Below are 56287 nucleotides of genomic sequence, written 5' to 3'. Positions count from 1 at the left end.
GCCCTCGGCAACGGCACTCCCATCACCGCCATCTCCTGCACCAACAGCGCGCTCGCCGCACATCCCCAGTACGACATCTCCCTCGCCACCCTGCGCAACGCCGGGGTCCGGCTCCTCCCGCACGACAACACCCCCACCGAAGCCCCGGCCCCCTTCCCCTGGGCCACGGCCCTGGCCGCCCTCGACCCCGCCCCCGCCCAGCACTGAGCGCGTGAGCCGCCGAGGGGGAAGGAGTGCACGGACCGCGGCTTGCGCGGCGGCGGCTCCTGTCCCATAGTCCGAGGTATGGACGCGCGCGAGGCCGCGCTCCGGCGGGCGCACGACCATGCCGTCCGGTGGCTCGCGAGCCTGACCGAACGGCGGGTTCCCGCACGCGCTTCGGTCGAGGAGATCGTGCGCGCGCTCGGTACCGAACTGCCCGACGCCCCCGGCAGCCCGGCCGATGTCGTCGACCTGCTGGCCACGGCGTGCGAGCCGGGACTGACCGCCTTCCCGAGCGGCCGCTTCTACGGGTTCGTGGTCGGTGGTACGGAGCCTGCAGCGCTGGCCGCGGACTGGCTGGTCAGCGCCTGGGACCAGAACTCCGTGATGCGGGCCGCCTCGCCCGCGTACGCGGCGGCGGAAGAGGTCGCCGGCGCGTGGCTGCTCGATCTGCTCGGTCTGCCCGACGACAGCGCCGTCGGCTTCACCACCGGTGCCACGATGGCGAACTTCACCTGCCTCGCCGCCGCGCGCGACGAACTGCTGCGCCGCACCGGCTGGAACGCCGGCCGGGACGGGCTCGTCGGCGGTCCGCCCGTACGGGCCGTCGCCGGCGAGGACCGCCACATGGCGGTGGACCTGGCGCTGCGTTACCTGGGGCTCGGCGCCCCGGCCCTGGTGGAGGCGGACGGTCAGGGACGCATGGTGCCGGAGGATCTGCGGCGCGTCCTGGCGGCGGGCGGAGCGGGCCCGGCCATCGTGGTCCTCCAGGCCGGGGACATCCATTCCGGCGCCTTCGACCCCTTCCCCGAGGTGGTCCGCGCCGCCCGCGAGGCGGGCGCGTGGGTGCACGTCGACGGGGCCTTCGGGCTGTGGGCGGCCGCCTCGCCGCGCCATGCGCACCTCACGGCGGGCTGCGCCGACGCCGACTCGTGGGCCACGGACGCCCACAAGACCCTGAACGTGCCCTATGACTGCGGTCTCGCCGTCGTACGCGACCCGTCGGCGCTGCGGGCCGCGATGGGCCAGCGGGGTGACTACCTCATCCAGCACGAACACGGGGACCCCGTGGACAAGGTTCCCGAACTCTCCCGGCGCGGCAGGGCCTTCACGGTGTGGGCGGCGCTCAGGTCCCTCGGCCGCTCCGGGGTGGCCGACCTCGTCGACCGGCTGTGCCGGCACGCCCGCGCGTTCGCCGACGGCATCGCCGGGATCGAGGGCGCCCGGGTCCTCAACGAGGTGGTGTTCACCCAGGTGTGTGCGGAGTTCGGCGACGACGAACGCACCGAGCGGGTACTCACCCGGCTCCTCGACGACGGTACGACGTGGATCAGCGGCTCCACCTGGCACGGCCGGCGCGTCATGCGCATCTCGGTGAGCAACTGGTCCACGGACGAGGACGACGTGGCGCGCGCACTGGCCGCGATCCGCCGGGCCGCCACCGGCCCCTGAACTCCGGCTGCCCGCCCCCTCCGTCGCGCCCCTCGTCCCGCTGTCGTCGCCGGTGGCGTCAGTGGACGACGCTGAAGCTGCGCCAGGGGTTGGTCCTGGGGGCCGTTACGTCCGACAGAGTCGTCGCCACGTAGATCCCGTTGTTCGGATCGTTCGTCTGCTTGCAGTCGAAGTTCTGGTACAGGATGACGTCGACGAGGGTGTTGTTCTCGACGTGGGTGGCCCCGTCCGGGATGGCGATCCGGTGGCAGCCCGTGACGAGGCTGTTGGAGTAGGTGATCTCGACCGGCGAGTCGTGGCCGCGGAAGCTGAGCTGGCCGACGGTGGTCCGACCCAGACCCGAGCAAGCGGTGGCGCCGAGCAGCAGCGCTGCGGCCCCCGCGGTGATGCCGATACGTCGCCTGTGGGACATGGTGCGGTCCTCGTCTGTGCGGTGGTGTCGGTCCTTGCCCACAGCGTGGCCCGGGGTGTCGCGCGTGGCCTGCTGTGCTCCGCCGACCGGATGAACGGCGGGTGCGGGCCGGTCGCCCGCACCCCCCGACGCCGCATCGCGGGAGCCGGGTCCCGGTACGGCGGCCGGGGGGCGCCGCCGGTCGCTCGGAGCGAGGATGAAGGTGATGAAGGGGATGGAGCGCAGCCGCGGACCGTACCGGGCGAGCGGCTGGCGGACACTGCGCCGGGAGACCGGGCGTGCCGGGCGCCGCGGCGCCCGGCACGCCCGGAAGGAGCGGGTGCGCTATGCATGAGGAGATGCCGCTCGAGGACCTGATCAGCGGGGCGGCCCAGGACGCCGGCGGGTGGCTGGGCGCCCTGCCGGTGGCGCTCGTGGCCACCAGCGGCGAGGGTACGATCGTGCGGTGGAACCACGGGGCGCAGGAGCTGCTGGGCTACGACCCGCCCCAGGTTCTCGGACGGCACATCGCCGATCTCCTCCATCCCGGCGCCGACCGCAGCCTGGGCCGGTCCCTGTGGGAGACCGCCGCCACCGGCCGCGGGGTGATGGGCACGGTGACCGCCTGGCACCGCAACGGCCACCCGCTGGAGCTGGAGATCTGGGCGTGCCCCGTACCCGACCGGCGGCACGGCGCCTCGGCCGTGCTGGTGTTCGCGGCGGACGCGCACGCGGCGCGCCGGATCCGCGGGTCCTCGGCGGTGTGGGACGGCCTGTTCGCCCGCTCGCCCGTGGGGATCGCCGTACTCGACACGCAGCTGCGGTTCCTCCAGGTCAATCCGGCACTGGAGGGGATGAACGGGCTGACGGAGTCCGCCCACGTGGGCCGGCGGCTCGCCGAGGTGCTGCCGGAGGTGAACGCGGGCGAGATGGAGGAGGCCATGCGCCAGGTCCTGACGACCGGCGAGCCGGTCCTCGACCGCAGGCGCACCGGCCGGACCCCCGCGGACCCGGACCACGACCACGTGTGGGCGTGCTCGTACGTACGGGTCGAGGACCCGGCCGGCCGGCCGATCGGCGTGATCGCCTCCCTGCTCGACATCACCTCGCAGCAGCGCGACCACACCGAGGCCGAGGCCGGGCGCCGCCGGCTCGCCCTGCTCACCGAGGCCAGCTCCCGGATCGGCGCCAGCCTCGACCTGGAACGCACCGCGCAGGAGCTGGCCGACCTGGCCGTCCCGCACCTCGCCAGTGCCGTCACCGTCGACGTGCTGGACTCGCTGGCGAGCGGCAACGAGCCGGGCATGGGTCTGACCGGGGGTGTGGGGCTGCGCCGTCTGGGCAAGGCCCCGCTGACGGGCTCCGCGGTCACGCAGATCCTCGCCCCGCTGGGCCGGACCCTCACCTTCCCCTCGACCGCGCCGTACACCCAGGCGCTCGCGGCCCGCCAGCCCTTCCTGATCGCCCACCTCGACTCCATGACGGTGGCCTCGGCCTCCCGGCACACCCCGAAGCCGGCACAGCTCGTCGAGACGGGCGTGCACTCGTTCATGATGGTCCCGCTGGTCGCGCGTGGTCTCGTCCTCGGCGTGGCCTCCTTCTACCGCACGAGGCCCTTCGAGCCCTTCGGTTCCGACGACGTCACCCTCGCCGGAGAACTCGCCGCCCGGGCCGCCATCAGCATCGACAACGCGCGTCTCTACCACCACGAGCACGAGACCGCCGTCGTGCTGCAGCGCAGCATGCTGCCGCAGCACGTCACCCCGCCGCCGGGCATCGAGATCGCCCACCGCTACCTGCCGGCCAGCGACGTCAACGAGGTCGGCGGGGACTGGTACGACGTCGTCCCCCTCGCCGGCGGGAGGGCCGGCCTGCTCATGGGGGACGTGATGGGGCACGGCATCGCGGCCGCCGCGGTGATGGGGCGCCTCTCCGCGACCGTCCGTGCCCTGGCGCGCCTCGACATGCCGCCCACGGCGCTGCTCCACCAGCTGGAGGCGACCCTCGCCGACCTCGCGGAGCCAATGCTCGCCACGTTCCTGTACGTGGTCTGCGACCCGGCGACCGGCCGCTGCACGATCACCCGGGCCGGTCACCCGCCGCCGGCCGTGGCCGAGCCCGACGGCACCGTCTACCTGGTCAAGACCCCGCCCGGGGCCCCGCTGGGCGTCGGCGGGGTCACCTTCACCACCACCGACCTCACGCTCCCGGCGGGCAGTCTGCTGGTCCTCTACACGGACGGCCTGATCGAGGCCCGCAACCGCGACATCGACGAGCGGCTTGCCGAGCTGACCGGCCTGCTCACGGAGCCCCTCCAGCCGCTCGACCACCTGTGCGACTCACTGATCGCCCACCTCGTCCCGGCGTCCGCCGACGATGACATCGCCCTCCTGACCGCCCGTATCGGCATGAACCACCCGAGGGGTACGTACCACCCGAACGGCCGGTGAGTCCCGCGGGCCGGGACCTCAGGCGCGGCGGTCGGCGGCGTCGAAGCGGGCCAGGCCGAGGGCTCCGGCGTGGAGGGAGTCCTCCAGGGCCCGCCGGGTGGCGCCGTCCAGGCCGCCGAGCTCGAGGGCGACCTCTTCGGCGGCGTCGCGCGCGATCTCGGCGGCCACGTCCGCGGGCGCGGTACGGGGTCCCAGCTTGCTGACGGCCGACGCGGCGCGGGCCGGCGTGAGCAGGCCGGTACCGTGGGCGAGCAGCCAGCCGGGGACTCCGGCGGCGCCTTCGGCGGGTGCTTGGTAGGGGCGCGCGCCGTCGAACCGTCCGTCCTCGGCGAAGGCGGGCTGCTTGACCTTGGCCATCGGCCGGGCCGGCCCGCGCGACTCCCCCGCGGGCTTGACGACCAGGCCCTCCGCCAGGTTGTCCGGCAGGGCCGGCAGACCGAGCAGGCCCGGCAGCCGGGTCGGGAAGAGCACCGGCAGTTCCTGGAGCCGGGCGAGCGGGCCCTCGGCCAGCAGCGGCACGCAGAGCAGCCCTGCGGACGCCGCCGCGGCGCGCAGGGTGCGGTCGCCGACCCAGTGCGGGCCGTCCTCGCCGGTGACGGTGGCGTCGAAGGGCAGCCAGATCAGACCGGGGGCGTACCAGACGCCGGTCTGCACGGCCGCCGCGTCCGGCACCGCGGGTACGTCGGGGTGGGGGTAGCGGCCGCCGGCCAGTTCGCCGTACAGGGTCACGACCGCCGAGGGCGCGGCGCCCGCCGCCTCCCTCAGGCTCCGCGCGCAGCGGGTCGCCGCGACCGCCAGGGCGGGCCAGATCCGGCCGACGCCGAAGAAGTCGTCGAGTCCGTCGTCGCCGAGCAGCTCGCGCCGTTTGGCGGGGTGCGCGCCGGCCGTGTCGCACACGACGGCGAAGTTGGCGCCGTGGACCTTCTCGTGGGCCACCCAGGTCCGGCCGCGGGCCTCTCCCAGCCGCGTGTTCGCGGGGATCTTCGGGTAGGGGGACCATTCGGGTTCACGGTGCACCGGGCGATGGTAGCGATCACGGCCGGCGCCGGTCAGGTCCTTTTCCCCGGCGGGCGCCGTCAGAGGGGGTCCACGTCGAGGAAGGCGGAGAGGACGGCCTCCCCGCCGCCCGGGGTGCCCGGCAGGGCCAGTTCCGCCCAGATGACCTTGCCCTCGGGGGTGTAGCGGGTGCCCCAGTGCTCGCTGAGCTGCGCGACCAGGAACAGGCCGCGCCCTCCCTCGTCCGTCGTGGCGGCGTAGCGCAGGTGGGGGGCCGTACTGCTGCCGTCCCAGACCTCGCAGGTGAGGTTGTGGTCGCGGAGCAGCCGTACCCGCACCGGCCCGCTCCCGTGCCGCAGGGCGTTCGTGATCAGCTCGCTGAGGATCAGTTCCGCAGCGAAGTCGAGTTCCGTCAGGTCCCATTCGTCGAGCTTCTTGGCGGCGACGCTGCGCATGGCTCCGACCGCGCTCGGCTCGAAGGCCACGTCCCACTGGGCGACCCGGTCGGGGCCGAGGGTCCTGGTGCGGGCGATGAGCAGGGCCACGTCGTCGGTGGGCCGGGCGGGGAGCAGCATGTCGAGGACGGCCCGGCAGCTGTCGTGGGGGTCCCGGTCGGGGTGGCTGAGCGCCGCCCGGAGCAGTTCCAGCCCCTCGCTGATGTCCCGGGTCCGTTCCTCCACCAGGCCGTCGGTGTAGAGGACCAGCTGGCTGCCCTCGGCCAGATCCAGTTCCGCGGTCTCGAAGGGCATGCCGCCCAGGCCCAGCGGGGGGCCCGCGGGCAGCTCGACGATCTGCGTGGTGCCGTCGGGGGCGACGAGGAGCGGGGGCAGGTGCCCCGCCCTGGCCATCGTGCAGCGCTGGGACACCGGGTCGTAGACGGCGTACAGGCAGGTGGCGCCGAGTACGCCGCCGTCCGCGTCCTCGGCGTCCCCGTCGTGGTCGTGGTCGATGCGCTGTACGAGGTCGTCCAGGCGGGCGAGGATCTCGTCGGGCGGCAGGTCGAGGGAGGAGAAGTTGTGCACCGCGGTGCGCAGCCGCCCCATGGTGGCGGCGGCGTGCAGGCCGTGGCCGACGACGTCGCCGACGACCAGGGCGACCCGGCTGCCGGGCAGCGGGATCACGTCGAACCAGTCGCCGCCGACGCCGGACTGGGCGGGCAGGTAGAAGTGCGCGACGTCCATGGCGCTCTGTTCGGGCAGGGCGCGCGGCAGCAGGCTGCGCTGGAGGGTCACGGCGAGGGCGTGTTCGCGGGTGTAGCGGCGGGCGTTGTCCATGCTGACGGCCGCACGGGCGACGAGTTCCTCGGCGAGGGACAGCTCGTCCTCGTCGAAGGGCTCCTGCTTCTGCGACCGCCAGAAGTTGACCACGCCGAGGACGACGCCCCGGGCCATCAGGGGGGCCGCGATGAGCGAGTGGATGCCGTAGTCGACGATGGCGCGGGCCCGCGGCGGGTCCTGGGCCTGCCAGCCGGGGGCGTCGGACAGGTCGGGTACCAGTTCCGCCCGCCCCGTGCCGTAGCCGCGGGCCTGCGGGGTGGACGGCAGGAAGTCGATCAGCCGGCCGACGGGGTAGAGGGGGTGGTCGGAGCGGATGCCGCTGATGGCGGTGCGCCGCATGTCGGCGCCCGGGGCGGGCTCGTCGCCGTCGATGACCTGGTCGGCGAGGTCGACGGTGACGAAGTCCGCGAAGCGGGGTACGGCGACGGCGGCGAGCTCCTCGGCCGTGCGGACCACGTCGAGGGTGGTACCGATGTCGCCGCCCGCGTCGTACAGCAGTTTGAGGCGCCTGCGGGCCGTCTCGGCCCGGGCGGTCAGGATCTGCATCTCGGTGGAGTCGCGGATGGTGACCGCCGCGCCCTCGGGCCGGCCCCGCGGGTGGGTGGGCCGCTGGTTGACGACGAGCAGCCGGTCGCCGGAGCCGATCACCTCGTCGGTGGCCTCGCGGCCGGAGAGCAGCAGGTCGGCCATCCGGCGCTCCAGGCCGGGCACGTCGCCGATGTGGCGGCCCTCGGCGTCGTCGGGCAGGCCGAGGAGGCGTTTCGCCTCGTCGTTGGCCAGCAGGAGCTGGCCGTCGCCGTCGGTGATCAGGACCCCTTCGCGGACGGCGTGGAGCACCGCGTCGTGGTGCTCGTACATGCGGGTCATCTCCTGCGTGCCGAGGCCGTGGGTCTGGCGGCGCAGGCGTCTGCTGATCAGCCAGGTGCCGACGGTGGCCAGGGCCAGGCCCGTGGCGATGGCCAGGAGGATCACCGGGAGCTGGCGGTCGAGGGCGCCGGTGACGTTCTCGACGGTCAGGCCGGCGGACACCAGGGCGACGACCTCGCCGTCGGGGTCCTTGACGGGGACCACCGCCTGGATCTCCTTGCCGAGGGGGCCCTCGACGCTCTCGGTGTGGACCTTGCCCTGCAGCGAGGGCTCGATGGTTCCGACGAACCGTTTCCCGATGCGGTCGGGCTGGGGATGGCTGTAGCGGATGCCGTTGGTGTCCATCACCACGATGAAGTCGACCCCGGCGGCCTTGCGCGTCTGCTCGGCCAGGGGCTGCAGGACCGCGGAGGGGTCGGACGTCTTCAGCGCGGGCTGGAGGCCCAGCTGGTGCGCGAAGGTCTCGGCGACGGCCACCGAGCGGTTGCGCGCCTCGCGGTCGATGTCGTGCCGCGACTGGAGCACCAGGGCCAGCAGGGCCCCGGCGGCGAGCAGGACCACGATCGCCACCTGGAGGACGAATACCTGGCCGGCGACGCTTCTGAATCGGTTGCCTAGAGGTGACCGCACCGACGTGCCCGGCACGGGTGGCAAGGAATGGTCACGAACCCAGTTGTAGCACTTCCGGGCCTCCATGGCTCCCGGCATGCACAATGCGCGCCGGGAGTGTCACACCTCGTCCCGCACTGTCCCTCAGGACGAGCGGGGTGCGGCGGCGGCGCCGGCGCCGTCGGCGGGGGCTCCGGCAGGGGCGGGCGCGGCCTGCGCCGTCCGGGCGGTCCCGGGGGCCGCCGGACTCGCCGGCGCCACGGGCGCCGTCGGGGCCGGGGTCGCCGTCGGGGCCGGGGTCGCCGTCGGGGCCGGGGTCGCGCCTCCCTCGGGGGCCTCCGAGGTACAGACGACCTCGTCGCGCGGGGTGTAGTGGGTCTTGAACTCCTCGTTGCGCACTTCCTTGCCGCCCTGGACGAAGACGCGGCCGACCGTCACGTCGAAGCCTTCGAGCGGGGTCTGGACCTCGCAGGTCGGCCCGCTGCCGGTGCGCTTCGCGGGCGGTGTGACGTTGGTGCGCGGCCCCTTGGTCGCACGTATCTCGTCGTACTTCCTGGTGCCGAGGAGAGTGATGGTCAGCGAGGTGTTGGTGGATTCGGCCTGTACGTAGACGGCATGCCCGGAGTCGTTGATCCAGCGCAGGTCGAGGGTGCCCCAGGCGACGGTGGCCTCGCGGCCCTCGGGATAGCGCTCGATGTAGAAGGAGTGGGCACCGTGCTCGACCGGCTTGAGGCCGGCGAAGAAGACCGCGTTGTACATGGTCGTGGCGACCGCGGAGACGCCGCCGCCGGGCGACTTCACGTACTGACCGTCATTGATCATGATCCCGTCGACGAATCCGTTCTCCTTGGTGCGCTCACCGACCGTGCGGTTGAAGCTCCACTCCCGTCCCGGCAGGACCACGGAGCCGTTGATGAGCTCCACGGCGCGGCCGATGTTGGTGCTGCGGTACGGGGCGGCCGGGAACTCGACGGTGAAGGAGGAGATCTTCTCCTTGATGCCGATCCGTCGCGCCTCCTCGCTCGTGAGCTCCGGCTGGACGGCCACGGTGGCGACCTCGCCGCTGCGGGCGGCGCCCGTGCGGGTCAGCAGCGGCAGCACGGCCTTGCCGAGCGCCTCCTCGGTCACCTTGCGTCCCGCACGGCTCTGCTGGGCCATGACCACGGTGCCGTCGGGGCCGACACGGGGGGCGGCGTCGAGCGCGGGACGGCTGACCTCCTCGACGGGACGGGCCACGGCGGGCTCGGCCAGCAGGCCTTTGGAGTCGAGGGCGGGTACGAGACGGCCCTGGGCGTCGGGCCGCATCTTCAGGTGCTCGCCCAGCACGGCGGGTGTGATGGACACGCTCTTCCCGGCGACGGTGAGCGCGACGGGCCCGGACATGGCGGGCTGGGCGAACTGCTTCAGGGCCCGTCCGGTCTCCTCGGCGCCTACGGCCGGCTCGGTGCGCTCGACGGGCAGCACGACCGGGGCGGTGTCCGTCCGCAGGTATGCGTCACGGAGCGTGTCGAGGGCCCGGTCCCGGACGAGGGTGACCCCCGTGAGGGGGGCGACGGCCTTGGCCGCGCCCTTCTCGAAGGCGATGGCGCCGTCCCGGGGTGCGCGGGCGGTGGTCCCGGCGATGCGGTCAACTGCGGCCCGGCCCTTCTGCTCGTCGGCACGGACCACGGGTTCGACGTCGCGCCGGTCGGAGGCGAAGAGGCCGCCGATGACGGTGACGGGGTCGTAGCCCCTGCGCACGGCGCGGTCGACGGTCGCGGCGGTGTCCAGCGAGAGCCCGAGCGTCGCGGGATCGGCCTTCTCCACGTGGTCGCCGATCTTCATGGCCACGGGTGCGGCGGCGGTGGGACCGAGCTCCCGGTCCAGTACCCGCCGGGCCTGCGCGACGGGCAGGCCGCCGATGTCCACACCGCGCACGCGCGTGCCCTGGTCGACGTCGCCGCCGGCCACGAGTCCGGTGACGTAGAGGCCGCCCAGCCCGAGGACGACGGCTCCGCCCGCCACCATCGGCAGGGCCATCCGCCGGTTGCCCGTCCAGCCGCGCACGCGTCCCATGTCACTCCCAGTGGCGCCGACCGTCCCCGGGCGGCGCGGGCCGCTCATGCGGCACATAGACGACAGATCCGGGATTCATGATTCCCCCAAAAGGGGCAATTGAGGGATGAATGTAACGGTTCTCACGATCCGGGGCCGGCCCGTACGCGGGCGGCGGCCGCCGCGCCGAGGTGTCCATGGCCGTGGGCCCGCGCAGGGCGGCGGGGCGGCGGCACCCCTCCCTCCCGGAAGATCGGCCGCCGGGCCGGACGACGGGGGCGCACGGCATCAACTCGCTTGCCTACCAGGCGCGTTGCCCGTACGGGATCATCGGGATACCTTTCTGGAAAATGTTTCAGTTCGAGCGGGGCGGGCGACGTGTTGGAGCTGACGGGGAGCGGGGCCGAGCCTCTGGAGGCGGAGGATCCGCGCCGGATCGGACCGATCCCGCTGGCGGGCCGGCTCGGCGCCGGCGGCATGGGACGGGTGTACCTCGGCGTCCTGGAGGGCCGGTACGTCGCCGTCAAACAGCTGCTGGCCTCCGTCGTCGGCGAGGACCAGGACTTCCTGCGCCGCTTCGGGCACGAGCTGGACAATCTCGCGCGGCTGCCCGCCGACGCGACCGCGGCGCTGATCGCCGGAGACCGCACGGCAAGGCCTCCGTGGTTCGCCACCGCGTACGTCCCCGGTCTCACGCTGCGGGAGGCCGTCTCCCTGCACGGCGGCCCGCTGCCGACGGACGCGCTGTGGCTGCTGCTGCGGGAGGCGGCCGCCGGCCTGGCCGCGGTGCACGCGCTGGACATGGTGCACCGCGACCTCAAGCCCTCGAACGTCATGCTGACCCTGGACGGGCTGACCCTCATCGACTTCGGCGTCGCACGGGCCGCCGAACAGAGCCGGCTGACCAGGACCGGCATGGTCGTGGGCACTCCCGCCTACATGGCCCCCGAACAGGCCTCGGGCAAGCGCGACCCGAGCGGCGCCACCGACGTGTTCGCGCTGGGTTCGGTACTCGCGTACGCGGCGTGCGGCCGGCCGCCCTTCGGGGAGGAGTCGGGGCACGGCGTGCTGTACCGCATCGTCCACGAGGAGCCCGGTCTGGAGCCGTTGCGGGACCTGGACCCGGAGCTCGCCGAGCTCGTCGCGGCCTGCCTCGCCAAGGATCCGGACGACCGCCCCACGGCGACGCAGCTCCTCGCCCACGCCTCCCGGAAGGGCCCGTTCACCCAGCCCCTGTGGCCGCCGGCCGTCGACGAGCGCCTCACCGAACGGGCCGCCTTCGCCGCGGACGTGCAGGACGTGGACGTACCCACGCTCCCGCTCGGCGGCGGACGGCCCGACCCCGGGGAGCAGGAGGAGCCCGCGCAGGAGCCGGCGAAGGAGCCGGAGGCACCCGGGCCCGCGCCCGCCGCCGGGTCCCACCCGGACGGCTCCGAGGAACGTGCGCCGCGTGAGCGGCGCCGCCGTACCCGGGTCCTCCTCGCGGTCCTTCCCGTCGTCGTGGTCTCGGGCGGTACCACGCTCGCCATCCAGTACCTGCCGCACCTCTCCTCGCCGCGCGCCGAGGCGCAGAACACCCCGGCGGCCCCGGTGACGGCCCCCGCGGACCCGACGGCGGCGGCCGCCGGGAGCCCCTCCGGCACGGCGCCGCCCGCGCAGCCGTCGGCACAGGACCCGGGTCAGGCACAGGGCGCCACGGGCGGCGCCCCCGGCTCGGCGGTCGGCGGCGCAGGAGGGGGACCCGGCCCGGGCACCGTTGCGGGCGGCGGCGCCCAGCCCGGCTCGGGCGGCGCGGGGAGCCCGGCGAACGCGGGCGGGAACGGCGGCGGCTCACGCCCGTCCGCCGGGGGGACGTCCACGGCGCCCACCACGGCCCCCGCCCAGCCGCCCTCGGTGCCCGCGTCCGGCACCCACCGCTACCGCAACGGCAACAACAGCAAGTGCATCACCCAGGTCTTCGGGGCCTCCGACTTCGGCGACTGCGCCGACGGGTCCGCCCGCTGGACCGTGCGGAGCCGGCCGGACGGGAGCTTCAGGCTGGTCAACCAGCAGAGCGGAAGCTGCCTCTACTCCAACGGGCTCGGCCAGGCCGTCTTCGTCGGCGACTGCGCCCAGGACATCGGACGGGTCTGGCGCACGGGTCCGGGCGGCAGCCTCCGCAGCGACCTCGGCGGCGGCTGCCTCGACCTCGGCATGAGCAGCGGCCTGGTCACGAAGACGTGCGGTGGTGAGGCGTCGCAGCGCTGGACGCAGCAGAGCTGAGGGCTGTCCCGACGCGCCCGTGACCGGTCGCTCGTCAAGATCGGCACCATGGCAGACTGGGCCGTCCACACAGGCGAACCGGGACGGAGGACACCATCGTGCGACGGCAACGAGGGCGCGCAGCCCTGGCCTCCCTGGTGCCGGTGGCCTTGATGACGGCGACGGCCACCGGCTGCGGCACCGCGCTGCAGGACCTCGGCCCGCTGCCCCCGCGCTTCTCGGGTCCTGCCCTGCCCGCCGACGCGGTGGTGTCGGAGATGACGTCGGTCCTGGCCGCGGAGGGCATCACGGTGGCCAGGCAGCCCTCGGACGGCCCGGGCCGGTGCAGCGAACGGCTGATGGGCCGGCACGCCCCGGAGACAGCGGGCTCCGCCCTCGAGGCGGCCTTCGCACGCGCCCGCTCCGAACACGGCTGGCAGGCAGGACCCGACCTGGGCGGCGGAACGCTGACCCTCACCAAGGGCAACTGGACCGTCCTGGCGAGCCGCCCGGCCCAGGAGGCCGCGCAGGGCGTCCAGGCTCCGGTGGTGATGTCCCTGACCTGCCTGGATCCGGGGAGCTCCACCGCCCCGCCGACGTCGGCTCCGGCCCCGGAGTCCCCCTGAACCCCGTAGCGCCGAGCCTGCCGGAGCGCGTGTCGCGCTCCGGCAGGCAGCGGGAAGGAAAGGTCAGAAGGCCCGCAGGAGGTACTTGGTGCGGAAGCCGCCGCTGGTCGAACAGTCGAGCGTGCTCTGCGTACTGGTGTAGGTGAAGCCGGAGGGTACGGTGCACGCCCACAGGCCGGTCTGGGGCGTGCGCAGCAGGTACTTGGTGCGGAAGCCGCCACCGGTCGAGCAGTCGAGCGTGTTCTGGGTGGAGGAGTAGGTGAACCCGTCGGACACGGTGCAGGCCCACAGCCCGTCGGAGGGCGGCTGGACGAAGTAGTAGGTGCGGAAGCCGCTGCCCCCGCAGGACAGCGTGTTCTGGGTCGAGGAATAGGTGTAGCCGGGCGGCACGGTGCAGGACCAGAAGCCGGCGGCGGCCGCAGCCGGTGACCCGGCCGCGGGTGAGGCGGACGCGGTGGCGGGGACGAGGGCGGTGGCCAGCATGACGGCCGCACTGCCGCCACCGAGCAGCAGCGTACGCAGTTTCGATCGGATCACGGGATGCACTCCTGGCTCGTTGTTCACCGGACGGAACCATGGCGTGGGAGGTGCCGGGGAGGTGCCGGGATCTGCTCCGTTCCGGTACCTCCGCGGGGCGCGCGCTGGAATGCTGGCAGCCGCATAGTCCCCCGGCAAGAGCGGCCCCCGCCCTACCCGCCCACTTCCGGCCGCTGCGGGCAGGGCTCCGACCTGCGCGATCACCAAGGAGAGGTGGACGTGCAGGAGAGCAACCCGTCCGGAAACTACACGGGCAGGGGTGGCAGGGCTGTCTCGTACAGCCAGGCCGAATACAGGTCGTCCAGCGGATCGGCCGTGTAGCGGGCGGCATGGGCCGTGAACGCTGCGGTGCTCACGACCCCGTGGCGGTGCACGGTGGCCCAGTCACGCAGCATGCGGAAGAAGTCCTCCTCCCCCAGCGCGCGGCGGAGGGCGTGCACGGCGAGGCCGCCGCGCTGGTACAGGCGGTCGTCGAACATCAGTTTCCGGCCGGGGTCGACCAGGCGCAGGTCCTGCGGCCGCGCGGTCAGCGACCGGTGCGCGGCGGCCGCCTGCTCGTGGGCGGTCCGGCCGCCGGAACGCTCCGACCAGAGCCATTCGGAGTACTTCGCGAAGCCCTCGTTGAGCCAGATGTGGCGCCAGTCGGCGATGGTCACGCTGTTGCCGAACCACTGGTGCGCGAGCTCGTGGGCGATCAGGCGCTCCGACCCGCGTACGCCGTCGACGTGGTTGGCCCCGAAGAGGGAGAGGCCCTGCGCCTCCACCGGCACGTCGAGCTCCTCGTCGGCGACGACGACAGCGTATTCACCGAAGGGATACGGCCCGAAGAGCTCCTCGAAGAGCTGCATCATGGCGGGCTGCCGGGCGAAGTCCCGGGCGAAGCGCGACAGCAGGTGGGCGGGCACGTGGGCGCTCTGCGTCACGCCGCCGAGCCCGGGGTCGCCCAGCAGCACGGTCTGGTACATGCCGATGGACAGGCCGACCAGATAGCTGGAGGTCGGCGCGGGCTGCTCGTAGACCCAGGTGGTGGTGCTGGCCCTGGTGGTCCTGGTGAGCAGCCGGCCGCCGGCCACGACCGTGTAGGCGGACGGCGTGTTGACGGAGATCTGGTACGAGGCCTTGTCGGCGGGGCGGTCGTTGCACGGGTACCAGGAGGGGGCCCCGACCGGCTGGCTGGCCACGAGCGCGCCGTCGGTCAGTTCCTCCCAGCCGAGGCCGCCCCAGGGGCTGCGCACCGGCTTGGGGTTGCCCGACCAGGTCACGTCGACGGTGAAGGCGGCCCCGGCGGGCAGTGGCTTCGCCGGCCGGATGCGCAGCCTGCCGCCGCGGTGGGTGTACTGCGGGGCCCGCCCGTTGACCAGGACACGGCCTATCTTGAAATCGGCCAGGTTGAGGTGGAACTCGGTGAGGGGGGCCCGTCCGGCAATCGCGCTGAGGCGGCCGGTCCCGGCCAGCCGGTTCGGGCCGGGACGGTAGTCCAGGGCGATCTCGTACCGGTGCACGCGGTAACGGGCGTCGCCGTTGGCCGGAAAGTACGGGTCCGATACCGCTGTGGTCTGGCCGCTCACTGCCGCTTCCGCTCCCTGCGCCGTGCTCGTACGACGTGCTGGTGTGCCCCTGCCGTGCCCGCTGCCGCTTCCGTCCCGGCCGGCGCCACCGCCCCTCAGGACCGCCACGCCTCGATCGGGTTGCCCAGCCAGCGGGTGTCGGCGGGCACGGACTCCCCAGCCATCACGAGGGAGGCGGGGCCCAGGGTGCTGCGCGCCCCGACCGTGCTCCCGGGCAGGACGATTCCGCCCGGGCCCAGGGTGGCGCCCTCACGGAGGATCACAGTATCCGTCCTCAAGATCCGGTCGTGGAAGAGGTGCGTCTGCAACACACAGCCGCGGTTCACGCTGACGCCGTCGCCCAGCGTGACCAGGTCGGTCTCCGGCAGCCAGTAGCTCTCGCACCACACGCCGCGGCCGATGCGGGCACCGAGCCCGCGCAGCCACAGGGCCATCAGCGGAGTCCCGGGCACCGATCCGGCCAGCCAGGGCACGGCCAGGACCTCGACGAAGGTGTCGGCGAGTTCGTTGCGCCATACGAAGCCGCTCCACAGCGGGTGCTCGCCGGGCCGGTGCCGGCCCACCAGGACCCACTTCGCGGTGACCGCGACACAGCACGCGGCCGCACCGGCGGCCAGCAGGACCGCTCCGGACAGCAGTGCGGTGCCCCAGACGCCCAGACCGCTCCACGCGGTCAGCGCGCACAGGGCCGCCACGGTCAGCACGGCCAGGGCCGCCGAGCAGAAGACGGGGACGAGCCGGCACAGCTCCACCAGGCCGCGCGCCCACAGCAGGCGTGCGGGCGGGTCGTAGGTCCGGCTCCGGTCGGCGTCGGCGCTGGACCGGGGCAGCTTGACCGGTGGCAGGCCCAGGTACGAGCTGCCCTTCTTGGCCTTCTTCGGCGCGGCCGACAGGACGCCGACCAGCCCGTCGTCGGGCACGGTGCGGCCCGGTGCGGCCATGCCGGAGTTGCCGAGGAAGGCCCTGCGGCCGATCGCGGAGTGTCCGATGCGCACCCAGCCGCCGCCCAGCTCGAAGGGAGCGGTCAGGGTGTCGTCGGCGAGGAAGGCGCCTTCGCCCACGGTGGTCAGGCTCGGCAGCGCCAGTACGGTGGACACCTCGGCCCCCCGGCCGATCTTCATGCCGAGCAGCCGCAGCCAGACCGGGGTGATCAGCCCGGCGTAGAGCGGGAAGAGGGTCTCCCGGGCCCGGTCCATCAGCTGGGTGACCGTCCAGGCCTGCCAGCCGGTGCGGCTGTGCGTCGGATGGTTGCCGGCCCGCAGGCCGAGGCTCAGCAGGCGTACGGCGGCCAGCAGGAGCAGCGCGTAGGCGAGGCCGAAGGCGAGGGCCGCGGGCACCACGGCGACCAGTGCTCCGCGCAGGGCCCCGCCGAGCCCGGCGTCCGCGGGGACGAACCGGCTCAGCACGAGCAGGGCGGGCACGGTGGCGAGGACGGGCAGCATCGTGAGGCCGAAGCCGGTGGTGCCGTACATGGCCCGCCAGTGGACCGCGCGCGGGGGGCGTTCCTCGGGCCAGTTCCGCTTGGCCCTGCCGAGTTTGACGGCGGGGGCGCCGGCCCAGCGCTGGCCGGTCGGGACGGTCCCGACCACGGCGGAGCCGGGGGCCACCTCGGCCCGCTTGCCGATCCGTGCCCCGGGGAAGAGCATGCTGCGGGTGCCGACGACCGCTCCCGCGCCGATCCTGACGGGGCCGATCTCCAGCTGGTCGCCGTCCAGCCAGTGCCCGGACAGGTCGACCTCGGACTCGACGGCGCAGCCGCGGCCGAGCTTGAGCATGCCGGTGACGGGGGGCAGTGCGTGCAGGTCGACCTCGGGGCCGACCTTGGCGCCGAGGGCCCGGGCGTAGCGTTCGAGCCAGGAGCCGGTCAGGGAGGTGGCGCCCGCGTATTCGGCCAGCCGCTCGGCGGTCCAGAGCCTGAGGTGGACGCTGCCGCCCCGGGCGTGCCGTCCGGGTTTCACCCCGCGCAGGAGCAGGCGCGCGCCGCCGGCGGCGATGGCCAGGCGCCCCGGGGGGCTGAAGAGCAGGACGGCTCCGGCGGCGACGAGCCACCAGGAGGCGGTCGGCGCCCAGGGGTAGGGCCCGAACCGGTGCAGTACGTTGCCCAGGGCCAGGAGGGCGACCGTCCAGCGCAGGCCGAGCACGGTGAGCAGCGGGAGCAGCAGGAGCGCGTGGAGGGCCTGGGAGCGGAGGGGAACGGGCGCCACGGGGCGGGACGCGCCGCCGTCCGGTGCGGACTTCTCCAGACGGCGGGCCAGCTTGCGCAGGGTGGGCTGCTGGTAGATGTCGAGGACGGCGGCGCTCGGGTAGCGGGTGCGCAGCCGGGTGGTGAGCTGCGCGGCGGCGATGCTGTTGCCGCCGATCGCGAAGAAGTCGTCGGAGGCGCTGGTGACGGCCGCGCCGAGGGTTTCGCGCCACTGCTCGGCGAGCCAGGCCTCGGTGCCGTGGAGTTCTTCCGCGGGACCGGTGGTCTCCAGGTCGGGCAGCGGCCAGGGCAGGGCGTCGCGGTCCACCTTGCCGGAGGTGCGGGTGGGCAGCTCGGCGACGGGTGCGAGGAGCGGTACGAGGGCCGCGGGCAGCTCGGCGCGCAGGCGTTCGACGGCTGCCGCGCGGTCCCAGCCGTCCTGGGTGACCAGGTAGCCGACGAGCAGCTGGTTGCCGCTGCGCGCGGTGCGGACGGCGGCTGCGGCGCCCGCCACGTGGGGCAGGGCCTGGAGGGCGGCGTCGACCTCGCCGAGTTCGATGCGGCGGCCGCCGAGTTTGATCTGCTCGTCGGCGCGGCCGAGGAAGACGAGCCCTTCCGGTTCCGCGCGGACGAGGTCGCCGCTGCGGTAGGCCCGCTGCCAGCCGAGGGACGGGAGGGGGGCGTACTTCTCGGCGTCCTTCGCGGGGTCGAGGTAGCGGGCCAGGCCGACGCCGCCGATGACGAGTTCGCCGCTGCCGCCCATCGGGACCGGGTCTCCGGCTCCGTCGACGACGGCGAGTTCCCAGCCGTTCAGCGGGAGGCCGATGCGGATGGGTTCCTCGCCGGTCAGGAGTGCGGCGCAGGCCACGACGGTGGCTTCGGTGGGGCCGTAGGTGTTCCAGACCTCGCGGCCCTCGGTGACCAGGCGCTGGGTCAGTTCGGGCGGGCAGGCCTCGCCGCCGAAGATGAGCAGCCGGACCTCCCCGAGGGCCTCGGGCTCCCAGAGTGCGGCCAGGGTCGGGACCGTGGAGACCACGGTGATCTCCTGTTCCACCAGCCAGGGGCCGAGGTCGGCGCCGCTGCGGACCTGGCTGCGCGGAACGGGCACCAGGCACGCTCCGTACCGCCAGGCCAGCCACATCTCCTCGCAGGAGGCGTCGAAGGCGACGGACAGGCCGGCCATGACCCGGTCGCCGGGCCCGATCGGCTCCTCGGCGAGGAAGAGCGCGGCCTCGGCGTCGACGAAGGCGGCGGCACTGCGGTGGGTGACGGCGACGCCCTTGGGCCTGCCCGTGGAGCCGGAGGTGAAGATGATCCACGCGTCGTCCTCGGGGCCGGGACGCGCGGAGCGGTCACCACCGCCGGGGCCGGACGTACCGGTGACGCCGCCGGCGCCGCCAGCGTCGATGGCGTCGACGAGGTCCACGGGGTCGATGCGCAGGCCGCCGCCCACGACCGCCCGTACTCCGGCCTCGCCGAAGACCAGGTCGGCCCGTTCGTCGGGGTCCTCCGCGTCGACGGGCACGTACGCGGCGCCGGCCGCGAGGACGGCCAGGATCGCCACGTACAGCTCGTTGGTTCCGGACGGGACGCGGACGCCGACCCGGTGCCCGGCTGCGACCCCGGCGGCGGCGAGGGCGCGGCGGCCGCGGTCGACCTCGGCGGCCAGGGCGCGGTAGGTGAGTCGGGTGGTGCCGTCGTCGAGGGCCGGCTCGTCGGGGTAAGCCCGTACGGACTCCTCGAGGATGTCGAGGAGGGTGCGGGGCCGGGCGGCGGGTCCGGCGCGGAAACGGGCGGCTTTGCCGGTCTCCTCGTGCGTCCCTGTTCCTCCGTCCGGGGCGCCGCGGGTGCCGCGGTCGTCGAGAAGAGCGACTTCAGTGCGATCGGGTGTGGCTGGCATCGGCCCTCGCGTGTCGTTCCGGCAATTGGTCCGGTTCATCGGTGGAGACCGGATTCACCCTGTTTGTCCCGGTCTGTAGCCGAACAACCCACCAGCCTAGTGCGAGGTCAAGGATTTTCCCGTCGAAGCTTCGGGTGTGGCCGATTGACGACGTCGGGTCGGCCGCCCGGGACCGGAAGCCTTCACTTCTCGACCGTGTAGCGGACGCGCGCCCACAGCGGCAGGACGAACCAGCACAGGAGGTACCAGGCCACGACTCCCGCCACCAACCACGGCACGAGGGCGTCGTGGGTGGCCACCCGCAGCACGAGGAAGAGCGCCGCGGTGCAGGTGGCCAACAGCAGGACGAGGCCGGCGAAGGTGAGCCGCGAGGCCCAGGCCACGGCCTCGGGCTTGATCTGTCGCCCCGAGACGACGCGGTGGAAGGCGACGGGGCCGATCAGGGCCCCGGTCGCCAGGGAGCCGAGGACGATGGTGACGATGTAGATCGTCTTGTCGGTCTGGGGAAGGTCGTGGAAGAGCGGGGTGAAGACCACGGTCAGCAGGAAACCGAAGAGGATCTGTACGCCCGTCTGGGCGACGCGTATCTCCTGGATCAGCTCCTGCCACTGCCGGTCTGCGCGTTCCTTCTCGCTCTCGTCCCGTGCGTCGTCCCGCTCGGCGTCCCGCTCGGCGGTGGCGTCGGACATGCCGTCTCCTTGTGTTCGTGTGCGGCGGGCCCGGTGGCCCCTGACGCACGTGCCCGAGTAGTGCTTCCAGCTTCCCCGCCCGCGTCGGCGAAGGGACTGTCGTCGAGGCCGGCCAGAAGGTCGGCCGGGTGCCGGTAGACGGCGCGGGCTCCCGCGTCCTCCAGGTCCCGCCGGGGGATCCCGCCGCTGAGCAGTCCGACGCAGACGACTCCGGCCCTCGTGGCGGCCGTCATGTCCCACACGGTGTCGCCGACGAAGACGGAGTCGCGCGCGGTCGCACCGGCGAGTTCCAGGGCGTGGTGCACGGGGTCCGGGGCCGGCTTGCCCTCGCCGACATCGTCGGCGCTCGCGGTCGCGGTGATCGCGTCGTCGGCGCCGACGGCCCGCCGCAGCGCGGTGAGCTCGGCGTCGCTCGCGGATGTCACCAGGACGACCCGCCAGCCCCTGTGGTCGAGCTCGCGCAGCAGCTCGGCGGCGCGGTCCAGGGCGGGCAGCCGGTCGAAGTAGGTGGCGTACAGCGTGTCGTGCGCCGCGGTGAGGCGCTCGTCCCCGCTCGTGTCGCGGCCCTCCCCCAGGAGGTGGCCGAGGAGGTCCTCGCCCGGCAGCCCGATGGCGCGGTGGATGTCATGCATCGCCACGGCGTGGCCTGCCTGCCGCAGCGCTTCCCACCAGCACGTGACGTGCAGATGGTTGGTGTCGGCGAGGGTTCCGTCGACGTCGAACAGAGCGGCGCGGTTCATCCTTTCGCCTCCATGCGGGTCGGTGGGTCGGTGGGCCCGGACCGTGTGGGGGAACGCCCGTAGGCCCCGGCTCGTCCGGCGCCTACCCCGGGAGCCCCCGGTCACTCGTCCGGCCCTGCACGCACCCCGGCCGTGCCGGGCCGCGCCCGGCCCACTGGTTTCGGCGGCGCCCGACGGGTTAAAAGCCTGCCGTCAGCGCGGCTCCCCCGCCCGGCACGCCCGGTCCCGAACGAGCGAGGTCCCCCGTGAACAAGCATCCTGCCGACACCGCCGGCGGGGCTCCTCCCCCGGAGGCCCTGCGCCCGCCCAGCATGACCAACGGCCAGCTGCCCAAGGACCACACCCAGGCGATCCTCGAGGTCACCAAACACGTAGCGGCGCTGCTGAAGCAGTCCGGACAGCCGTTCGCGCTCGCCGGCAGCGTGGCCGCCTTCGCCCACGGCGTCCCGGCCCGCTTCCAGCACGACACGGACTTCTGCATGCGGCGCGAGGACGCCGAGGCGGCGATCAAGGCCTTGGAGGACGGCGGCATCGAGATGCGCCGGGCGGCGGAGGACTGGCTGGTCAAAGGCCGTATGGGAGGGGAAGAGGTCGACCTCATCTTCGAGCTGGCCCGCAGGCCGGTCAGCATGGAGCTGCTGGAGCGGGCGAGCGTGAAGTCGGTGGACTCGGTGTGGATGCCGGTCCTCTCCCCCACCGACCTGATGGACAGCCGGCTCGCCGCCCTGTCCGAGCACTACTGCGACCTGGGCGACCTGCTGCCGATGGCCCGGATGCTGCGCGAGCAGATCGACTGGGTGCGGCTGGACCGGGTGCACCGGGACGCCCCGCTGCCGGACGCCTTCCTGTACCTGCTCGACCGGCTCCGGGTCATCGACCGGGCGAAGGGGATCTCATGACTTCCATGGAGAACCTCGACTACCGCGTCGAGCACCTGCGCGACCGCCTGGCGCGGGAGGACATCGCCGAGCTGGGCGTGCGCGTGGAGGCCCGCGGCGCGTCGGTGATGGTCTGGGGCGTCGTCACCGACGACAGCTCCCGGGCGGCCGTGCTGCGGATCGCCGCCGACGAGCTGGAGGGTGTGCCCTGGCACGAGGACCTGACCGTGCACCGGGCCGGGCCGCCCGGAGGGGCGGAGGTGCTGTCGTGATCCGCATCGCGGCCGTCGGGGACATCCATCTCGGCCCCGACAGCGCGGGCACCCTGAGGCCGGCCTTCGACACGCTCGGCGACTGCGCGGACCTGCTGCTGCTGGCCGGTGACCTGACCCGGCACGGCACCCGCGAGGAGGCCCGGGTGGTGGCGCGGGAGGTCGCCGGACTGCCCGTCCCCGTGGTCGCCGTCCTCGGCAACCACGACTACCAGAGCGATCAGCCGGACCTCGTCACGCGTGAACTGGCCGACGGAGGCGTCCACGTCCTGGAGGGCGAGAGCGTCACGTTCGACATCGGGGGCGTCACGGTGGGCGTCGCCGGCACGAAGGGCTTCGGCGGCGGGTTCGCAGGGCGCAGCGCCACGGAGTTCGGCGAGCCGGAGATGAAGGCCTTCATCCGCTATTCCAGGGCATGCGCTGACGGGCTCGGCCGCGGTCTGCGCGAGCTGGACGCCCGGGGCAGCGGCCTGCGGGTGGCCCTCACCCACTTCTCACCGGTGCCGGACACCCTGGCGGGCGAGCCGCCCGAGATCTACCCCTTCCTCGGCAGCTACCTGCTCGCGGAGGCCATCGACGGGGCCGGTGCGGACCTCGCGGTCCACGGGCACGCGCACCTGGGCACCGAGCACGGGATGACCGGCGGCGGGGTGCGCGTGCGCAACGTCGCCATGCCCGTCATCGACCGCGCCTTCGCCGTGTACCACCTCTCCCCGTCGGCGCACTGAAGCGGCGGGAAGGGTCAGCACGCCCGGAGCGGGTATATAACCGACGGGAAACCCACGACGGCCCCGCTGCGCTCCGCGCGGCTCCCCGACCCGTCGGAGGAAACTGATGACCCCCCTGCCCCGCGCCACCGCGGACCCCGCCCATACCCGGTCTCCGGTGGACACCATCGAGATTCCCGAGAACCCCCTGGCCGTCAGCACGGACGACGCCCGGAGCCTGTCCGTGGCGCTCTTCCACCGTCTGGGCTCGCTGTCCGAGGGCACGCCGGAGTACTCCTATGTGCGCAACACCCTGGTCGAGCTGAACCTCAGCCTGGTGAAGTACGCGGCCCGGCGGTTCCGCAACCGCAGCGAACCGTTCGAGGACATCGTCCAGGTCGGCACGATCGGCCTGATCAAGGCCATCAACCGGTACGACGTAGCGCGCGGGGTCGAGTTCGCCACCTTCGCCGTGCCGACCATCACGGGCGAGATGAAGCGCTTCTTCCGGGACACCAGCTGGTCCGTGAAGGTGCCCCGGCGCCTCCAGGAGCTCCGGCTGGACATGGCGAAGTCCTGCGACGCGATGGAACAGGACCTGGGGCGCCGGCCGACCGACCACGAGCTCGCCGAACACCTCGGCGTCAGTGACGACGCCCTGGCCGAGGGCCGGCAGGCCGCCAACTGCTACGTCGCCGAGTCCCTCAGCACCTCCGTCGGACAGGACGCGGACGGGGGCTCGCTGCCGCGCTCCCTGGGCTCGGAGGAGGAGGCGTACGGGCGCATCGAGGACCTGGAGACGCTCAAGCCGCTCCTCACCGCGCTCGGCGAGCGGGACCGGCTGGTCCTGCAGCTGCGCTTCGGCGAAGAACTCACCCAGTCGCAGATCGGTGAGCGCCTCGGCATCTCGCAGATGCACGTGTCCAGGCTGCTGAGCCGGATCATGGCCAGGCTGCGGGCCGGGATGTTGGAGGACCCCGACGAGGGCGAGGCGCAGGAGGACGACGACACGGCCTGACGGCGCACCGCGGGCCGCCTTCGCGTCGCACCGCCCGGCCGCCACCGCGTCGCTTCGTGCGATGCATGTCAGTCTCTTCGTGCGATTCCTGTCAGTGCTTCGTGCGATTCCTGTCAGTGTCCGGGCCGCGGGCGCTGGCCGTCCGGTGACCGCGGCGGCGAGTTGATCTCCGCCCACACGCACTTCCCGTCCGCGAGGGGCAATGTGCCCCAACGGCGGGAGATCCTCTCGACGATGAGCAGCCCGTACCCGCCCGGACGGGCCGGGTCCGGACGTGACCGAGGGCTCGGGGCGACGGGGTTTCCGTCGGTGACCTCCACGCGGAGCCTTTCGTCGGTGCACTCCAGGAGCAGGGTGCGGGGCCCGCCCGCGTGCAGGCAGGCATTGGCGACGACCTCGGACACCAGCAGCAGCACGTCCTCCGAGTCGTCGCGGGCCTCCGCCATCCAGTGCCAGTCGATCAGGGCGTCACGGGTGAAGTCGCGGCAACGGGTGACGGCGTCCTTCGCATCCGTCAGCAGGAGACTCCGCCTCCGGTCGGACCGCGGCTCCATGGCGCGCTCCTCCCTCACGCGTGCCGCGGCTCGGCCAGCGCGTGCGCCACATCGGGGTGTACGGGGAAGATCCCGTCCGCACCGGTGATGCGGAACATGCGGGCGACAGGAGGGCGCAACCCCGCCAGCTCGATGCTGCCGCCCGCCTCCCGCACGGAGAGGCGGCTGTGCAGGAGCACGTTCAGACCCGTGGAGTCGCAGAAGCGGAGAGCCGAGAAGTCCACCAGCAGCCTGCGCGCGCCCCCGTCGACCGCCGCGGCGAGCGCGGCGCGCAGGGGTTCGGCCGTGTCGTGGTCCAGCTCTCCCGTCAGGGCGAAGACGCGTACGTCGCCCTCGGACCGCACCTCCACGGCGAATCGCTCACCGTCTGCCGGCGGGGCCATCGGGAACCACCCCTTCCCAGTCCACAGGTTCGTGAAGGTCATCGTCCTGCTGCCCTCCGCGCACCGCGACCGGTGGCCGGCCGCGCCCGCTGAGGTCGTTCCGGCCTCGCTTGGCCCGGTTGTGCACGGCGCCTACCCCGTCGAGCGGCTGTCAATCCGGCCGGGCACAGGCCGGGCACAGACCGCGGTAGGTGATCTCGACCTCGGACACGGCGAAACCGAAGCGCTGCGCTGCGGGCAGCACCGCCAGCGGGTCGCCGTCCGGGTGGACGTCGCGGATGAGGCCGCATCCGGAACACACCAGGTGCTGGTGCGGGAGGTGCGCGTTGGGGTCGTAGCGCTTGGCGCGGCCGTCGGTGGTGACCTCGGCGACCTCCCCGAGGGCCACCAGTTCGCCCAGGGCGTTGTAGACGGTGGCCCGGGAGATCTCCGGCAGCCGCAGGACCGCGCGGGCGTGGACCTCGTCGGCCGTCAGGTGCACGTGCTCCCCGTCGAGGACCTCCGCGACGACCCGCCGCTGCGACGTCAGCCGCCAGCCGCGCCCCCGCAGCCGTTCCAGCAGGTCACTCATCTCGTGGCTCCCCCCATCGCCTTCGTCGGGTGCCCGCGTGCGCCCGGTCGGCTTCCGGAATCCGATCGGATATGGGCTTGGTACTCATCTTGACTTGGATTGCGTCCATCGTAGGATCGGATCCGTTGAGAACCAAGAGGCAGGAAGACTCCCGAGCGGCGGGAGTACGGGACGGACGGTGACCGCCCGGCGCCGGGCCGACCGCCGGGGCCGGGCCCCCGTGCGCAGGGACCCGTGTCCCGCCTGTTCCACCGCATTCGGTCCTGAGCACCGCGATCCCCCTGGTACGGAAGGATTCCCATGTCCGAGAACCACGATGCAATCGTCACGGACGACAAGGCGCAGGGCGGGGGCGGCTGTCCCGTCGCGCACGAGCGCGCCGCCCACCCCACGCAGGGCGGCGGAAACCGCCAGTGGTGGCCAGAACGGCTGAACCTGAAGATCCTCGCCAAGAACCCCGCGGTGGCGAACCCGCTGGGCGAGGAGTTCGACTACGCCGCGGCGTTCCGGGCCCTCGACCTGCCCGCGGTCAAGCGGGACATCGCGGAGGTCCTGACGACCTCGCAGGACTGGTGGCCCGCCGACTTCGGCCACTACGGCCCCTTCATGGTCCGCATGGCGTGGCACAGCGCCGGCACGTACCGGATCAGCGACGGACGCGGTGGCGCGGGCGCCGGCCAGCAGCGTTTCGCCCCCCTCAACAGCTGGCCGGACAACGGCAACCTCGACAAGGCCCGCCGTCTGCTGTGGCCGGTCAAGAAGAAGTACGGCCAGAGCCTGTCGTGGGCCGACCTCATGATTCTCACCGGCAACGTCGCCCTGGAGCAGATGGGCTTCGAGACCTTCGGCTTCGGCGGCGGCCGCGCCGACGTCTGGGAGCCGGACGAAGACGTGTACTGGGGCCCGGAGACCACCTGGCTCGACGACCAGCGCTACACCGGTGACCGCGAGCTGGAGAGCCCGCTCGGCGCCGTCCAGATGGGCCTGATCTACGTGAACCCGGAGGGCCCGAACGGCAACCCGGACCCGATCGCGGCGGCCCGCGACATCCGTGAGACGTTCCGCCGGATGGCGATGAACGACGAGGAGACGGTGGCCCTGATCGCGGGCGGCCACACCTTCGGCAAGACCCACGGCGCCGGGCCGGCCGAGAGCGTCGGCGCCGACCCCGAGGCCGCCCCAATCGAGGCGCAGGGCCTGGGCTGGGCCAGCTCGTACGGCACCGGCAAGGGCGGGGACGCGATCACCAGCGGTCTGGAGGGCATCTGGACCAACACCCCGACCACGTGGGACAACAGCTTCTTCGAGATCCTCTTCGGCTACGAGTGGGAGCAGTTCAAGAGCCCGGCCGGAGCCCACCAGTGGCGGCCCAAGGACGGGGCCGGCGCGGGCACCGTGCCCGACGCGCACGACCCGTCGAAGACGCACGCCCCGACCATGCTGACGACCGACCTGTCGCTGCGCTTCGACCCGGCCTACGAGCAGATCTCGCGCCGCTTCCTGGAGGACCCGGCCGCGTTCGCGGACGCGTTCGCCCGCGCGTGGTTCAAGCTGACCCACCGCGACATGGGCCCCGTCGTGCGCTACCTCGGTCCCGAGGTGCCGTCCGAGGTGCTGCTGTGGCAGGACCCGCTGCCCGCGGTGGACCACGAGCTGGTCGACGCCGCGGACGTCGCCTCCCTGAAGGCGCAGGTCCTCGCGTCGGACCTGACGGTGTCGCAGCTGGTGTCCACCGCGTGGGCGTCGGCGTCGTCCTTCCGCGGCAGCGACAAGCGCGGTGGCGCCAACGGCGCCCGCATCCGCCTGCAGCCGCAGGCCGGCTGGGAGGTCAACGAGCCCGACCGGCTGGCCGGGGTGCTGCGCGTCCTGACGGGGATCCAGGAGGCCTTCAACGCCGCCCAGGACGGCGGCAAGCGGATCTCGATCGCCGACATGATCGTGCTGGCGGGCGCCGCCGCGGTGGAACAGGCCGCCAGGGACGCCGGGTTCGACCTGCAGGTGCCCTTCACGCCGGGCCGGGTGGACGCCACGCAGGAGCAGACGGACGTGGAGTCCTTCGCCGCGCTGGAGCCGACCGCCGACGGCTTCCGCAACCACCTCGGCAAGGGCAACCGGCTCCCGGCCGAGTACCTGCTGCTGGACCGGGCCAACCTGCTGAACCTGAGCGCGCCCGAGCTGACCGTCCTCGTCGGCGGCCTGCGGGTGCTGGGTGCCAACCACCAGCAGTCCCCGCACGGCGTGTTCACCACGACCCCCGGTTCGCTGACGAACGACTTCTTCGTCAACCTCCTGGACCTGGGGACGGAGTGGAGGGCGACGGCGCAGGACGCGAACACCTTCGAGGGCCGTGACACCGCCACCGGCGAGGTCAAGTGGACCGGTACCCGTGCGGACCTGGTCTTCGGCTCCAACTCGGAGCTGCGGGCGCTCGCGGAGGTCTACGCGAGCGACGACGCGAAGGAGAAGTTCGCCAAGGACTTCATCGCGGCGTGGGACAAGGTGATGAACCTGGACCGGTTCGACCTCGTCTGATCCGGACGTCCGGGCATCCGGCCCGGCCGGCGCCGCATGGTGCCGGCCGGGCCGGTCGGGCCGGACCTGCGGAGCTCGTCGACCGGGCGGGGCCGGGCCGTCGACGTCCAAGGTCCGCCACCAGGGTCAGCAGGTCGGCGACGGGATCCAGCCGCCGAGGCGGCGCAGGAACGCCCCGTAGAGCGTGTTGATCAACGAGCTGGGCCTGAGGGGACTGTCCGCCATGATCGCCTTCCGTCGTGTGCGGTGGCGATCCTGCCGAGAGGGCGGCCGCGCTTCCGCGCGGCCGCCCGGCGGTGATCGGGTCACAGCGGTGGTCGGCTCACAGGCGTGCCGCGCGCTTCAGCCTTCCCAGGTCGACGAACTTGAAGTCCGTGTCGGTGCGGGTCTCCCCGTCCGGTCCGGTGGTCGCGGGGGTGTTGTGGCCGTCCTGGACGACCAGCAGCCCCTCGGGGAACCTCCTGCCCAGCGGCGCGCTGGTGACGGCGGCGCCGTCGCTCTCCTGCGAACCGTCGGGCGCTCCGGGCCCGGTGCCCGCCGCGACGCGGAAACCGCGGACGTACGCGTTGCCGTTCTCGCGGTCGAAGACGGCGAAGGTGTCGTCGCCCTGGCTGGAGGCGAGGAGGTAGCCACCGTGCCGGGGGTGCTTCGGGTCGCGCCAGATGGTCAGGCCCTCGACGTCGGCGGAGACGTGCCGGCCGCCGAAGCCGGGGTCGGCGCCCGCGTCGCACTCCTCGGTCTGCGGGTTCCAGGTGCCGGGCACCCCGAAGGAGCGGACCTTCTCGATGAGGCGGGCCGGGGAGCGCAGGTCGGCGTCCAGCTTCCAGATGCCGACGTCCTCCTGGCCGGCGTAGAGGTCGCCGGTGTCGGGGTCGACGACCATGCCCTCGACCTGGGGCAGTTCGCCCGGCTCGCCGCACGGTGACCACGACGTTCCGTCGGGCAGGGTGAAGGTCGCGGGCAGCGCGGTGGTGCGGACCGTGCGGTAGCCGACCTTCCCCCCTGCGGTGGGCCGGAGTTCGGCCAGGGCGAGCTCGGTGCCGTGGCGCCTGCTGGTGAGGGCGAAGGAGCGGCCGCTGCGGCGGTCGGTGTACGCGGCCAGGCCGTAGGCGGTCCGCTGGTCGTCGACCTCGTCCTGGTCCGCGGAGAACACCAGCGGGGCGGCGGCTTCGTCCGTGACGTCGGTCAGGGGCGCGGTGGGCCGCCGGGGGTCGATCCGGTAGACGCGCAGCCGGTCGCGCCCGCGGTCGGAGACGACGGCCACGTCGTGGAGTCCGTCGGGGAAGCGCAGGCCGGTGACGAGGTCGACGTTGTTGAACCGTCCGGGCTTGTGCCCGGCCCCGGGCGGCGGCGGGGCCGGCAGGGACTGGACCTGGCGCCCGTCCAGGTCGTAGACGCGCAGGCCGCCCTCCTTGGCGGTGGCGATGACCAGACTGCGGTCGGGATCCTGGGCGTTGCGCCAGATGGCGGGGTCGTCGGCGTTGGCATTGCCGCCGGCCTCGTCGTCGAAGAGGGAGGGCGTCTCGACGGAGGCGGGCACCTGCGGCAGGGGCGGCGGGGTGCCGCGGTCCGGGCGGGCGTGCGCCGGTACGGCGATCACGCCCAGGGCCACGACGGCGGCCACGCCGACCGCCGTTGTCCGCCTTCTCGGGAACGCGCTCATCTTGCCTCCTGGTCACGGGGGTCGGGGTGCGGCCGGCCACGGAGTCGGGTCCCGCGGGTGCTCCGCGGCCGGGCCGCCCCCACCGTGGGCCACCCGCGGGTGACCACCATGGAGCGGACATGACGTGAGCATGTCCGCGCCGTAAAATCCCGCGTCCGTCCTGCTTCCTTAGCGGAACGTTAGATCTGCGCGGCGAAGCTTGTCCGGCTCCGACGACGGCCCCATGCTCTGGACACTCCCCCGCCTCAGGGGCCGTTCTCCCCTCTCCCATCAGGGACTTCCCGCTGGAGCCGCCATGTCCTCGTCCACCGTCCCAGCCGTCCCCACGCCCGGGGAGGAGCGCAGGAAGCGCCGGCTCTCCCTGATCGGCGGCTCCCTCGGCAACCTCGTCGAGTGGTACGACTGGTTCGTCTACGCCAGCTTCGCGATCTACTTCGCCGATTCCTTCTTCCCCGGGGACAACCCGACCACGCAGCTGATGAACACCGCGGGGATCTTCGCGGTCGGCTTCCTGATGCGCCCCGTCGGCGGGTGGGTCCTCGGCCGCGCCGCCGACCGGCACGGGCGCAAGAGCGCGCTCACGCTCACCGTCACCATGATGTCGGTGGCCGCCCTGCTCATCGCCGTCGCCCCGACCTACGGCCAGGCCGGCTACTTCGGCGCGCTGGTGCTGCTGCTGGCCCGCCTGCTCCAGGGGATGAGCATCGGCGGCGAGTACGCCGCCAGTGCCACCTACCTGACGGAGGCGTCCGCCCGCAACCGGCGCGGCCTCGGCTCGTCCTTCCAGTACGTGTCGATGACCTGCGGCCAGCTGCTCGGCCTGGGCATCCTGATCACGATGCAGCACACGCTCACCACAGGGCAGTTGGAGAGCTGGGGCTGGCGGATCCCCTTCGTGCTCGGGGCGTTGTTCGCCGTGGTCGTCTTCTGGCTGCGGCGCCGGCTCCAGGAGACCGACGCCTTCCAGGAGGAGGCGTCCGGCGAGGACGCGCACGACGACAGCACGCGCGGCACGCTCAAGGCACTGTGGCAGTACCGGCGGCAGGCGGGCCTGGTCATGGCCCTGACCCTCGGCGGCACCGTGGCCTACTACACCTACACCACCTACCTGACCAAGTACCTCGTCGGCAGCGCGGGTATGGCGAAGACCACCGCCACCCTGGTCAGCTTCACCGCGCTGACCGTCTTCGCCGTGCTCCAGCCCTTCGCCGGCATGCTGTCCGACCGGATCGGCCGGCGTCCCCTGCTGATCACCTTCGCGGTCGGCTGCACGATCGGCACGTACCCGATCATGACCGCGCTGGGGTCGGCGTCCTCGTACTGGTCCGCACTCGGCCTGTCCCTGCTCGCCCTGGTGATCATCACCGGCTACACGTCCATCAACGCGGCGGTCAAGGCCGAACTGTTCCCCACCAGGGTGCGCGCCCTGGGCGTGGCGCTGCCGTACGCCATCGCCAACGCGCTGTTCGGCGGCACGGCGGAGTACGTGGCGCTCTGGTTCAAGAACAGTGGTCACGAGACCATGTTCTTCTGGTACGTCTCCGGGTGCGCGCTGATCTCCCTGGTGACGTACGTGCTGATGCCGGACACCCGTGACGCGGCCCTCAGCCGGGCTGAGGCGGAAACCGACGCCGATCGCGCCGCCGACAGGGGGGACCCGGCGTCGGCTCCCGCCGGGGCCGTGCGCTGAGCGGCGGCGGTAGCCTGGGGCGGCGGCCGCTCGGGCCGCACGCCCCGCTGCGAGGAGGCTTACCATGCACGCGCTCCTCGTCGAGGACGACGACCGGATGGCCCAGGCGCTCGGCACCGCCCTCGCCCAGCGCGGACACACCGTCCGCCGGGTGGCGCGGGCCCAGGACGCGCTGCGCCACACCCGCGAGGCCGAGTTCGTCCTGCTGGACCTGGGACTGCCCGACCTGGACGGGATAGAGCTGCTGCGGCGGCTGCGGACCGTCTGCGGTGTGCCCCTGATCGTGGTGACCGCACGGTGCGAGGAGCGCGACATCGTGCAGGGTCTGCGGGCGGGCGCCGACGACTACGTCGTCAAGCCGTTCCGGATGGCCGAGCTGATGGCCCGTATCGACACGGTACGGCGCCGGACGGACACGTACGCCGACCGCGCCGCCCCGGGCGCGGCGGTGGTCCGCCGCGGGGACGTGGAGGTGGACCCGGCGGGCCGAACGGTCACCGTCGCGGGGGACGCAGTACGCCTGACGCGCAGGGAGTTCGACGTCCTGGCGCTGCTGGCCACCCGGCCGGACGAGGTGCACTCGCGCGAGGAGATCCTGGACCGGATCTGGGGCGACGCCTTCCTCGCCGCCTCGCGCTCGCTGGACGTGCACGTGGCCGGCATCCGCGCCAAGACCGGCCGCTCCGGGCTCGTGCGCACCGTCCGCGGGTACGGCTACCAGCTCGGCGGGGAGCGGTGAGGCGACGGCTCCTCGCCGTGCTGACGGTCCTCATGGGGGTGGCGGCACTGCTCCTGTGCCTGCCCCTGGCCGAGGGGTACGCGCGGGGCCGTACCGAGCACCTGCTGCTCCAGCGGCGTTCGGAGGCGGTGCGGTTCGCCGATCTCGCGGAGCGGATGCGCACGGACGCCGACCGGGCGGAGCTGGCCGCCGAGATCGGCCGGTACGCCGACCTGTACGGAGCGGGCGTGGTCGTGGTCGACACGGCGGGCACGACGCTGGTACGGGCCGGGACCACGCCCGGCGCGGGAGCGGTGGAGGCACGCCGCCGCGCCCTGACCGGCCGGTCCACCGACCGGCTGCCCACCCTGCGGCCGTGGGGTCCGGGCGGCGTCGTGCTCGCCGAGCCGGTGGGCCGGGACGAGCGGGTCAGCGGGGCGGTGCTGCTGGCGGTCCCCACCGGTGCCGCTCGCCGGGACGTCACGGTCCGCTGGTCGCTGATCGCGGCCGGGGCACTCGCCGCCTTCGCTGCGGCCGCGCTGGTCGCCGCGGGGATCGCCCGCTGGCTGATGCGTCCGGTCCGCGACCTCGACCGGGCCGTGGAGCGGCTGGCCGCCGGCAGCCTCCGGGCCCGGGCCGGCTCGGACACCGGCCCTCCCGAACTGCGCCGTCTGCGCGTGCACTTCAACACCATGGCGGACGCCGTGGCCGAATCCATCGGCCGTCAGCGCGACTTCGTCGCCGACGCCTCCCACCAGCTGCGCAACCCCCTGGCCACCCTGGTGCTGCAACTGGAGAACGTCGAGCCGCACGTCACCCCCGGGCCGGGCCTCGCCGAGCACGCCCGGGCCCTGGACGAGGCCGAGCGCCTGGCGGAACTGCTCGACGGTCTGCTGGCCCTGGCACGCGTGGAGTCCGGTGCCGCCGAGCCGGCCGCGCAGGACGTGTCGCGGGCGGTACGGGACCGGGTGACGGCCTGGGCCCCGGTCTTCCGCGCGGCGGGGCTGGAGCTCACGGTCACGGGCGTCGCGGACGGCCTGTGGGCGCACGCCCTGCCCGACGCGGCGGGCAGGATCCTGGACGCGCTCCTGGACAACGCGGTCAAGTTCGTACCGGGCGGCGGCCGGGTCGAGGTGACCGCCTCGCACCGGCCGGACGCCGGCACGGTCGTCCGGGTCGCGGACGACGGCCCGGGGGTCCCGGACGACCAGCTGACCTCGCTGGTGCGGCGCTTCACCCGCTCCCCCGAACACCAGAACATCCCCGGCAGCGGCCTGGGCCTGGCCATCGCCGACGAGATCGCCCGCCTCAGCGGCGGCACCCTCGGCCTCTCCGCGAACACCCCCCACGGCCTGGTGGCCCACCTCCACCTCCCCCCGCCCCCGGCCTCCCGCCCCTAGCCGTAGACCGAGCGGTAGTACGCGGCCGCGCCCGGGTGGAGGGGGACGCGGCCCGTCGAGATGGCGAAGCGCGGCTCCAGGCGGGCGCCCGCGGTCACGTCCCGCAGGAGGTCGCGCCACCGGTCGAAGACCACCCGCAACAGGTCCCGTACGACGTGCTCCTCCACGTCCGTCCGGGCCAGGAGGTAGTTGCCGACGCCGATGGTGCCCACCGGCTCCGTGAGGCCGTACGCCCCGGCGGGCAGGGTGACCGCCGTGTAGACGGGGGCGTAGCGCGCCCGCAGGGGGGCCACGTAGGCGTCCAGGGGCAGGAAGCGCAGGGGCCGCTCGCCCGCCAGCGCGGACAGGGCCGGGGTGGGCACGCCTCCGGACCAGAACAGCGCGTCGACCGCGCCCTCGCGCAGCGCCGCAACCGATGCGGCGAGGCCCAGCGGGCGTTCGTCGGGGGGTGCGGCCGGTCCGGCGGCTCGCAGCACCCGCTGTGCGACCACGCGTACCCCGGATCCCGTCGCACCGGCGGCGACCGGGCGGCCGGCGAGGTCCGTCACCGCGCGGACCGGACCGTCGGCCGGGACGACGAGGTGCGTGTAGTTGACGTAGACACGGGCCAGGGCCGTCACCGCGACGGGCCCGGGGAAGGATTCGCGCCCCAGCACGGCGTCCTCGGCGGCGTCCGCCATGGCCAGGGCCAGTTCCGCGGAGCCCTCGTCGAGGCTGCGCAGGTTGTTCACGCTCGCCGCCGTGCTCACGGGGATGATCTCCAGGGGCAGGTCGCTCGCGCCGACGGCGAGCGCCAGGGCCTTCCCGAAGGCGTTGTACGGCCCGCCTTCCGGGCCCGTCGCGAGCCGCAGCCTGCGTACGGGGCCGGAGTGCCCCGAGCACCCCGCGAGCGACGCCGCGACGGCGCCGATCCCGGCGCCCAGCACGGCGCGGCGCGACGGTCCGTTCAACTGCCGGCCTCCTGAGGTGTGTCGGACGGGGTGGCTCATCATGATGCGGCACGCGACATGCGGCACGTGACTTCCCGGACTGCCGTGAAGACTTGATGAACAGGGAAAGATGCCCAGGTCAACTGGTCTGTCCGACAGATGAGTTACTACCCAGGAGACATGGAACGTCGCTCAGAGTTCGGGTACCTTCCATCACGTCGCCGCCACACCCGGGGCACAGGGCCCCACGGGACTTGCGGCGCAAAGGACCCGACCCCTGTTGACGACAGCAACCGAAGTCTTCACAGTCCGGCCATACACCCCGCACTGCCAGGTGATCAACGATGAGGGCGACCACGCCGTCATCGGCATCTCGCCGGGCAACAGCTACTTCTCGGCCCAGCGTGTTCTCGACCTCGCCCAGTGGGGCATGCGCAACTTCGCTCAGGTCGACCTCATTTACACCGACATGCACGTCGCGGAGATGTACGAGGCCCTCGGATACGGCGAGGACGAAGCTCGCCGCAAGGCGGTGAAGAACCTGCGCGGAGTCCGCGCCAAGGTCAACAACGCCGCCACGGAAGCCGACCCCACGGGCGTCCGCCTCCGGGCCCGTCCGATGTCGTCCCTCACCGACATCCCGGCGTACCGGACCCTCCACAACCATCTGAACAACCTGCTCGACATCGACCCGGAGTTCCGGGAGACCTGCAACTCCCTCGTGGACGCGTTCCTTTCCTCGAAGGTCCTGAACGGGAAGGCGGCCACGGCCCGCCAGCGCGAGGTCTGCCTGGAGTACGTCTGCGCCGAGGCGCCGCTGTTCCTGGACACGCCCGCCATCCTGGGCGTGCCGTCCTCCCTCAACTGCTACCACCAGCTCCTGCCCATGGCGGAACTGCTCTACTCGCGCGGCTCGGGGCTTCGTGCCTCACGCAACCAGGGCCACGCCATCATCACCCCCGCCGAAGGAGACTCCGATGACCGCTGACACCCTCCTCGACTTCCCGTTCTCCGCGCGCGGCGACCAACTCCCGGCCGAGGTCGAGCAGTTGCGCAACGAGCCGGTCAAGCGCGTCCGCACCATAGCCGGTGACGAGGCGTGGCTCGTCTCGTCCTATTCGCTCTGCAAGCAGGTCCTCGAAGACCCGCGGTTCAGCCTCAAGGACACCTCGGCACCCGGGGTGCCCCGGCAGTACGCACTGACGATCCCGCCCGAAGTCGTCAACAACATGGGCAACATCACCGGCGCGGGCCTGCGCAAGGCCGTGCTCAAGGCGATCAACCCGAAGACCGGCGACCTCACCGGCTGGATGCGCGAGCAGGCGAACACCCTCGTCGACGAGATCCTGCGCAGCGGTGCGCCGGTCGACCTGCGCGGCGCGTTCACCAATCCGTACGCGGAGAACCTCCACTGCCGCATCCTCGGCATCCCGGAGGCCGACGCCCCGCGCCTGGCCGCCAGCCTGGACATCGCGTTCATGAACTCGGCCTGCCCCGTCACGGGCGCCAAGCTCAACTGGGACCGCGACATGGCGTACATGGTGGAGCGCCTCGACGACCCGGCCACCGTCGGGCTGATGGCGGAACTCGCCGCGCTGCGCGAGGACCCCGACTACGCGCACCTGACGGACGAGATGCTGGCGACCGTCGGCGTCACGCTGTTCGGCGCCGGGGTCATCTCCACCATGGGCTTCCTGACCATGGCGATCGTCTCGCTCCTGCAGAACCCCGACGTGTGGGAGCAGCTGCGCAAGGCCCCGGAGAAGATCCCCTCCGCCGTGGACGAGCTGCTGCGCGTCAACCTGTCGATCGCCGACGGCCTGCCGCGGCTCGCGCTGGAGGACGTCACCCTCGGCGACGTCGAGGTCAAGAAGGGCGAGCTGCTGCTGGTCCTGGTCGAGGCCGCCAACACCGACCCGGCGGTCTACTCCGACCCGCACACCTTCGACATCGACCGCGCGAACGCCGGGACGCACCTGTCCTTCGGCGGCGGCCCGCACTACTGCCCGGCCACCGCGCTGGGCAAGCGGCACACGGAGATAGCCATCGAGGTGCTGCTGGAGAAGATGCCCGACCTCCAGCTGGCCGTCCCGTTCGACCAGCTCGTCTGGCGCACCCGTTTCATGAAGCGCCTCCCGGAGCGACTGCCCGTCCTCTGGTAGCGGCGCCGGCGCGCGGCGGCGCGCCCGCATCGTGAGGACGGCCCCGGCCGGGGGGAATCCGGCCGGGGCCGTCACCGTGCGCACGGGGGGCGTACGGGCAGGGGTGCGGGAAGCGGACAGCGGGCGGCAGGCGGCAGGCAGCAGGAACGCGCGGCGTCAGGCCAGGAAGGCCGCGGCGGCGGCCACGAACCGGTCGGCGTCGTCGAGCCAGGGGTAGTGGCCCGCTCCCCGCTGGACGACGAGCGCGGCGTCGGGGAACAGCTCCGCGCATGCGGCGACCGACCGGGGCGGGCTGTTCAGGTCGAACTCCCCGGCGAGCAGGAGGACCGGGGCCCGCAGGGCCGCGAGCCCCGCTCGGGTCGCCTCCGGATCGAAGGCGCCTTCGGCGCCCAAGCCGGAGACGGCCTCCGGGTTGTCGGGGCGGCTGGCCGCGTGGTGGCGCCGCGCCCCCTCGTCCCAACGACCGTAGAAGAAGGGGGCGATGGCGTCGCGGTCGCCCCCGGTGCCCGCGATGAGCGCCTCCAGCGCGGCGAAGGCTGCGGGGAACCACGGTTCACCGGCCCGCAGCCGGGCGAGTTCCCGCCGGGTCTCCCCCGTGATCACCGTGCCGACGGCGCGGGTGCCCGGGGTGATCAGGGCGAGGCTGCCGACACGCTCCGGAAACCGGGCCGCGTACTGCATCGTGGGGTTGGCCCCGGCGGAGTGGGCGAGCAGATCGATCCGCTCGAGGCCGAGGTGCTCGCGCAGCGCCTCGATGTCGTCGACGAGGCGGTCGCTGCGGTAGGACGAGGTGTCCCGCGGAACCCCGGAGCGGCCGGTGCCGCGCAGGTCCATGACGATGAGGCGGCGGTGTGCGGACAGGCCCCCGAGGTCGCCGAGGTAGGCGGAGTCCGCGGGGCCTCCCGGGACGCAGACGAGGGGGTCGCCGCTGCCGTGGCTGCGGTGGGCGAGGAGGGTCCCGTCGGGCGCGGCGAACGCGAACGCGGACCCGGGCCCGGACCCGGATGCCGACGGGGATGCCGACGGGGATGCGGTGGCGGTCATGGTCCGATCCTGGCAGTCATAACCCGGTTGTACAACCCGGTTATGACGACGTGGCACCGGCGGGTGTATAACCGGGTTGTGGCAGAGGAAGACGGTTCGCTGACCGAGGAAGAGGCGGCGCGGATGCTCGCCGGGATGAACGAGGTCATCCGGGCGGGCGAGGAGATGCGCAGGCTGCGCACCGAGATGATCAAGCTGTTCGCCGGCTTCGGCTGGACACAGGACAAGATCGCCCGGATCGCGGACATGAGCCAGCCCGCCGTCTCCAAGCAGATGACGCGGCTGACGGCCGGCGAACCGCTGCCGCGGCTGGGACTCGCCCTGGACCAGCTCGACGTCCCGTGGCTCGAAGGGCGCCTGTGGGCACTGGCGGAGGAGGTCGCCGACTCCCTGGACACCGCCCACTGCACACGCTTCGTCGGCGCCCTCGCCAGGGGGCGCAAGCGCTTCACCCCGGAGACCACCGAGGAGCTGCGGCGCCTCCTCGAAGAGGACCTCCGGCAGGGCGCCGCCGAGCTGCCCGACGTCTTCCGGAGCACGTACGACGAGATCAGCCGCGGCCTCGACGTCGGCGCGGAGCCGGCCCCCTCGGGATCGGCCCCGGCCTCCGTGCGCCGGACCGTCGCCCGCCAGCTCCAGCGCGACCGCCTCAGCAGGGAGGCCTGAACGGGAGCGGCCGGCCCTCACCCCGTCCTCAGCCCGTCAGGCGTCCCCGTCCCCCGTCCCGCGTTCCGCCAGCACCTCCCGGATCACGTGGCGGGCGTTGCGCGCCATCGCCGGATTCGTCGTGCGGTAGTAGGGCAGCGCGATCACGGCCTGCGAGAGCGTCCGTCCCCGGCCGCGGGTCCAGGTCGCGTCGTCGACGCCGAGCGCCTCGCGGAAGACCTCCCGCGCGCCGGCGGGCAGCAGGTTCCACGCCGGGAACAGGTCGCACGCCGGGTCCCCCGTCCCCGTGCACCCGAAATCGATGACCGAGGTCAGCCTGCCGCCGTCCACCAGCACGTTGCCCGGCATCAGATCGCCGTGCAGCCACACCGGCGGCCCGTCCCACTCCCCGGCCCGCACCGCGTCCTCCCACACCGCCGTCAGGGCGTCGCAGTCGACGCCCTCCTCCGGGATCAGCCGCAGCTCCCCGATCGCCGCCCGGGTCGATGCGTCCAGGGCCGCGAGCGGGCCGCCCCGGTAGGCCCGCGGTGCCCCCACCAGGGTGATGCTCCGCATCGCGGCGACGAAGGCGGCCAGGTCCCGGGCCAGGGCGACGGGGTCCTCCAGCGCGCCTGCCTCCGGGTTCTCCCCGGCCAGCCACCGGTAGACCGACCACCGCCACGGATATCCCTCGGCGGGCTCGCCCGCCCCCAGGACCTCCGGGACGGCCGTCGGCAGCAGCGGAGCGAGGCGGGGCAGCCAGTCCCGTTCCGTCGCGACGTCCCCGGCCCCGGCCTCGCCCAGGGGGAGCCGTACGACCATGTCCTCGCCCAGCCGGTACATGGCGTTCACCGTGCCGCCGGACGGGAACCGCTCCACCGGCATCCCGGCCCACTGGGGGAACCGGGCGGCGACCAGCCGCCGTACGAGACCGTCGCCGACGGGGTGCTGACCGGGGTGCATCTTTCCTGAGTTCATGCTCACGGCCGCCATCCGACCCGCACGGACGGCCGGGGTCAACCGGTTTCTGCCGCACGGACGGCCGGGGTCAACCGGTTTCTGCCGCCCGGCCGGCCGACGGCACCGGGTGCTGGACCGGATGCTCAGGGACGGCTGCTGCGGCGACCGGGAGGGCGGGTCCTTAAAAACCGTGCGCTCAGGGCCGGTCGTACCAGGAGAACGCCGCGATCCGCCAGCCTTCCGGGGTGCGGACGAACTGGATGGTCTTGGTGCCGCCGCCCTCGAACGGTTCGCCGTCCAGGACGCCCGACTTGCGGTACTCGCCGAACCGCGAGGCGATGTCGCCCGCGATCTCGGTCCGTTCGGAGGTCTCCCACTCGGCGAACTCCACCAGCCGTCCGCCGTCGAGCAGTTCCCGGCGGGGCTCGATGAACTCGTCCACGGTGTAGACCGTGAACCGCGGGCCGGTCATGACGATGACTCCCCCGGGCACGACGAGCCGGCGGATCCGGGCCACGTCGGCGGACTTGCCGCCGCGGTTGTCGAAGGAGCCGAAGAACTCGGCGGTCAGCGTGTCGATCTCGGCCTTGGACATGGACGCGACCCTAGTTCGCCGGGTCCGCCGTCCGCAATCACGAGGCGGCCCGCGCCTTCGTGATCACCAGGGGCGGTCCCGCCCGCTCGGCCGACCACGGCCGGCTCGCGACGAGGTCCGGGTCGGCGACGGTGAGCGCCTCGTCCACCGACGGCCGGTGCCGGACGACGTCGCGGAAGCCGGCGCGCTCCAGCAACGCCGGGTACACCGTCACCGGCCACGCGTGGTTGCGCATCCGCTGCCAGGATCCGTCGGTGCGCCGGAGCCGGACGGTCACCTCGTCGCCCGGCGCGTACACCTCGCCCGGCTCGCCGATCCGCAGCGAGGCGTACTCCGTGCCGGCGCAGGCCGGATCGGTGGTCAGCAGCACGAACGGCGCGCCCGGCCGCAGGAGCCGGCGGATCTCGGTGAACACGCCGAGCAGGGCGTCCTCGGTGGGCAGGGACGCCAGCACGTGGTTGCACATCACCGCGTCGGCGCAGCCGTCGGGCAGGTCCGTCACGCGCCCGTTCTCGACCAGGTGGTACCCGGCCACCGCGGTCGCGGAGGCGCGGGCCAGCTCCAGCATCTCCGGAGAGGTGTCGGCGCCCAGGACCCTGGCCCCCAGGACGCGGGCCGCGTGGTCGGCCACCTTGCCCGGCCCGCATCCGTAGTCCACCAGGACCTTTCCGGCGCCGATGCCGTCGGCCGCCAGCGCCCGCAGCACGAACGGGTAGCCCAGGAGCCAGTCCGTGGCCGCCTCCACGGCCGCGAACGCCTGCGCCCCTGTACGTCCTGACCAGGCGGCGCCCTCTTCGGCTGCGCCGCTGCGCCCGGGTCCCTCGGACAGTTCGCTCACAGCCCCACTATCGGCCCACCGCGCCCGTACGGCACGGTCACGACACGCAGCACCGGTACCGGCCGGGCGCGGTGCGCGAAGGGCGTCAGAGGGTGATCCAGTAGCGCCGCTTGGGTCCGATCAGGGTCTCGCGCACGTCCTCCAGCACGCCGCCGCAGCGCTCGATGGTGCGGACGGACCCCTCGTTCCCGGGGTCGCAGGTGAGCAGGACCCGGTCCATCCCGAGAACGCGCGCCTCGTGGAGGACGGCGGACAGGGCCCAGGTGGCCAGGCCCCGCCGGCGGGCCGAAGGCCGGATGCCGTAGCCGATGTGGCCGCCGGCGTCGAGGAGGAAGCCGTTGAGGTAGTGGCGCAGGTCGATGCCGCCCAGGTAGGTGTCGCCCTCGGTGATCCACCAGTACGTCGCGTGGACCCGGCCGTGGTCGACCGGCATCGAGCGGTCCGCGTACCCGCGCAGCTTCTGCGTCCAGGCGGTGAAGCCCTCGGGGCTGTCGACGTCGTCGTCGGAGTCGAGCCCCGCGCCGTCCATGTGGGCGTCGGGCCCCCATTCCTCCTGCGCGGCGGTCCAGGATCCGTGCAGGTGGGGGCTGGGGGCGATGAGCTGGGGCATGCCTGGGACCCTAACAGTCGGATCATCCGACCCGTCGTGCCCGTGGGTGCAGGTGCGCTCCGTCAGCCGGACTTCGGCTCGGACGGCTTGTGGCCGGGGTACACGTTGTCGGGCGTCACGATGCCGGTGATCGCCTCGCCGAAGAGCGTGCTGGGTTCCTGGCCGTCGTGGAGGATGTCGGTGTTGAGGATGACGACCATGGTCGCCTGCGCCTGCGGCAGGTACACGCCGAGGCTCTCGTAGCCCGGGAGCGAGCCGTTGTGGCCGATCCAGCCCTGGACGTCGAAGAGGCCCAGGCCGTAGCCGGCGCCGGGAATGCCGACGGAGGTGGTCTTCAGGCGCTGGGCCTGCGTCTCGGGCGTGAGGAGGGTGCCGGTGGCGAGGGTGCGCGCCCAGCTCCGCAGGTTCTGCAGGTCGGAGATCATCGCCCCGGCCGCCCAGGCCCAGGACGGGTCCCAGTCCGTCGACACCTCGACCTTCCCGGACGGGGTCTGGTCGGTGTAGCCCTGCGCGTGCGGCGCGGGGAACTCGGCGCCGGTCGGGAAGAAGGTGCGGCGCAGTCCGGCCGCCGCCACGACGTCCTTGTCGATGACCTCGGCGAGCGGCCGTCCGGTGACCTTCTCGATCACCAGGCCGAGCAGGATCAGGTTGGTGTTCGAGTACTGGAACTTCGCGTCCGGCGCGAACTGCACCGGGTGCTTGAAGGAGTACCCGAGCAGTTGCTGCGGGGTGAAACGGCGGTCGGGGTCGGTGGTGAACGCCTTGTCGAAGTCCGGGTCCTCGCTGTAGTTGAACAGTCCGCTGCGCATGCCCGCCAGTTCGCGCAGGGTGATGAGGTCGCCGTTGGGCACCCCGGAGACGTAGTCGCCGATGGGGTCGTCGAGTCCGACCTTGCCCTGGTCGACCAGCTGGAGGAGGGCCGTGACCGTGAAGGTCTTGGTCTGGCTGCCGATGCGGGTGTTGAAGTCCGTCCGCATGGGCGCGCCGGTCGCCTTGTCGGCCACTCCGAAGGCCTTCACGTAGCTGCCCTTGCCGGGTGCCCACAGCCCGACGATCACGCCGGGTACGCCGGCCTCGCGCATGACCTGCCGGACGGCGGTGTCGAGTTGGACGGCGACGGCCGGGGTGATCGGCTTGAACTCCCCGCCGGGGTCCGGGGAGGGGGTGGCGGAGGCGGACGGTCCGGGGGTGGGCGCCCCGTACGCGGGGACCGTTGCGGCCCCGGTGAGGAGCAGGCCCGCCGCGGCGGTGGCCGCGCAGGCCCGGCGGAGCCGTTCGTGCGTCGATTTCACCTATGCCTCCTGCGGTACGAGGACCAGGGCACGGCATACACGGTCAGCCTAGGCCCGCACCGGCCGGGCCGCGCGGCGAGCGGTCGGCGGGCCGCTGCGTGAGGGCCCGCGCGCGGGCGATGACCAGGGCGACGTCGTCGTGGTCGTCGGGACGGCGCAGGGAGTCCAGGAGCCGGTCGCAGGTCTCCTCCAGGGGGCCGCCTGTGTCGGCGAGCAGCTCCAGCAGGAGTGCGAGCCGTTCGTCGATGGGCTGGTCACGGGTCTCCACCAGGCCGTCTGTGTAGAGGACCAGTTGGTCACCGGGCTGCATGGCGACGGTGGTGGCCTCGAAGGGGATGCCGCCCACGCCGAGCGGTGCTCCGGTGGGCAGGTCGAGCAGCCTGGGTGCGTGGCCGGAGCGGATGAGCACGGGCGGGAGGTGCCCGGCGACGGCGATGCGGCACTGCGCGCGGTGCGGGTCGTGGACGACGTAGACGCAGGTGGCGATGGTCTCCTCGAGGGCGGCCGTGGTGCGGTCGAGCTGCTGGAGCACCTGGGGCGGGTCGAGGGCGAGTTCGGCGAGGGTGCGGGTCGCGGTGCGCAACTGTCCCATGCTGGCGGCGGCGTTGATGCCGCTGCCCATGACGTCGCCGATGACGAGGACGGTGGTGTCGTCCGGTCCCGCGATGGCGTCGAACCAGTCGCCGCCGATCTCGCTGCTGGCCGCGGCGGGCCGGTAGCGCGAGGCGACCTCCAGGCCGGGCGTCGGCGGCGGATGGTGGGGCAGGAGGTGGTGCTGGAGCGCGAGGGCGGTGTGGTGCGCGTTGCGGTACCAGCGGGCGTTGTCGATGCACACGGCGGCGCGCGCGGCCAGTTCGCCGGCGAGCACGATGTCGTCGTCGTTGAAGGGCAGCGGGTTGCGGGTGCGTTTGAGGTCGAGGGCGCCGAGGACCTCGCCGCGCGCGATGAGCGGCACGGCCAGGTACGAGCGCAAGCCGGCGCGGGAGAGGAGGGAGGCGGCGTTGCTGTCACGGGCGATCCGGGAGATGTCCCTCGCCTGCACGTGGGCGACGAGGACCGGGTGGCCGGTCGTGACGGACTGGGTGACGAGCCGGTCAGCGGCGTAGCGGGCGATGTCCCCCGGCGGGTCCGCGGCACGGACGGCCTCGCTCGGGTAGGCGGCCGCGACGGCGAGGGCGCGGAACACGGCGGGCTCGTGGGCCGACGACCTGAGGGTGGGCCGGCCTTCGAGGACGGAATCGAGGATGTCGACGGCGGCGATGTCGGCGAGCTCCGGCACGACGACGTCGGCGAGCTCGCGCGCGGTCTGGTCGAGGTCGAGGGTGGTGCCGATGCGGACGGTGGCGTCGGCGATCAGGGCGAGGCGGCGTCGGCTGCGGGCGATCTCCAGGGCCGCCTGGTGGCTCTGGGTGACGTCCACCACGGAGGTGGCCAGACCCAGGACCCGCCCGGTGGCGTCCTCCAGCCGGTAGTAGGACACCGACCAGGCGTGTTCGGCGCTGTGCCCGCCGTGGGTGCGTCCGGCCGTGAACTGCTCCAGCAGCGGCGTGCCGGTGGCCAGGACCTGGCGCATCGCCGATTCGGCGGCCTCGGTGTCGTCGAGGAAGGACAGGGCCTCCCGGACGCCCCGGCCGATGTGCTCGGAGGCGGGCAGCCCGTTGATCCGCTCCAGCGTGGGGTTGACCAGGACGTAGCGCAGCTCGGTGTCGAGGACCGCGAGTCCGATCGGGGACTGGGCCACGAGGCGGGCGGACAGGGCGAGGTCCCGCTCCAGCTGCCGCAGCGTGGTGCGGTCGGTGGCGATGCCCAGGGCGTACAGGTCGCCGCGGTCGTCGAGGAGCCGCATGTTGCGGAACTCCACGAGGCGTGTGCTGCCGTCCTTGTGCCGCACCGGGAAGGCACCCGCCCAGTCGCCGGCGCCGCCCATGACCCGCGCGAACAGTTCCGTCACCAGGCCGACGTGCTGCGGTGCGGCGAGCAGCCGGGCGGCGGGCTGGCCCAGGGCCTCGGCGGCCGTCCAGCCGAACAGCTGCTCGGCCTGCGGGCTCCACAGGGCGACCCGGCCGTCGGCGTCGAGGACGACGGCCGCCACGTTCAGTACGTCGAGCAGCCCGCTCGGCGGGGCGAGCCCGGCCGCGGCAGGCCGCCGCTCACTGGCCCCCGACCCGTCGATCGCACCCATCGGCGATGCTCCCTTCCGGCACCGTCGGCCCGGCGGCCACCCGCCCCGGCCGTCCCGTCCGGCCCTTGTGCGGGGCGGTCCGGGGAGGTCCGGGGCGTACGGTCACCTCTCATGGTCCCTCCGAAACCGCCGGGAAGCGTCCGGAAGGGCCGTGGGGCGCCGGGCCCGGCGCCCTGTGGTCGCCGCTGGCGCCTCCGGGAGCTGCCGACGGGGGCGGCCCGACGGCGTAGGCTCGGCGGATGGCGAAATACTTCGACGTGCACCCCGAGAATCCCCAGCGGCGCACCATCGACAACGTGGTCGACATGATCCGCTCGGGCAGGCTCGTCGCTTACCCCACGGACTCCTGCTTCGCGCTGGGATGCCAGCTGGGCAACCGGGAGGGCATCAACCGGATCCGGTCGATCCGCAACCTGGACGACCGTCACCACTTCACCCTGGTGTGCCAGAACTTCGCCCAGCTGGGGCAGTTCGTGCAGATCGACAACAACGTTTTCCGCGCCATCAAGGCGGCCACACCGGGCAGTTACACCTTCATCCTGCCGGCGACCTCGGAGGTGCCGCGGCAGCTGCTGCACCCGAAGAAGAAGACCGTCGGTGTCCGGATCCCCGACCACGTCGTCACGCAGGCCCTGCTCGCCGAGCTCGGCGAGCCGCTGCTGTCCAGCACCCTGCTGCTGCCGGACGAGGCCGAGCCGATGACGCAGGGCTGGGAGATCAAGGAGCGGCTCGACCACGAGGTGGACGCCGTACTGGATTCGGGCGACTGCGGCACGGAGCCGACCACGGTCATCGACTTCTCCTCCGGTGACGCCGAGATCGTCCGCCGGGGAGCCGGCGACCCCTCACGGTTCGAGTAGTCCGCTCACGGGTCGGTGCGTACGTCCGCGTACCGGCCCAGGTAGCGGAACCGGCCCGATTCGGCCCGGTAGAGGTGGGCGAGGTTGTCCCCGGTCAGGGCGCGCGTCCTGGTGTCGAAGGCGACCGGCTTGGCGAGGCCCTGGTGGGTCGTACGGAAGATCCGGCGGGACAGGCCCGCCCTGTCGCGGCCCTCGCCCTCCAGCCCGGTCAGGGCGGTGGCCAGCAGGCCCACCGCGTCGTACGCCTCGGTGGCCCAGCGCGCGGGCGGTTCACCGTAGGCGCTGCGGTGGGCCGCGACGAACTCGGCGGTGCCGGACGCGGCCGACGGGTCGGTGAACAGGGCGCTGAACACCCAGCCCTCGGCGGCCCGGCCGGCCGCGCTGTGGAAGGCCGGTTCCATGACGTGCTGGAGTGCGACGCGGGGGCCGGGGAACCCGGCGTCGGCCAGGGCGCGGGCCAGCTCGCCCGCCCGCTGCGGCGAGGTGCCCGCGTACACGACGCCCTCGGCTCCGGCTTCGGTCAGGGCGCGTACGGTGCCCGCGAAGTCGGAGCCGCCCTCGGGGATGCGGTGGACGCTCACCGTCCCCTGCGCCGGGGGGCTCTGCTGGAGCGCTCGGGTGACCAGCCACACCGGTGATCCGTTCCCCGCGTCCTCGACGACCGCCGTACGGCGCGAGATCCGCACCCGGGACAAGTAGTGCAGGACCGGCAGGCCGAGGCCCTCGTCGTTCGGGCGGGTGGCGCACGCCGTGCGCCACAGCGTCGTGGCGTCGGTCGGGGTGTCCACCGACACCAGCACCAGGGTGAGGTCCGCGGCGAGGCAGGCGTCGGCCAGCACCGGCACGGCCGCGTCCCAGGTGGGGCCGGTCACGGCGAGCACCGCCGGGTCGGCGATCAGTTCCTTGACGGCCTGCGCGGCGCGCTGCGGGTCCCCGCCGTCGTCGGCGACGCGCAGGGCCAGCCGGAAGGCCGCGTCGGACCGGGCGTTGTGCTGGTCCAGGGCGAGCCGCATGCCGCGTTCGTGGGCCTGGCCGGTCGCCCGGCCGGGCCCGGTGAGGTCGGCCTGCAGCCCGAGGGTCAGGACCGGGAGGTTCCGGTCGGGGCCGGCCGCCCGGCGGCCGCCGGGTCCCCGGGTGGTGTACCAGGCGATCGGCGCGGCGGCGGCGACCAGGGCCCCGCCGGCCGCGAGCAGCCGCCTGCGGGTGAACTGCCGGGCGGGCTCGGGCGCGTCGATCCGGGTGGGTTCCGGGGCGGGCAGGTCCAGGGCGCGGGTGGAGCGTTCGGCGATGATCCGGGGCAGAGGGGCGGGCAGCCAGTCCCCGGCCGCCGCCGGGCCCGCGCCGCCCGGGTCGGTCCCGAGGAGAGCCGTGAGCTCCGCCAGGGTCGGCCGGTCCGCCGGTTCCTTCATCAGGCATCCGCCGACCGCCTCGCGCAACTCGGCCGGCAGTGAACCGAGTTCCGGCTCCTCGTGAACCGTGCGGAAGACCACCGCGGCCGCGTGCCCGCCGCCGAACGGGCCGGTCCCGGTCGCCGCGTACGCCAGGACGCAGCCGAGGGAGAACACGTCGCCGGCCGTACCCGCGACGGGGCCGCCCGCGCGGGCCAGCTCCGGTGCGAGATAGCCGGGGGTGCCGACGACCGCGTCCACGGCCGTGAGGGTGGTGGCCCCGGCCGCCCGGGCGATCCCGAAGTCGATCAGGCGGGGCCCGTCCGGGGCCAGCAGGACGTTGCCCGGCTTGACGTCGCGGTGGATCAGCCCGGCCGCGTGCACCTCGGCCAGGGCCTCGGCGAGCCGGACGCCGAGGATCCGTACGGTCCTGGCGGGCAGGGGCCCGTACCCGCCCACGGCCTCGGCCAGTGAGGGGCCGGGGACGAAGGGGGTGGCCAGCCAGGGTTCGCGGGCTTCCGGGTCGGCGGCGACCACCGGGACGATCCAGCGGCCGGTCAGCCCCGCGGCGGCCTGCGCCTCGCGGCGGAACCGGGCCCGGAAGGCAGGGTCCGCGCCGTGGTCGGCGCGGATCACCTTGACAGCGACCAGGACGCCCTCGGGGGAACGGCCCAGGTAGACGGTGCCCATGCCGCCCGCACCCAGGCGGCCCAGCAGACGGTTCCCGCCGATCGCGGCCGGATCGGCGGGGAGGAGGGGGCGCATCCGCCGCTATCCGGCCGCGGCGTCGGCGACCGGGCCCACGTACCGGATCCGGCCTCCTTCCACCTGGTGGAGGAAGTAGGCGTTCTCCTTCACCGTCCGGTCCTTGCCGAAGGCGTACTCCTTGGTCAGGCCGCGGAAGGAGCCCTCCGCGAGGGCGGTGAGCAGTTCGGCGCGGGCCGGGCGGCCCCCGCCGCGGGCCGCCGTGACGAGCCGGTCGATGACCAGGCCCGCCGCGTCGTAGGCCTCCGCCGTCCAGATGTCGGGCTCCGTGCCGTACGCCGCCTTGTGCGCGCGGGCCAGTTGGGCGGTCTCGGGGGCCTCGGGGCCGGTGTAGGGGGCGACGAACTGCCAGCCCTCGCCGGCCGGGCCCGCGGCGGCGAGGAACTCCGGGCCCATGACGGCGTAGTCGGCTGCGCGGTGGCCCCGGTAGCCGGCGGCGGCCAGCAGGGTGGCGGTCCTGGCCGCCCCCCGGGGGGTGCCCGCGTAGAAGAAGGCGTCGATGCCGTGCGCGAGCATGTCGGTGACGACCGGGGACAGGTCCTGCGTGCCGCGCGGGACGACCCGTGGATGGACGGTGGCTCCCGGGACGTAGCCGGCGATGGTGCGGGTCGCGTGCAGGATCGCCTGCCAGCCCTCCACGTCGCCGTCCCGGTCGCACAGGACGCCCAGCCTGCTCACCCCGCGCTGCCGGGCGAGCTGGCGGCCCAGCGCCGAGCCCTGGATGAAGGAGATGGGGCTGACCTGGAAGAAGCTGCGGCGGTCGGCGACGCTGAAGGCGCTCGCCAGGGCCGAGACGGTGAGCAGGGGCAGCGCCGCCTCGCCGTACAGCTCCAGGCACGGGGTGACCGTGGCGTTGCCGGTGGGGCCGATCACGGCGAGTACGTCCGGGTCGGAGATGAGGCTGGTGGCGGCGGCCGCTGAGCGGTCCGCCCCGCCCGCGTCGTCGGCGGTGGCGACGGTGAGGGTGAAGGGTTTGTCCTTGCGGGAGTTGAAGGCGTCGACGGCGAGCCGCACGCCGCGTTCCTGGGCGATGCCGGCGGCCTTCTGCGGGCCGGAGAGGTCGGCCTGTACGCCGATCGCCCAGGCCCGGGCCGCGGTTGCGGGTGCGCCCTTGGGTTTGCCGTCCTCGCGCAGCGCCAGCCAGCCTGCCGTGCCGCCGCCGATCGCGAGGACGGCCCCGGCGGCGATCCCGAGGAACCGCCTGCGGGAGGACGCCGGTCCGGTCCCGCCGGGTGCGGGGGCGGCCTCCGGGTCGGCGACGGTCTCCTCGATGCCGGGGAGGGCGAGCAGGGCGGCGGCCCGTTCGGCGATGGTCGCGACGACCGGATCGGGCAGCCAGTCGGTCCCCTCGCCCGGGGTGTCCTCGACGAGGGCCTCGTCGAGCCCGGCGGCGGTGGGCCGGATGTCGGGGTGTTTGGCCAGGCAGGTCCGCAACAGGGCGGTGAGTTCGGGGTCGGCGAGGAGCTCCGGGCCGAGGTCGGGCTCGTCGTGGACGGTGCGGTAAAGCACGGCCTCCACGGTGCCCGCGCCGAAGGGCAGGCGGCCGGTGGCGGCGTACGCGAGGAGGCAGCCGAGGGAGAAGACGTCGCCGGACGGTTCCGCGGGGCGGCCCTCGGCCTGCTCGGGCGGGAGGAAGCCGGGGGTGCCGAGTACGGCGTCGGCCGAGGTCAGGGCGGTGTGCTCGCCGCCCCGGGCGATGCCGAAGTCGATCAGCCGGGGCCGGTCCATGCCGAGCAGCACGTTGCCGGGTTTGACGTCGCGGTGGACGAGGCCCTGCGCGTGCATCACCTGCAGGGCCTTGGCGAGGGCCTTGCCGAGGATCCGTACGGCGCGCAGTGGGAGCGGGCCGTGGGCGGAGACGGCCTCGGCCAGGGAGGGACCGGCGACGAAGGAGGTGGCCAGCCATGGTTCCCGGGCGTCGGGGTCGGCGCCGGTGATCCTGACCGCCCACGGGCTCTCGACCGCGGCGGCGATCTCGGCCTCGCGGCGGAACCGGGCCCGGAAGTCGGACTCTTCGGCGTATTCGGCGCGGATGACCTTGACGGCGGCGAGCGCGCCGTCGTCGGTGCGGCCGAGGTAGACGACACCCATGCCGCCGGCGCCGAGCCGGCCGAGGAGGCGGTGGCCGCCGATCCGGGACGGGTCCGAGGGATGCAGCTGCTCCATCAGCCGGCCGCCTTTCCGAGGGCCTGCTTGGCCTGCGCGATCATGCGGCTGTTGCCCTGGACGACGAGCTGGGTGAGGGTCTCCTCCTTGAAGCCCTCGGCGCCCTTGCCCGCGATGGCCACGGTGACCGGGCCGAACTGAGCCTGGTACCAGAAGTACCGGTGCGGTCCGCCGTCCTGCTCGCTGACGTAGGTGCCGATCTCGTTGAAGGCGTCCTCGCTCCAGTTGTTCAGCTGTTCCCCCTGGTACATGGCGTTGCCCAGCAGGCCCTTGAGCTGCTCGCCCTCGCGGAGCTTCTGGTCGGGGCAGCGCAGGACCTCCTCCATGGCGCGTGCCGTCTCCCAGCCCGATTCCCGGCGGTCGCGGTGGACGGTCACCGTGGCGTTGAGCCGGACCCGGCCGTGGCCGTCCGCAGCCGGGATCTGGAAGTAGCGGGTGTTCGTGGCGAGTACGTCCTGCGGCAGGTCGGCGGTCTGCCAGACGCACGCCTCGTCGAGGACGGGCCAGCGGGCGGAACTGCTCTCGAACGGTGTGCTGCGCACGACGCCCGGGCCGAAGGCGTCCTCGGTGATGAGGATCCGGGCGAGGAGTTCCCGGGCCTCGGCCGCCGTCTTCGGCTGCTTGGACTCGTCCAGCTCGGGTACGAGGGAGACGGCCGAGGGCGCGGTGGTGGACGTCGACGGCGCGGGGGACGCCGCCGGGGCGCGGCTCGTCGCCCCGTTCCCGGCCGTCCCGTCGGCCGTGCACCCGACCATTGCGGCCATTGCGGCCACGAAGAACAAACCTGCTGCCGCGCCGTCGTAGGCGCGCGGCGCGACATGGCGTCGTGTCACAGTACCCCCCAACGGCACGGATGGTACCCCGCGACGGGGGTGCGCAACTGTCTTATGCGCAACCGTTGTTGAAGGTCGGGGTCACGCCTGGGCGGGGCGGTCCATCGTCCAGGCGGATGCGTGGCGGGTGAAGCCGACGTGCGGGTAGTAGTCGACGGCGGCGGGCGCGGAGAGCAGGATCAGCTTGGCCTCGGGCACCGCCTCCCGGGTGACCCGGATGAGGTCGCGGCCCACGCCCCTGCCCTGGTGGGCGACGTCGACGGCCAGGTCGGCGAGGTAGGTCGAGTAGGCGCCGTCGGTGATCGAGCGGGCGATGCCGATGAGGCCGCCCTCCTCGTCGCGGGCGACGACGACCAGATTGGCTCCGGCCAGCATGCGGGCGAACCGCTCCACGTCGTGCACGGGGCGCCGCTCGGCGAGGGTGGAGGCGCGGTAGACGCCGAGGACCTCGTCGACGTCGAGGTCGGCTCCGATGACCCGCTCACACTTCCACATGCTGGTGCAACTCCCCGCTCGGCTCCTTGAGTCGGAACCCCGAATACGTAACAGCTGAAAATGTGTCGCGATTATTACACGCCAAGGCGGGCGAAAGACAAACCGGTTGACCGGTATGCATTCCCCCGAAGGGGGCATGCTGCAAGGGCTCGCCTTCTCGGGAAGGAGCGATGTGCTCACTCAGATCCTCGACCGGCTCCGACGACTCCTCGGACGCCCCACTTCCTCCGACTCCGCCTCCTCCGCACCCGGACGTGACGACGAAAGCGCGGCGATCGCCCGGGCCCCGGTCTTCACGGCGGACTTCACCTCGACACGCCAGTGGGTCGCCGGACGGTCCTGGGCCTATCCGAACGGCGGCCCCACCAACCCGCGCGACAACAAGCTCGACCACCTCGTGCCGGACCCCTCCTTCAGCCGGACCGGTACCTTCCGGGCCGCCCGCCGCCCGGACGGCAACTGGAACGCGGGCCTGCTGACCACCGAGGGCAGCGAGGAGGGGTTCATGGTGCGGACCGGTGACGTACTGGAGTCCCGCGTGCGGCTGCCCGTCGAACTCGGGGCCTGGCCCGCGATCTGGACCTGGCTGGACGGCGACAACGAGATCGACGTCTTCGAGTACCACCCGGACAACCCCGACCTGCTCGAACTGTCCAACCATGTGAAGGGCGGATCCCGTTACCACCGGGACCCGGCGATCCGCCCCGGCGGCTGGGTGGACCTCAAGGTCGAGTTCGGGTCCCGCTCCGTCGGGTGGTGGATCAACGGCAAGCAGGTCTACGCCGACCGGCGCGGAGTGGGCCGCCGCTGGCGCGCCTACCTGATCGTCAACCTCTCGGTCTGCGCGGGCCGCTACCACCCGAAGCCCGAGCCGGGCGTGTCCTCGATGTCGTACGAGGTGGCCTACCTTCGGGTGATCCGCCCCTGATCCACCGGCCCCCTATGCGGTGTCGGCCGCCGTGGTCGCGCAGGCCTCGTGGCCCCAGCGGCTGCCGTTCTTGGCGATCATGTCGCCGACGGCGTAGGGCTTCCCACAGGGGCAGCTGCCGGGGAACTTCGCCTTGATGGCCCGGCTCGCCCGGCCCGGCGCGGAGCCGGCCGACGAACGCTTCTTGGCCGTACCGGACTTCTGGCGCGCGGGCGCGGCGGGAGCCGGTACGGGCATGTCCGCGTTGCCCAGGGCCGTGCCCGCTGCCTCCTGCCGGAGCGCGGCGTCACTGGCCGCCTGGTCGGCGATCGCGTTCAGGCGGTCGCCGTCCTCGCGGTGCGCGGGAACGTAGCGGAACGTCACGTCGCGCTCGGCCAGCAGCCGGTCGATCTCCTCGACGAGTTCGCGGTTCGCGACGGGCTGGCCGGAGGAGGTCTTCCAGCCGTTGCGCTTCCAGCCGGGCAGCCACTGCGTGACGGCCTTCATCGCGTACTGCGAGTCCATCCGCACCTCGACGGACGTCCCCGGCGTCAGCGCCTCCAGCAGCCGCCGGAGCGCGGTGAGCTCCCCGATGTTGTTGGTGGCCCGCCCCAGCGGACCGGCCTCCCAGCGCTCGGGACGGCCCTCGGCGTCGGCGATGACCCATCCCCAGCCGGCAGGCCCGGGGTTACCCTTGGCCGCTCCGTCACAGGCGGCAATGATGCGATCAGACATCCCCCGATCATGCCTCATCCCCGGGGGCGGTACGGCCCGCGGCCGGTCAGGAGCCCGGTCCGCCCTCGGCGAGCAGCCCGCACTTGTCGAAGTTCATGCATCCGCAGGCGAGGCAGTCGGCGACGGCGTCACGCAGCATCTGCGTCTGCCGGATGAAGCGGTCCAGCTCGGGGAGCTTGCTCTCGGCGAGGGCGCGCCACTGCCGGGTGGCACCGTGGTCCGCGTCGTTGTCGAGCAGGGCGCGGATCTCGGCCAGGGTGAAACCGGCCCGCTGCGCCATCCTGATCAGCGCGAGCCGCCTGACGGTGGCGACCGGATAGACCCGGCGGCCCGCGGCCCGCTCGGCGCAGGGCAGCAGGCCGACGCTCTCGTAATAGCGCAGCGCCGAGGGCCGCATGCCGACCCGCCGCGCGAGCTCCCCTATGCCGAGCTGTCGCACCGATCACTCCCCCTTGACCTCACGTGCGCTTGAACCCCGAGTCTGACCCGGTGACTCCCGTACGGACAACTCGCCTCCTGCCGAAGGCCTACCGGCCGCTCTTCGCCCACGCCGGGTTCAAACGGCTGCTGCCCGCCCTCGCGGCCTCCGATCTCGGTGACGGGATGAGCGTGGTCGCCGTGGCGTGGCTGGCGATCGAGATCGCTCCTCCCGGCCGCTCGGGCCTGCTCCTGGGGGCCGCGCTCGGCGCGTACGCGCTGCCCGGCGCCCTCGGCGCGCTGCTCCTCGGCCGCCGGCTGCGCCGCCTTCCCGCGGCGCGGCTGGTGGCGGCGGACAGCCGGATCCGGGCGGTGCTCCTCGGCTGCGTGCCTCTGGCCTGGGCCGTGGGGGTGCTGCACCCCGTGCTGTACGTGGCCCTGCTCGCGGGTTCGTCCGTCCTGCACGCCTGGGGCAGCGCCGGGCGGTATTCGCTGGTCGCACAGATGCTCCCGCCCCAGCAGCGGCTGGCGGCCAACGCCCTCCTCTCGTCCAGCGTCTCGGCCTCGATCGTCGTCGGCCCGGCGCTGGCGGGGTTCCTGGCCGCGGTGATCAGCCCCGCCTGGCTGATCGGCCTCGACGCCCTGTCCTTCGCCGTGCTCGCCGTGCAGGTGGGCGGGGTCCGGGCCACGGGCGGCACGGCGGAGACAGGGACGCAGGAGGCGGGGACGGAGGAGACGGGAACGGGGGCGGTGGCCGGGACGGAGGGGGATCCGGGAGGGGCGGCGCAGGCCGGCACCGGCCGCGCGTCCGCGGGCCTGCAGTTGCTCCGCGGGCAGCCCGAGCTCCTCGGCGTCCTCGCCCTGACCTGGTTCTTCAACTTCCTGTACGGACCGGCGGAGGTCGCGCTGCCGTTGCACGTCACCGACGACCTGCACGCGGGTGCGGGCCTGCTCGGGCTGTACTGGGCGCTGTTCGGTGCGGGCGCCGTGCTGGGCGGGCTGGCCGCGGGCACCCTGCGCAGGTTCCCTCTCTGGCCGGTCACCCTGGGGATCGTCGCGGGCTGGGGGTTCGCCCTGGTCCCCTTCGGCCTGGGCGCGTCCGCGCCCGTCACCCTGGGCTGCTTCACCCTGGGCGGCCTGATCTACGGCCCGTTCACGGCGCTGTCCTACACCCTGTTCCAGGAACGCACCCCGGCCGCCTGGCTGACGACGGTCCTCGCGGCCCGCAGCGCGGCCCTGCTGACCGCCGGGCCGGTGGGTACGGCGCTCGGCGGGCCCCTGATCGCGCTGATGGGGCCCCGCGGGGTGCTGGCGGCGTCGGGGGTGGCGACGGTCGCACTCGCCGTCGTCGGGGCGGCGGTCCGGATCCGGAGCACGCGGCGGACGGCCGGACCGGGGGATCCGCTCCGGGCCGCGAACGGATCAGGGCCGTGCGGCGGCGCCGCACGGCCCTGATCGTGCACTCCCCCGGTTAACCCGGGGGAGGAAACGGTTCTCCGGAGCCCGGGCCGCAGCCCGGGCCGGCCGGGGATCAGGCGGGGGTGATGTTCTCCGCCTGCGGGCCCTTCTGGCCCTGGGTGATGTCGAAGGTCACGGCCTGACCCTCCTGGAGCTCACGGTAGCCCGTGGCGTTGATCGCCGAGTAGTGGGCGAAGACGTCCGGGCCGCCGCCGTCCTGGGCGATGAAGCCGAAGCCCTTTTCCGAGTTGAACCACTTCACGGTTCCCGTAGCCATGTTCATGCCTTCCCGTTGACGTACGTCCTCCACACGGCGTGGAGGACGGAGGTGATCGCCCTGGTCCTACGGCACAACACAGCAAAACTGCCCACACCAGAAGGCGCGGGCAAGGCACTTGGAACCACGACAGCTACCGGAGAAGGTACACGCACGCACGCACGGTCACCAGGGGGAATGATCACGCCTGCGCGGCGGGAATTCGCCCTTGTACGGACTTGCCGGGCAGAGCGGCCCGAAAATGGATCGGGGACCGTCCCCCGGATGCCGTAGGGTGAGGTCCACCGACGCGGGGTGGAGCAGCTCGGTAGCTCGCTGGGCTCATAACCCAGAGGTCGCAGGTTCGAATCCTGTCCCCGCTACTGCTCGAAAGGGCCCGGATCCTTGAGGATCCGGGCCCTTCCGCCGTTCCGGGCCCTTCCGCCGTTCCCCGCTGTACGCGCCCTGTCCGGGCTCGTGGCGCCCCCGTCCCCGCCGCGGCCGGCGGGACGATGAGCGGGCTGCCCGCCATGTGACCGCAGTCACAGAATTTCCTGGCGTCCGATGTCGACCGGATGCGGTGCGCCCGGCGTATGCCCGGTGAGAGGGATACATGGATTCGGGAGCGATTTTTGACCGTCGAGGAGTTCGAAGCGTTCTACGCACAAGCGGCGGGAAGGCTCACAGGACAGCTGTACGTGATGCTCGGTGACCATCACGAGGCACAGGACGTGGTGCAGGAGGCCTTCGTCCGGGGGTGGGGGCGCCGACGCCAGCTGGACCGGGACGGCCGGCCGGAGGCGTGGATCCGCACCGTCGCCTGGCGGCTCGCGGTCAGCCGCTGGCGGGTGCGCAGGCGCTCGGCCGACGCCTGGCGGCGCTGTGCTCCCGCGCAGCACGTGGAGGGGCCGGGGCCCGAGGCGGCGGCCCTCGTCGAGGCGCTGCGCCAATTGCCCCTGAAGCAGCGCCGCACGATGGCGCTGCACTACCTGTGCGACCTGACGGTCGAGCAGATCGCCGCCGAGACCTCGCTGTCCGCCAGCACGGTCAAGACGCACCTCTCCCGCGGCCGGGCCGCGCTCTCACGTCATCTGCAGGATCCGCGCACCGAGGAGGCCCCCGATGCCTGAGTCCCACGACCCGCTGCGGTCGGCCTTCCGCGCCGCGGCTTCCGCCGGGCGGTCCGCGACCACGCTCCCGCCCGTTTCCGTCATCGAGCACCACGGCGAACGGGTCCGGCGGCGCCGGATCGCGGGCATCGCGGCCGCCTGCTGCCTGCTGCTCGGCGGATCCGGCGCGGCGCTGGCCGCGTTCCTGCCGCAGGACGCCGGCCGGCCGACGCTCCCGGCCACCACCCCCTCTCCCGTACCGCCCTCCGATCTGCCGACCTCCCTGCCCACGTCCGCACCTCCCTCGGCGCACGGCACCAGGACCTCACTGGCCCCGCCCAGCGCGACCGCGGGCACGGGGCACGCAACCGCGACGATGAGCGCCACCCCGCCCCGGAGATCCACGTACCCCGGCTCTCCCCCTCCCTCCAGCACCAGCACGCAACTGCCGCGGTAGGCGACGTCGGCGCGCGGCCGCGCTGAGACCCACCGGCC

Annotated in this window: 48 protein-coding genes, 1 tRNA gene and 1 pseudogene (1 of these 50 cut by a window edge); 22 read left to right on the top strand and 28 right to left on the bottom strand. The window is 73.4% G+C overall.

Features of this window, described 5'->3' with window-relative positions:
* Positions 1-207, top strand: the 3' portion of a protein-coding gene (locus IH80_RS0111590) for a flavoprotein (protein WP_030959824.1). It extends 321 nt beyond the left edge of the window; 207 of the gene's 528 nt are visible here — the last part of the coding sequence; the start codon falls outside the window, past its left edge; the stop codon is at positions 205-207.
* Positions 208-285: 78 nt separating this feature from the next.
* Positions 286-1653: a pyridoxal phosphate-dependent decarboxylase family protein gene (locus IH80_RS0111585; RefSeq protein ID WP_030959823.1), complete on the top strand. Its 1368-nt coding sequence runs from the start codon at positions 286-288 to the stop codon at positions 1651-1653.
* A gap of 58 nt (positions 1654-1711) precedes the next feature.
* Here IH80_RS0111585 and IH80_RS0111580 read toward each other — a convergent pair whose 3' ends face one another.
* Positions 1712-2065, bottom strand: coding sequence for a hypothetical protein (locus IH80_RS0111580; RefSeq protein ID WP_030959821.1), 354 nt, complete (start codon positions 2063-2065; stop codon positions 1712-1714).
* A 326-nt stretch (positions 2066-2391) separates the two neighbouring features.
* Between IH80_RS0111580 and IH80_RS0111575 the strand changes: the two genes are divergently transcribed.
* On the top strand, positions 2392-4494 hold the full coding sequence (locus IH80_RS0111575; RefSeq protein ID WP_051809123.1) for a SpoIIE family protein phosphatase: 2103 nt from the start codon (positions 2392-2394) through the stop codon (positions 4492-4494).
* An 18-nt stretch (positions 4495-4512) separates the two neighbouring features.
* On the opposite strand, the gene IH80_RS40745 is transcribed toward IH80_RS0111575, so the two are convergent.
* From IH80_RS40745 to IH80_RS0111560, 3 genes are all read right to left on the bottom strand, one after another.
* Positions 4513-5511, bottom strand: a complete 999-nt coding sequence (locus IH80_RS40745) for an RNA ligase family protein (RefSeq protein WP_051809121.1) — start codon at positions 5509-5511, stop codon at positions 4513-4515.
* Between the two features lie 59 nt (positions 5512-5570).
* Positions 5571-8204, bottom strand: a complete 2634-nt coding sequence (locus tag IH80_RS0111565) for a SpoIIE family protein phosphatase (protein ID WP_324609404.1) — start codon at positions 8202-8204, stop codon at positions 5571-5573.
* A 183-nt stretch (positions 8205-8387) separates the two neighbouring features.
* Positions 8388-10298, bottom strand: coding sequence for a VanW family protein (locus IH80_RS0111560; RefSeq protein ID WP_078906448.1), 1911 nt, complete (start codon positions 10296-10298; stop codon positions 8388-8390).
* Between the two features lie 357 nt (positions 10299-10655).
* Between IH80_RS0111560 and IH80_RS0111555 the strand changes: the two genes are divergently transcribed.
* Both IH80_RS0111555 and IH80_RS0111550 read left to right on the top strand, forming a co-directional pair.
* Positions 10656-12539 carry a serine/threonine protein kinase gene (locus tag IH80_RS0111555; protein ID WP_030959809.1) on the top strand — a complete coding sequence of 628 codons (1884 nt, stop codon included), beginning with the start codon at positions 10656-10658 and terminating at the stop codon, positions 12537-12539.
* Positions 12540-12637: 98 nt separating this feature from the next.
* The gene (locus IH80_RS0111550; RefSeq protein ID WP_234432206.1) at positions 12638-13144 is read left to right on the top strand and encodes a hypothetical protein; all 507 of its coding nucleotides are present in this window, start codon (positions 12638-12640) and stop codon (positions 13142-13144) included.
* A 63-nt stretch (positions 13145-13207) separates the two neighbouring features.
* Here IH80_RS0111550 and IH80_RS0111545 read toward each other — a convergent pair whose 3' ends face one another.
* The 5 genes and pseudogenes from IH80_RS0111545 to IH80_RS0111525 form a co-directional block, all read right to left on the bottom strand.
* Complete coding sequence (locus IH80_RS0111545) at positions 13208-13681, bottom strand: hypothetical protein (RefSeq protein ID WP_037879622.1); 474 nt, start codon at positions 13679-13681, stop codon at positions 13208-13210.
* Positions 13682-13926: 245 nt separating this feature from the next.
* On the bottom strand, positions 13927-15249 hold the full coding sequence (locus IH80_RS0111540; RefSeq protein ID WP_030959803.1) for a M1 family metallopeptidase: 1323 nt from the start codon (positions 15247-15249) through the stop codon (positions 13927-13929).
* A 95-nt stretch (positions 15250-15344) separates the two neighbouring features.
* Positions 15345-19331 carry a Pls/PosA family non-ribosomal peptide synthetase gene (locus IH80_RS0111535; protein ID WP_030959802.1) on the bottom strand — a complete coding sequence of 1329 codons (3987 nt, stop codon included), beginning with the start codon at positions 19329-19331 and terminating at the stop codon, positions 15345-15347.
* A 182-nt stretch (positions 19332-19513) separates the two neighbouring features.
* On the bottom strand, positions 19514-20020 hold the full coding sequence (locus IH80_RS0111530) for a DUF6328 family protein (RefSeq protein WP_030959801.1): 507 nt from the start codon (positions 20018-20020) through the stop codon (positions 19514-19516).
* 86 nt (positions 20021-20106) lie between these two features.
* Positions 20107-20760, bottom strand: a pseudogene (locus IH80_RS0111525) (HAD family hydrolase); the annotation flags it as partial.
* Positions 20761-21005: 245 nt separating this feature from the next.
* Between IH80_RS0111525 and IH80_RS0111520 the strand changes: the two are divergent.
* The 4 genes from IH80_RS0111520 to IH80_RS0111505 all read left to right on the top strand — a co-directional run bounded on the left by IH80_RS0111520 (position 21006) and on the right by IH80_RS0111505 (position 23635).
* Positions 21006-21659, top strand: a complete 654-nt coding sequence (locus IH80_RS0111520) for a nucleotidyltransferase family protein (protein WP_051809119.1) — start codon at positions 21006-21008, stop codon at positions 21657-21659.
* On the top strand, positions 21656-21910 hold the full coding sequence (locus IH80_RS0111515) for a hypothetical protein (protein WP_030959796.1): 255 nt from the start codon (positions 21656-21658) through the stop codon (positions 21908-21910). Before IH80_RS0111520 ends, IH80_RS0111515 begins: the two co-directional genes overlap by 4 nt.
* Complete coding sequence (locus IH80_RS0111510) at positions 21907-22638, top strand: metallophosphoesterase family protein (protein WP_030959795.1); 732 nt, start codon at positions 21907-21909, stop codon at positions 22636-22638. Before IH80_RS0111515 ends, IH80_RS0111510 begins: the two co-directional genes overlap by 4 nt.
* 106 nt (positions 22639-22744) lie before the next feature.
* Positions 22745-23635 carry a SigB/SigF/SigG family RNA polymerase sigma factor gene (locus IH80_RS0111505; protein WP_051809117.1) on the top strand — a complete coding sequence of 297 codons (891 nt, stop codon included), beginning with the start codon at positions 22745-22747 and terminating at the stop codon, positions 23633-23635.
* A gap of 113 nt (positions 23636-23748) precedes the next feature.
* Here IH80_RS0111505 and IH80_RS0111500 read toward each other — a convergent pair whose 3' ends face one another.
* The 3 genes from IH80_RS0111500 to IH80_RS0111490 all read right to left on the bottom strand — a co-directional run bounded on the left by IH80_RS0111500 (position 23749) and on the right by IH80_RS0111490 (position 25143).
* Positions 23749-24189, bottom strand: a complete 441-nt coding sequence (locus IH80_RS0111500) for an ATP-binding protein (RefSeq protein ID WP_037879618.1) — start codon at positions 24187-24189, stop codon at positions 23749-23751.
* 14 nt (positions 24190-24203) lie between these two features.
* Positions 24204-24572 (bottom strand): STAS domain-containing protein, encoded by a 369-nt coding sequence (locus tag IH80_RS0111495; protein WP_030959790.1) that lies wholly within the window; start codon positions 24570-24572, stop codon positions 24204-24206.
* A gap of 151 nt (positions 24573-24723) precedes the next feature.
* Complete coding sequence (locus IH80_RS0111490; RefSeq protein ID WP_030959789.1) at positions 24724-25143, bottom strand: Fur family transcriptional regulator; 420 nt, start codon at positions 25141-25143, stop codon at positions 24724-24726.
* Between the two features lie 300 nt (positions 25144-25443).
* On the opposite strand from IH80_RS0111490, the gene katG reads away from it, so the two are divergent.
* Entirely contained in the window at positions 25444-27675 is a 2232-nt protein-coding gene (gene katG / locus IH80_RS0111485; protein WP_030959788.1) for a catalase/peroxidase HPI, read from the top strand.
* Positions 27676-27997: 322 nt separating this feature from the next.
* Here katG and IH80_RS0111475 read toward each other — a convergent pair whose 3' ends face one another.
* Positions 27998-29338 (bottom strand): phytase, encoded by a 1341-nt coding sequence (locus IH80_RS0111475; protein ID WP_030959786.1) that lies wholly within the window; start codon positions 29336-29338, stop codon positions 27998-28000.
* Positions 29339-29633: 295 nt separating this feature from the next.
* Here IH80_RS0111475 and IH80_RS0111470 point away from each other — a divergent pair, with 295 nt between their 5' ends.
* The 3 genes from IH80_RS0111470 (at position 29634) to IH80_RS0111460 (ending at position 33146) form a co-directional block, all read left to right on the top strand.
* The gene (locus tag IH80_RS0111470; RefSeq protein WP_051809115.1) at positions 29634-31028 is read left to right on the top strand and encodes an MFS transporter; all 1395 of its coding nucleotides are present in this window, start codon (positions 29634-29636) and stop codon (positions 31026-31028) included.
* 64 nt (positions 31029-31092) lie between these two features.
* Positions 31093-31767 carry a response regulator transcription factor gene (locus tag IH80_RS0111465; protein ID WP_030959783.1) on the top strand — a complete coding sequence of 225 codons (675 nt, stop codon included), beginning with the start codon at positions 31093-31095 and terminating at the stop codon, positions 31765-31767.
* A complete protein-coding gene (locus IH80_RS0111460; RefSeq protein ID WP_030959782.1) occupies positions 31764-33146 on the top strand; it encodes a sensor histidine kinase in 1383 nt (460 codons plus the stop codon). The genes IH80_RS0111465 and IH80_RS0111460 overlap by 4 nt, the downstream gene beginning before the upstream one ends.
* On the opposite strand, the gene IH80_RS0111455 is transcribed toward IH80_RS0111460, so the two are convergent.
* A complete protein-coding gene (locus IH80_RS0111455; RefSeq protein ID WP_030959781.1) occupies positions 33143-34096 on the bottom strand; it encodes a TAXI family TRAP transporter solute-binding subunit in 954 nt (317 codons plus the stop codon). The two genes, IH80_RS0111460 and IH80_RS0111455, sit on opposite strands and share 4 nt — an antisense overlap.
* A 259-nt stretch (positions 34097-34355) precedes the next feature.
* Here IH80_RS0111455 and IH80_RS0111450 point away from each other — a divergent pair, with 259 nt between their 5' ends.
* Entirely contained in the window at positions 34356-35063 is a 708-nt protein-coding gene (locus IH80_RS0111450; RefSeq protein ID WP_078906447.1) for a tRNA-dependent cyclodipeptide synthase, read from the top strand.
* Complete coding sequence (locus IH80_RS0111445) at positions 35053-36237, top strand: cytochrome P450 (RefSeq protein ID WP_030959777.1); 1185 nt, start codon at positions 35053-35055, stop codon at positions 36235-36237. Before IH80_RS0111450 ends, IH80_RS0111445 begins: the two co-directional genes overlap by 11 nt.
* 156 nt (positions 36238-36393) lie before the next feature.
* On the opposite strand, the gene IH80_RS0111440 is transcribed toward IH80_RS0111445, so the two are convergent.
* Complete coding sequence (locus IH80_RS0111440; RefSeq protein ID WP_030959774.1) at positions 36394-37281, bottom strand: alpha/beta fold hydrolase; 888 nt, start codon at positions 37279-37281, stop codon at positions 36394-36396.
* A gap of 78 nt (positions 37282-37359) precedes the next feature.
* Here IH80_RS0111440 and IH80_RS0111435 point away from each other — a divergent pair, with 78 nt between their 5' ends.
* Positions 37360-37947: a sigma-70 family RNA polymerase sigma factor gene (locus IH80_RS0111435; protein WP_234432205.1), complete on the top strand. Its 588-nt coding sequence runs from the start codon at positions 37360-37362 to the stop codon at positions 37945-37947.
* Between the two features lie 36 nt (positions 37948-37983).
* Here IH80_RS0111435 and IH80_RS0111430 read toward each other — a convergent pair whose 3' ends face one another.
* The 6 genes from IH80_RS0111430 to IH80_RS0111405 form a co-directional block, all read right to left on the bottom strand.
* On the bottom strand, positions 37984-38904 hold the full coding sequence (locus IH80_RS0111430) for an aminoglycoside phosphotransferase family protein (RefSeq protein WP_030959772.1): 921 nt from the start codon (positions 38902-38904) through the stop codon (positions 37984-37986).
* A gap of 178 nt (positions 38905-39082) precedes the next feature.
* Positions 39083-39481: a DUF4440 domain-containing protein gene (locus IH80_RS0111425; protein WP_030959771.1), complete on the bottom strand. Its 399-nt coding sequence runs from the start codon at positions 39479-39481 to the stop codon at positions 39083-39085.
* Positions 39482-39518: 37 nt separating this feature from the next.
* Complete coding sequence (locus IH80_RS0111420) at positions 39519-40319, bottom strand: class I SAM-dependent methyltransferase (protein ID WP_078906446.1); 801 nt, start codon at positions 40317-40319, stop codon at positions 39519-39521.
* An 85-nt stretch (positions 40320-40404) separates the two neighbouring features.
* Complete coding sequence (locus IH80_RS0111415; protein ID WP_030959767.1) at positions 40405-40929, bottom strand: GNAT family N-acetyltransferase; 525 nt, start codon at positions 40927-40929, stop codon at positions 40405-40407.
* Positions 40930-40991: 62 nt separating this feature from the next.
* Positions 40992-42221: a serine hydrolase domain-containing protein gene (locus tag IH80_RS0111410; RefSeq protein ID WP_030959766.1), complete on the bottom strand. Its 1230-nt coding sequence runs from the start codon at positions 42219-42221 to the stop codon at positions 40992-40994.
* A 43-nt stretch (positions 42222-42264) separates the two neighbouring features.
* A complete protein-coding gene (locus IH80_RS0111405) occupies positions 42265-44403 on the bottom strand; it encodes a SpoIIE family protein phosphatase (protein WP_051809111.1) in 2139 nt (712 codons plus the stop codon).
* A 239-nt stretch (positions 44404-44642) separates the two neighbouring features.
* Between IH80_RS0111405 and IH80_RS0111400 the strand changes: the two genes are divergently transcribed.
* Positions 44643-45263: an L-threonylcarbamoyladenylate synthase gene (locus IH80_RS0111400; protein WP_030959763.1), complete on the top strand. Its 621-nt coding sequence runs from the start codon at positions 44643-44645 to the stop codon at positions 45261-45263.
* A gap of 5 nt (positions 45264-45268) precedes the next feature.
* Here the strand turns inward: IH80_RS0111400 and IH80_RS0111395 are convergent, their stop codons facing one another.
* The 4 genes from IH80_RS0111395 to IH80_RS0111380 all read right to left on the bottom strand — a co-directional run bounded on the left by IH80_RS0111395 (position 45269) and on the right by IH80_RS0111380 (position 50910).
* Complete coding sequence (locus tag IH80_RS0111395; RefSeq protein ID WP_030959761.1) at positions 45269-47416, bottom strand: bifunctional serine/threonine-protein kinase/ABC transporter substrate-binding protein; 2148 nt, start codon at positions 47414-47416, stop codon at positions 45269-45271.
* 6 nt (positions 47417-47422) lie between these two features.
* Positions 47423-49582, bottom strand: coding sequence for a bifunctional serine/threonine-protein kinase/ABC transporter substrate-binding protein (locus tag IH80_RS0111390; RefSeq protein ID WP_030959755.1), 2160 nt, complete (start codon positions 49580-49582; stop codon positions 47423-47425).
* Positions 49582-50415 (bottom strand): hypothetical protein, encoded by an 834-nt coding sequence (locus IH80_RS0111385; RefSeq protein WP_158943403.1) that lies wholly within the window; start codon positions 50413-50415, stop codon positions 49582-49584. The genes IH80_RS0111390 and IH80_RS0111385 overlap by 1 nt, the downstream gene beginning before the upstream one ends.
* Before the next feature lie 81 nt (positions 50416-50496).
* Positions 50497-50910, bottom strand: coding sequence for a GNAT family N-acetyltransferase (locus IH80_RS0111380; RefSeq protein WP_030959753.1), 414 nt, complete (start codon positions 50908-50910; stop codon positions 50497-50499).
* Positions 50911-51184: 274 nt separating this feature from the next.
* Here IH80_RS0111380 and IH80_RS0111375 point away from each other — a divergent pair, with 274 nt between their 5' ends.
* Complete coding sequence (locus IH80_RS0111375) at positions 51185-51838, top strand: beta-glucanase (protein WP_030959751.1); 654 nt, start codon at positions 51185-51187, stop codon at positions 51836-51838.
* A gap of 12 nt (positions 51839-51850) precedes the next feature.
* Here IH80_RS0111375 and IH80_RS0111370 read toward each other — a convergent pair whose 3' ends face one another.
* Both IH80_RS0111370 and IH80_RS0111365 read right to left on the bottom strand, forming a co-directional pair.
* Positions 51851-52552, bottom strand: a complete 702-nt coding sequence (locus IH80_RS0111370) for a ribonuclease H family protein (protein WP_030959749.1) — start codon at positions 52550-52552, stop codon at positions 51851-51853.
* Between the two features lie 46 nt (positions 52553-52598).
* Positions 52599-52991 (bottom strand): MerR family transcriptional regulator, encoded by a 393-nt coding sequence (locus tag IH80_RS0111365; protein ID WP_030959748.1) that lies wholly within the window; start codon positions 52989-52991, stop codon positions 52599-52601.
* A 50-nt stretch (positions 52992-53041) separates the two neighbouring features.
* Here IH80_RS0111365 and IH80_RS0111360 point away from each other — a divergent pair, with 50 nt between their 5' ends.
* Complete coding sequence (locus IH80_RS0111360; protein ID WP_063757280.1) at positions 53042-54424, top strand: MFS transporter; 1383 nt, start codon at positions 53042-53044, stop codon at positions 54422-54424.
* Positions 54425-54500: 76 nt separating this feature from the next.
* Here the strand turns inward: IH80_RS0111360 and IH80_RS0111355 are convergent, their stop codons facing one another.
* Entirely contained in the window at positions 54501-54704 is a 204-nt protein-coding gene (locus IH80_RS0111355) for a cold-shock protein (protein WP_030036890.1), read from the bottom strand.
* Between the two features lie 288 nt (positions 54705-54992).
* Here IH80_RS0111355 and IH80_RS0111350 point away from each other — a divergent pair.
* From IH80_RS0111350 to IH80_RS44675, 3 genes are all read left to right on the top strand, one after another.
* Positions 54993-55066: transfer RNA gene (locus tag IH80_RS0111350), tRNA-Met, on the top strand.
* Positions 55067-55276: 210 nt separating this feature from the next.
* Positions 55277-55813, top strand: coding sequence for a SigE family RNA polymerase sigma factor (locus tag IH80_RS0111345; RefSeq protein ID WP_078906445.1), 537 nt, complete (start codon positions 55277-55279; stop codon positions 55811-55813).
* Positions 55806-56249 (top strand): hypothetical protein, encoded by a 444-nt coding sequence (locus tag IH80_RS44675; RefSeq protein WP_158943401.1) that lies wholly within the window; start codon positions 55806-55808, stop codon positions 56247-56249. The genes IH80_RS0111345 and IH80_RS44675 overlap by 8 nt, the downstream gene beginning before the upstream one ends.
* The last annotated feature ends 38 nt before the right edge of the window (positions 56250-56287 follow it).

This window comes from Streptomyces sp. NRRL S-378, assembly GCF_000720645.1.
Lineage (GTDB): Bacteria > Actinomycetota > Actinomycetes > Streptomycetales > Streptomycetaceae > Streptomyces.
This window is presented reverse-complemented; position numbering and strand designations above follow the sequence as displayed.

Bases quoted from the DNA above. Each gene is read 5' to 3' on its own strand.
- IH80_RS0111585 (WP_030959823.1), top strand. From the start codon at position 286: ATGGACGCGCGCGAGGCCGCGCTCCGGCGGGCGCACGACCATGCCGTC.
- IH80_RS0111580 (WP_030959821.1), bottom strand. From the start codon at position 2,065: ATGTCCCACAGGCGACGTATCGGCATCACCGCGGGGGCCGCAGCGCTG.
- IH80_RS0111575 (WP_051809123.1), top strand. From the start codon at position 2,392: ATGCATGAGGAGATGCCGCTCGAGGACCTGATCAGCGGGGCGGCCCAG.
- IH80_RS0111560 (WP_078906448.1), bottom strand. From the start codon at position 10,298: ATGGGACGCGTGCGCGGCTGGACGGGCAACCGGCGGATGGCCCTGCCG.
- IH80_RS0111535 (WP_030959802.1), bottom strand. From the start codon at position 19,331: ATGCCAGCCACACCCGATCGCACTGAAGTCGCTCTTCTCGACGACCGC.
- IH80_RS0111530 (WP_030959801.1), bottom strand. From the start codon at position 20,020: ATGTCCGACGCCACCGCCGAGCGGGACGCCGAGCGGGACGACGCACGG.
- IH80_RS0111515 (WP_030959796.1), top strand. From the start codon at position 21,656: ATGACTTCCATGGAGAACCTCGACTACCGCGTCGAGCACCTGCGCGAC.
- IH80_RS0111505 (WP_051809117.1), top strand. From the start codon at position 22,745: ATGACCCCCCTGCCCCGCGCCACCGCGGACCCCGCCCATACCCGGTCT.
- IH80_RS0111500 (WP_037879618.1), bottom strand. From the start codon at position 24,189: ATGGAGCCGCGGTCCGACCGGAGGCGGAGTCTCCTGCTGACGGATGCG.
- IH80_RS0111495 (WP_030959790.1), bottom strand. From the start codon at position 24,572: ATGGCCCCGCCGGCAGACGGTGAGCGATTCGCCGTGGAGGTGCGGTCC.
- IH80_RS0111490 (WP_030959789.1), bottom strand. From the start codon at position 25,143: ATGAGTGACCTGCTGGAACGGCTGCGGGGGCGCGGCTGGCGGCTGACG.
- katG (WP_030959788.1), top strand. From the start codon at position 25,444: ATGTCCGAGAACCACGATGCAATCGTCACGGACGACAAGGCGCAGGGC.
- IH80_RS0111475 (WP_030959786.1), bottom strand. From the start codon at position 29,338: ATGAGCGCGTTCCCGAGAAGGCGGACAACGGCGGTCGGCGTGGCCGCC.
- IH80_RS0111470 (WP_051809115.1), top strand. From the start codon at position 29,634: ATGTCCTCGTCCACCGTCCCAGCCGTCCCCACGCCCGGGGAGGAGCGC.
- IH80_RS0111465 (WP_030959783.1), top strand. From the start codon at position 31,093: ATGCACGCGCTCCTCGTCGAGGACGACGACCGGATGGCCCAGGCGCTC.
- IH80_RS0111445 (WP_030959777.1), top strand. From the start codon at position 35,053: ATGACCGCTGACACCCTCCTCGACTTCCCGTTCTCCGCGCGCGGCGAC.
- IH80_RS0111440 (WP_030959774.1), bottom strand. From the start codon at position 37,281: ATGACCGCCACCGCATCCCCGTCGGCATCCCCGTCGGCATCCGGGTCC.
- IH80_RS0111430 (WP_030959772.1), bottom strand. From the start codon at position 38,904: ATGAACTCAGGAAAGATGCACCCCGGTCAGCACCCCGTCGGCGACGGT.
- IH80_RS0111425 (WP_030959771.1), bottom strand. From the start codon at position 39,481: ATGTCCAAGGCCGAGATCGACACGCTGACCGCCGAGTTCTTCGGCTCC.
- IH80_RS0111415 (WP_030959767.1), bottom strand. From the start codon at position 40,929: ATGCCCCAGCTCATCGCCCCCAGCCCCCACCTGCACGGATCCTGGACC.
- IH80_RS0111405 (WP_051809111.1), bottom strand. From the start codon at position 44,403: ATGGGTGCGATCGACGGGTCGGGGGCCAGTGAGCGGCGGCCTGCCGCG.
- IH80_RS0111400 (WP_030959763.1), top strand. From the start codon at position 44,643: ATGGCGAAATACTTCGACGTGCACCCCGAGAATCCCCAGCGGCGCACC.
- IH80_RS0111395 (WP_030959761.1), bottom strand. From the start codon at position 47,416: ATGCGCCCCCTCCTCCCCGCCGATCCGGCCGCGATCGGCGGGAACCGT.
- IH80_RS0111390 (WP_030959755.1), bottom strand. From the start codon at position 49,582: ATGGAGCAGCTGCATCCCTCGGACCCGTCCCGGATCGGCGGCCACCGC.
- IH80_RS0111380 (WP_030959753.1), bottom strand. From the start codon at position 50,910: ATGTGGAAGTGTGAGCGGGTCATCGGAGCCGACCTCGACGTCGACGAG.
- IH80_RS0111370 (WP_030959749.1), bottom strand. From the start codon at position 52,552: ATGTCTGATCGCATCATTGCCGCCTGTGACGGAGCGGCCAAGGGTAAC.
- IH80_RS0111355 (WP_030036890.1), bottom strand. From the start codon at position 54,704: ATGGCTACGGGAACCGTGAAGTGGTTCAACTCGGAAAAGGGCTTCGGC.
- IH80_RS0111345 (WP_078906445.1), top strand. From the start codon at position 55,277: ATGCCCGGTGAGAGGGATACATGGATTCGGGAGCGATTTTTGACCGTC.
- IH80_RS44675 (WP_158943401.1), top strand. From the start codon at position 55,806: ATGCCTGAGTCCCACGACCCGCTGCGGTCGGCCTTCCGCGCCGCGGCT.